Consider the following 51,882-nt stretch of genomic DNA (forward strand, 5'->3'; position numbering starts at 1 on the left):
AGGCCGCAGGCCAGCACAGACGTGCGTCACGACCAACTCACGTTCGAGTCAACGCTAAAGCGCGGCGGTATGACAGCATTCTTCACGGTCAAGCTGCGGCTTGATCCTGCGCCGTCCAGTCGGCAGAGTGCCGGCCGGCATCGATCCTCACACCGGCCGCGGACGAATCGGCTCACCGCGCCGCCGAACCAGCGAGACCTGCGACGCGATGGCGGCGAGTGCTGCGTCCCCTCCCCTGACCTCGCCGCGGATCTTCCTCGTCCGCATGGCGCTCTTCCTGATCCTGTCGGGCTTCCTGGCCTTCGTCCTCTATCGGCAGATCGTCCCGGCCTTCATGGCCAATCCGGGCCTCAACGGCCTGATCCTCGGCATCCTGTTCATCGCAATCCTGCTCGCCTTCGGGCAGGTGCAGCGCCTCTTCCGAGAAATCCGCTTCGTCAACCGCACGGTGGCGGGCGAGACGAATCCGGGCACGCCGCGCGTCCTCTCCGCCCTGGCGCCGGCCCTGCGTGAGACCGGCGCGGGCGGCGGGGTGGCGCCGTCGAGCTTCCGGCCGCTTCTCGACACGGTGGCCTCGCGGCTCGACGAGGGCCGGGAGGCCCTGCGCTACATCGCCGGCATCCTGATCCTGCTCGGCCTGCTCGGCACGTTCTGGGGCCTCATCGACACGCTCTCGGCCGTGGGCAACGTCATCCGCTCCATGCGGGCCGGCGGCGGCGACGCGGCGGTGATGTTCGATGAATTGAAGAGCGGCCTCGCCGTGCCCCTTTCAGGGATCGGGCTCGCCTTCTCGGCCTCGCTGTTCGGCCTCGCCGGCTCGCTGATCATCGGCTTCCTCGACCTCCAGGCGGGGCAGGCCCACACGCGCTTCGTCAACGAGCTGGAGGATTGGCTGGTGGCGCGGGCCGGGCCGGAGGCCGCGACCGCCGCGCTGCCGGTGGGCCGGACCTCGGAGGCCTCCCTGCGCGACCTCGCGGAGGCGGTGACGCGCCTCTCCAGCCTCGTCGGCGACAGCACCGGCAACAGCCGCGCCAGCACCCAGGCGATGGCCAATCTCGCCGAGGGCATCCAGGGCCTCGTGCAGCACATGCGCGCCGAGCAGCAGATGATCCGCGACTGGGTGGAGGCCCAGGCGAACCGCGAGCGCGAGCTGAAGCAGGTGCTCGACCGGCTGGGCCGGGAGCGGGTGGAATGAGGCCGCGGCGCCGGGGTGACGCCTGATGGCCGGCCGGGCCCTGCGGCGCGACCGCACCCTCAACGTCTGGCCGGGCTACGTCGACGCGCTCACCACCCTGCTGCTCTCGGTGGTGTTCCTGCTCACCATCTTCGTCACCGGGCAGTTCTTCCTCTCGCAGGAGATTTCCGGCCGCGACACGGTGCTGGACCGCCTCAACCGGCAGATCTCGGAGCTGAATGACCTCCTCGCCCTCGAACGCTCGGGGCGGCGCACCCTGGAGGAGACGGCCGCGGCGCTGCGCTCGAACCTGCAATCCTCGGAGGTCGAGCGGCGGCGCCTGCAGGACGTGCTGGCGACCGACCAGGGCGCGCAGGGCAAGGCGAGCGAACTCGGCCGCCAGCTCGAAGCCGAGAAGGGCGCCACCAACCGGGCTCTGAGCCAGGTCGAACTCCTGAGCCAGCAGATCTCGGCGATGCGCCAGCAGCTCGCCGCCCTGGAGGATGCGCTCGCCGCCTCCGAGACCCGCGACCGCGAGAGCCAGGCCCGCATCGCCGATCTCGGCAGCCGGCTCAACGTCGCGCTCGCCCAGCGCGTGCAGGAACTGGCGCGCTACCGCTCCGACTTTTTCGGCCGCCTGCGCCAGATCCTCGGCAACCGCACGGACATCCGCATCGTCGGCGACCGCTTCGTGCTGCAATCCGAGGTGCTCTTCGCCGCCGGACAGGCGACGCTGCGCCCCGAGGCGGGCCCGGAGCTCGACCGCATCGCCGCCGCGATCGTCGAACTCAACCGGCAGATCCCCTCCGACATCCCCTGGGTGCTGCGGGTGGACGGCCACACCGATGCCCGGCCGATCAACTCGGCCGCCTTCCCGTCGAACTGGGCGCTCTCGGCGGCCCGCGCCATCGCGGTCGTGCAGTACATGGTCGGCCGCGGCATCCCGCCCCAGCGCCTGCTCGCCGGCGCCTTCGGCGAGTTCCAGCCCCTCGATGCGGGCAGCTCGGACGAGGCGTATTCCCGCAACCGCCGCATCGAGCTGAAGCTGACGGAGCGGTGAGGCGGCGGGCGGTCGTGCGATGCGCGATGGGTGCGCCTCTCCGTTATTTGGAAAGGGCGCGGGGAACCCCTCTCCCGTGCGGGAGAGGGGCAGGGGTGAGGGTCCAGGTGGGGCCGCAGTGAAGCACGGAGCGTTGTGAGGGGAGCGGAACGGGTCAGGACCAGCAACCAGCCCTCAGTGCAGGTAGCGGCAGCGTTCCGCCTTCCTGCGGCTCCCTCCCGGGACCCTCACCCCTACCCCTCTCCCGCACGGGAGAGGGGATCCCGCGATGCCTGCTCTCGTCCTTCGGCTGGAGTGAGGTTCCATCTCCATTCAGGCCGGTCTGATCCCGCCGGTCACACCGCGACGAGCCGCTGCCGGCGCCGGGCCTCGTCGGCGGAGACGTCGAATTGCAGCGCCGCGAGCTGGGCGTAGAGGCCGTTGCGGGCGAGCAGGGCCTCGTGGGTCCCCTCCTCCACCACGCGGCCCTCGTCGAGGACGAGGATGCGGTCGGCGGCCCGGATCGTGGCGAGGCGGTGGGCGATGACGAGCGTGGTGCGCTCCTTCATCAGGAGGTCCAGGGCGGCCTGAACGGCCCGCTCGCTCTCCGCGTCGAGGGCCGAGGTCGCCTCGTCGAGAAGGAGGATCGGCGCGTCCTTCAGGATCGCCCGCGCGATGGCGATGCGCTGGCGCTGCCCGCCCGAGAGGGTGACGCCGCGCTCGCCCACCAGCGTCGCGTAGGCCTGCGGGAGGGTGCGGATGAAGCCGTCCGCGTGGGCCTGCTCGGCGGCGCGCACCACCTCGGCCTCGCTCGCCTCCGGGCGGCCGTAGCGGATGTTGTCGAGGACGCTGCCGCTGAACACGGTTGGGTCCTGGGGCACGAGCGAGAGGCGGCGGCGCAGGGCATCGGGATCGACGGTCGCGATCGGGACGCCGTCGACGCAGACCTGTCCCGAATCGGGATCGTAGAAGCGCAGCAGCAGCTGCAGCACGGTGCTCTTGCCCGCGCCCGAGGGGCCGACCAGGGCGACCCGCTCACCGGGCGCCACCGTGAAGCGGATCTCGTGCAGCGCGGAGCGCTCGGGCCGCGTCGGATACGCGAAGGTGACGCCCTCGAACGCCACCTCGCCGCGCGGCGGCTCCGGCAGCGAGGCCGGTTGGGCGGGTACGGCGATGGTGGGCTCCGTCCGCAGGATCTCGCCGAGGCGCTCGGCGGCGCCGGCCGCCAGCGTCAGTTCCCCGTAGACCTCCGAGAGCTGGCCCAGCGCGCTCGCGCCGAACACCGCGTAGAGCACGAACTGCGAGAGCTGGCCGGCCGTCAGCGCACCGCTCGCCACCCCTTGCGCGCCGTACCACAGCACGCCGACCACGCTCGCCGAGATGAGGAAGATCGCCACGCCGGTGAGCAGCGCCCGCGCCCGGGCCGAGGCGCGGGCGGCGAGGAAGGCGTCCTCGGAGGCCGCGGCGAAGCGCGCGGTGGTGGCCGGCCCCATGCCGAAGGCCTGCATGGTGCGCACGGCGCCCACGGCCTCCGTGGCGTAGGCGGAGGCGTCCGCGAGGCGGTCCTGCGCGGCGCGCGAGCGGCGGCGCACGCCCCGCCCCGAAAGGATCAGGGGGAAAACGATCACCGGGATCGCCGCCAGCACCAGCACCGAGAGCTTGGGGCTCGTCCACACCATCATGCCGACGGCGCCCGTGAACAGCACGGCGTTGCGCAGCAGGATCGAGAGCGAGACGCCGAAGACCGCCTTCACCTGCGCGGCATCCGCCGTGAGGCGCGAGACGAGCTCGCCGCTGCGCGCCTGGTCGAAGAAGGAGGGGTCGAGCAGGGTGAGGCGCGCGAACACCGCCGCCCGCAGGTCCGCGATCACCCGCTCGCCCAGCGTGACGACGAAGTAGTAGCGCGCGGCGCTCGCCACCGCGAGCAGCGCCACGACGCCGATCAGGGCGCCGAAATAGGCGTCGATCATCGCGACGCCCGCCTGCGAGAAGCCGAGATCGACCACGCGCCGGATGGCGATCGGCACCACCAGCGTCGCCCCGGCGGCGGCCACCAGGGCCACGACGGCCGCGGCGATCCGCCCGCGGTAGCGCATCGCGAAGGGGATGAGCGGTCTCAGCGCCCCCAGGGAGGCCCGGGAACGGGGTTCGTCGGCACTGGCCATGTCGCGTCAGTCTGGTCCGTTGTGGCTGCGCTTGTTTGGCGCCGTCGGGTGAGGTATAGGCCGCCGCTCATCCGATTACGCGCGATCAATGGCCGCGGCCCACAGCCGAGCGTTCGAGGCGGGCCGCATCGAGGAATTCGTCATGGCGAAGAACACTGCCGGCAAGAAGGGCACCGAGCATCCCGAGTACCACTTCATCAAGGTGGTGATGACCGACGGGACGGAGTTCACCACCCGGTCGACCTGGGGCAAGGAGGGCGACACCCTCAACCTCGACATCGACCCGACCACGCACCCGGCCTGGACCGGCGGCGAGCAGAAGCTGATGGACCGCGGCGGCCGCGTCTCGCGCTTCAACTCGCGCTTCGGCAACATGTCCTTCGGCAAGAAGTAAGGCCACGCGGTCACCGGCGATTCGCGGGCGCTGCGGCGCCCCGCTGGTGCAGGACCCCGGCTGTTCGGCCGGGGTTTTTCTTTGCGCCACCCTCGATCCGCCCGGCTAGGGATCAGGAGGCCGGCCGGAAGGCGGCGCGCAGCCGGTCCTGCTGGGCGAAGACCGGGCTCTCGCGCGGCGCAGGGGTCGGCCGGTCGTCCGAGATCAGGCCGTCGAGGTGCAGGATCCGGTCGTGCAGGCGCTTCGAATGGCCGATCAGCGCCTGGAGGGAGAGCGGCAGTTCGCCGATCAGGACGGCGGCGTTCTCGCCCGTCTCGGTGCGGGTCAGCCGCACGCGGGTCTTCTCCTGCACCGCCTCGCTCAGGGACAACTCGCCCTCGGCCACCGCGCGCTGCACGAGGAGCCAGGAGGCGATCTGCATCAGTCGGGTGGTGAGCCGCATGCTCTCGCTGGCGTAGGTGAGCGCGGCGTGGCGGGGCAGGAGACGCGACTCGTCCCGGCCCGGACCGTCGAGATAGGCGGCGGTCTCCTCCACCAGGGTCATCCCCTCGCGGAACAACTCGCGGAAGGCCTCCGAGGCGACGAAGGTCTCGCCGAAATTCACGGTCTCGCGCACCTCGCGAAACACCACGTCCGTCCCGATCATGACTCCTCCTGCGCCGTCCCGGCACCGCGCCCGTCCCGATGCGGGACGCCGGCGGTACACCTGCGCTCTCATCCGCAAGTGTAGCGCCAGGGCGGCGGCGGCGCCTCCTTCAGGAAGCGTTAACCCTAACGGCAACGCGCGCGCAGGCGGACGGCTCCCGGTGAGAGGCTCGGCGAGGGGCCAAAAAGAAAGCCGCCCCGAGTGGGGGCGGCTGAGAAGTCGTACAGGGAGGCATCAAACAGAGTGGACAGAAACCACTCGACATCCAGAAGGCTGGACAGCTCTGGTTATCGTCCGGAAAGCTTAAAAAATGGTTAACAAGGTTTCATCGCGGGTCCGATCGCGCTGGCACCGGCGGTGCTTGAGACGGAACCGGGCCGGGCGCGCGGCCACGCGACAGCGGGCGGAGCCGGCCGCCGGACGACCCTCAATGACCGATCCTCAGAGCTTGAACACCGCGTTGGCGGCCGCCTGGGAGGCCTGCCGGCCCCGCCGGGCCTCTTCGAGCCGCGCGATCTCGCGGCGCAGCGTCTCGATGCGCTCGTCAAGATCGTCGATCGAGAGCGCCGACAGATCCTGACCGATCACGTGCGTGGTCGCCGCCGGCCGCGGGCGGTCCTCGTCGTGCAACATCGTCTCCCCTCCCCCATCGCGCAGCTTCCTTAACGCGATTGACTCCCCCCGGCCATTCCGCCATACAGCGCCCGACGTGAGGCCGCCGCCCGGCAGGGTGTGCGCTCGCATTCGCATTGACACAATCTGAATCCCACGAGGGCTGCGGCGCTGCGCTCATCCGCTGCAGCGCCGGCCCCGGCCTTCGGAGACTCCGCCGTGAAGAGAACGTATCAACCCTCGAAGCTCGTGCGCAAGCGCCGGCACGGCTTCCGCGCCCGCATGGCCACCGTCGGTGGCCGCAAGGTCATCGCGGCCCGCCGCGCGCGCGGCCGCAAGCGCCTCTCGGCCTGAAAGGCCGGCGGCGCCGGCTGGTGAGCGCCGCGGACGAGCCGCTCGCGCTGCTTGGCGCGCCCCTGGGGCGGATCACGCGGCGGCCTGACTATCTGGCGGCGGCCGCGGGCCGCCGTTTCCACACCGGGCGTCTGACGGCGCAGGGGCGCCTGCGCGACGAACCGGGCGAGGCCGGGCTGAGGTTCGGCTTCACGGTCACCAAGCGGACCGGGCACGCCACCGAGCGAAACCGCATCCGCCGTCGCCTCAAGGCCGCGGTGGCCCTCGCCGGGGCCGGCCACGCGGCACAGCCGCTCGACGTGGTGCTGATCGGCCGGCGCGAGGCCCTGGGCGCGCCCTTCGCACTCCTCGTCGACGATATCCGGCGTGCGCTCGCCGCCGTGACGAAGCCCCGCCCGCCGGGCGGGGGCCGGCGCGGACCGAAGTCTGAATCATGAGGCGGGCCGCACGGCCTGCCTCGTCGTGGTGGTCGCAGGGCCGGTCGGAGGAGAGCCGCCGCCGGACGGTCCCGCAGATGAGGCGGCAGGCGTCGCGGGACCTCGATGGGTAACGACAAAACCAACATGATCATCGCCGTCGTGCTGTCGCTGGCGGTGCTGCTCGGGTGGAACTATCTCGTCACCGCGCCGCAGGTGGAGCGTCAGCGCCAGCAGCAGGCGCAGACGAATCCGGCCCCGAGCCCACGTGAAGGCGGCCCCGCGGCCCCGGTGCCCGGGACCCTGCCGGGCGCCCCCGGCGGCGACCCGCGGGCGGCGGCCACCCGCGAGGAGGCGCTGGCCCGCTCGCCGCGCGTGCGCATCGACACGCCGGCGCTCGCCGGCTCGGTCGCCCTGAAGGGCGGCCGCATCGACGACGTCTCGCTCAAGGCCTACCACGAGACCGTCGACCCGAAGAGCCCGCGCATCGTGCTGCTCTCGCCGGCCGGTTCGGCGCATCCCTACTACGCGGAGTTCGGCTGGGTCGGCCAGAACGCCGGCCCGCTGCCGGGCGGCGACACGCTCTGGACCGCGGACGGCGAGGTCCTGACCGCCGACAAACCCCTGGTCCTGACCTGGGACAACGGCGCGGGGCTGGTCTTCCGCCGCACGATCAGGGTCGACGACAAGTTCATGTTCACGGTCGAGGATTCGGTCGAGAACAAGGGCCAGAACCCGGTCACGCTCTATTCCTACGGTCTCGTCTCCCGCTGGGGCAAGCCGACGACCCAGGGCTACTACGTGCTGCACGAGGGCCTGATCGGCGTCTTGGGCGACAAGGGCCTGCAGGAATACACCTACGACGCCCTCGCCAAGGAAAGCCCGCTCGGCGCGCCCGGAACCCGCGGGATCAGCTGGCCCGGCGTCACGGGCGGCTTCGTCGGCATCACGGACAAGTACTGGGCGGCCGCGGCGATCCCCGCCGACCAGTCCTCGCCCTACACGGGCAGCTTCACGGAGCGCAACGAGGGCGCCACGAAGGTCTACCAGGCGAGCATCCTGGGCGACGCGAAGACGCTGGAGCCCGGCGCCACTGCGCAGGCCAACCAGCGCCTGTTCGCCGGCGCCAAGGAGGTCTCGGCCATCGATGCCTACGGCCAGCGCTACGGCATCAAGCAGTTCGATCTGATGATCGACTGGGGCTGGTTCTATTTCATCACCAAGCCGATGTTCAAGGCGCTGGACTTCTTCTATCGCCTGTTCGGCAACTTCGGCGTGTCGATCTTGGTCGTGACGCTGATCCTCAAGCTGTTCTTCCTGCCGATCGCCAATCGCTCCTACGTCTCGATGGCCAAGATGAAGGCCGTCCAGCCGGAGATGCTGGCCATCCGCGAGCGCTACGCGGACGACAAGGTCAAGCAGCAGCAGGCGATGATGGAGCTGTACAAGAAGGAGAAGATCAACCCGATCGCCGGCTGCTGGCCGGTGCTGATCCAGATCCCGGTCTTCTTCGCGCTCTACAAGGTGCTGTTCGTCACCATCGAGATGCGGCACGCGCCGTTCTTCGGCTGGATCCGCGACCTCGCGGCGCCGGACCCGACCTCGCTGTTCAACCTGTTCGGCCTCCTGCCCTTCGCGCCGCCCGACTTTCTGCACCTCGGCATCTGGCCCCTCATCATGGGCATCACGATGTTCGTGCAGATGAAGATGAATCCGGCCCCGCCCGATCCGGTTCAGGCCCAGATCTTCACCTTCATGCCCATCATCTTCACGTTCATGCTGGCCTCGTTCCCGGCCGGACTCGTGATCTACTGGGCCTGGAACAACTTGCTGTCGATCCTGCAGCAGTACTGGATCATGCGGCGCAACGGCGTGAAGGTCGAATTATGGGACAACCTGCGCTCGACGTTCTGGCGGCGCGGCGCGGTCAAGGAGGCCAAGGGCTGAGCATGGCCTCCCCCGACGAGGAGGCGGCGCTCCAAGAGGCCGCGCTTCAGGAGGCCGGGCGGCTTTTGTTCGCGGGCGCCGCCGATTTCGCGACGGCGGCGGACACGCTGGCATCGCTGCCGCCGATGCACGGGCACGAGATCGCCTTCGCGGGGCGTTCGAACGTCGGCAAGTCGAGTCTCATCAACGCGCTCACCGGCCGCACCACGCTCGCGCGCACCTCGCACACGCCGGGGCGCACCCAGCAGCTCAACTTCTTCGATCTCGGCGGCAAGCTCACCCTGGTGGACATGCCGGGCTACGGCTACGCCGCCGTGTCGAAGGCTAAGGTCGCGTCCTGGACCGACCTGATCCACGCCTATCTGCAGGGCCGGGCCAACCTCGCCCGGGTCTACCTCCTCATCGACGCGCGGCACGGGATCAAGGTCAACGACGCGGAGGTGCTCGACGAACTCGACGCCGCGGCGGTGTCGTACCAGGTCGTGCTGACCAAGGGCGACGCGCTCAAGAAGGGCGAGGTGCAGGCACGCCTTGATGCCACCGCCGCCGCGCTGGCCCGCCGCCCCGCCGCCTATCCGGAGATCATCCTGACCTCGACCCGCACGGGCGAGGGCATCGCGGATCTGCGCGCCAGCGTGGCGCGGCTCCTGGCCGAGCGCGGCTGAGCCGATGGCCATGCCGGATCGGATCATCCTGGCGCTCGGCAGCCTCGCGGGCCTGCTTGGCGTGGCGCTCGCGGCGGCCGCCGCGCACCTCGCCCCCACCGGCAGCCTCCAGACCGCGGCGCAGTTCCTGCTGTTTCATGCCGGTCCCCTTCTCGCCCTCGGGGGCTTGAGCGGGGGCGGCTATCTGCGCCCCGGCCCGGCCCGTCTCGCGGCGGCGGGGCTCGTCCTCGGCCTCGTGCTTTTTTGCGGCGACCTTTCGCTGCGCGCGCTCGCGCAGACGCCCCTGTTTCCGATGGCGGCGCCGTCGGGCGGCCTCCTGCTGATGCTCGGCTGGGCGCTCGCCGCGCTCGCCGCGCTGCTGCCCCGGCGGGCCTGATCCCTCACCGCACCTGCAGAAAATCGACCGCCGGACCCTGCGCGTCGCCGAAAACGCCCGCCGTGAGCGCGCCGCCGAACACCGCGCCGGTGTCGAGGTTGGTGCGGTGGCGCCGCACGTCCGGGGCGGTGCCGCGCACCGGCGTGTGCCCGTGCACCACGTGCTTGCCGAAATCGTAATCGGCCGAGAGGAACGGCTCGCGCATCCACAGCCGGGTCGCCCGGTCCGAGGAGCGGGCGGGCTGGCCGGGGCGGAACCCGCCGTGCACGTACCAGCGCCGGTCGTCCTCGTGCGCGCTCGGCAGCCCGCCGATCCAGTCCGTCACCTCCCGTGGCAGGTCGGTGGCCCGGGTCGCGCCGAAGGAGGCGAGCGCCGCCAGGCCCCCGTTGGCGAGCCAGAGCGCATCGTCCTCGCCCGCCTGCGCGGCGAGCAGCATCGCCTCGTGGTTGCCGGCGAGACAGATGACGTCGTCGGGCTCGCCCGCCTGGAGCGCCCGCACCGTAGCGATCACCTGGGCGCTGTCCGGCCCCCGGTCGACGTAGTCGCCGAGGAAGACGAGCCGCCGCGGCCGGCCGGCCCGATGCGCCTCGATCCGCTCCAGCAGCGCGTCGAGGAGGCCGGCGCAGCCGTGCACGTCCCCGATCGCGTAGGTCAGCCCCTGCATCCACGCCTCCGCCGCCCCGCGCGGTCCCGAGCCACCACGATAACGCGGCGGCCGGGCGAAGGTCCGCGCTAGGCAGTCTCAGGGGACGGGCTTGCGGCGTCGGGCCGGGACCGCCGCTCTCGTTGCCGGATCGCGGGCGCCGGCACCGGATCGGCTCCGGCCGCGAGCGCGAGCAGGCGGCGGCGATGGTCGGCGGGCGTGGCCGTCCCGAGGCCGGGATCGTGCCTGTCGAGCCGTCTCGCCAGATTCCTGATCTCGCTGTCCTTCATGCCGTCGAGGACGAGGGCGAAGGGCTGCGGCCCGAGCGCGGCCCGCACGTGGCGCAGGTCGTCCAGCGTGAGATCACGGGCCTTGATCTGCTTGGTCACGAGGAGCTGCGCGGCCTTGTTCAGCTCCCGGCGGATCGCCGGGAAGGCCTGTGGTGTCTCGGTGATCGCGCACAGGATCGCGAGCCCGTCGACCTCAGCCGCCATGCCGGATCTCCTTCACGATCCCGAGTGGCGCGAGCATTTCGCTCCCGGGGGTTGCAGACCGCATCGTCATCCCTGGTGCGGTCGGTCGCGGAGTGCGACGCCGCCGCGTTGGCGAGGATGGCCTGCGCCAAGGTCGCGTCGGACTCCCGAAGCGTCAGGCCTTGGCGCAGCGCACGTACGTCGCCGCCCCGCGCTCGCTCGACCACGTCAGTCGGTTGCCGTCGACCGACAGGCGCACGTGCGAGGTCCAGCGCTGGCGGCCGTTGCGGCAGGCCGCCGCCATCGTCCAGGAATTGCCGGTCCGCCGCAGGTCGCTGAACGCGCAGGCGGTCTTCCCGGCCTGCGCGTTCGTGCTGCGGATCACCGCCGGCAGGTAGCCGCGCCGCTTGTCGCGGGCGGAGGCGCAGGCAGCCGCGGTCGGGCCCCAGACGCCGACATAGGCCGCCGGTGCCTCCTCGTCCTCGTCGTCGTTCGGCACGAAGACGGGCGTGGCGGCGGCGGCGCGAGCGGGCGGAGCGGCCGTCGCGCGCGCCGCAGGCGGCGTCCGCGGCGTGGGGGCCGCGACCGTCGCCGGGGCGGGAGACGGGGCCGGCTCGGGCGCCGGCGCCGCGGTCGGCACCGGCTCGGGAACCGTCTCGCGCGGGGGCTCGCGCGCCGGTCCCTCGCGCACGACCGCGTCGCGCGGGGCAGCGTCGCGGGAGGCCGCATCGCGAGGAGCCGTCTCGCGGGGGGCCGCTTCTCGGCCGGGAGGCTCACGCCACGTGTCGCTGGGCTTGCGGCGGAATTGTGGGATCGAGGAGCGGTAGGGTTTCGAGAGGACCGGCTCTTCAAGGTCGGACTGTGCCAGCGCTCCGCCCGGCGGCGCGAACGCCAACCCGGCGAGAGCCAGGGCCCCCGCCGCCGCACTGCGCGCGCCATGCTGCCGGATCATCACGCCCCCACGCTCTCCCGGCCCTGCCCGGGCGTCAAGTTGTGTCCCGCTCATCCCGGATCGCCCAATCCGGCGGTCACGCGGCGATGGAACCCCGGGGCCCCTCCGGGGCTACCGGCCGAAGATGCCCTTCAGGAACTGGGCGGTGCGGTTGCGCTTCTTCTTGCGTTCGAGCTCGGCGGCGTCGCGCACCCAGGCGACCTGCACCACGCGCCGCTCGCCCTCGAAGGGCCGGTGGCCGTGCCAGGAATTGTCGGCGCGCAGGAACGCGAACAGCGTGCCCATGGTCGGGGGCACCTCGACCGCGTAGGGCTCGAAGTTCTGGCCGTCGTAGAGCACCCGCAGCCGCCCGCCCGCAGGCGCCTCCCAGGCGTCGTTCATGTAGACGAGCAGGGTCATCACCTTGGAGGGGCCGTCGGTGTGGATCGCCCCGTATTTGGGCTGCGAGCGCTTCATGATGGTGGTGAGGCGCGGGCAGGAGACGAGGTCGATGCCGAATTTTTCGCTCAGCACCGCCGAGAACTCGTCGCTCTCCAGTTCCTCGATCAGGTCCTTGAAGCGGCCCTTGAGCTGGACCTCGTCGACCGTCAGGTAGCCGGGCTTGCCGATATCCGGGAAGTCGCGGCGCAGCGCGTCCACGGCGTCGGGCCGCAGCACGCCATCCCCCAGGATGTAGCGGTAGGGTTCGTGCGCGAGCGGCGCCGCGCGCACCGCATCGACGTTCAGGATCGAGAGGCCCGACATGCGTGTCCGTGTGTCCCAAGATGGCGGCCGGACCGGTCCGGCGACGCCCCGGACATCCGGAGAACCGGCGCAGGGCGGCCCGCTCCGGCCAGTTCATCCCGCGGGATTGCGGCGAGCCCGGGGCATCGTGGCCGATATCCAGTCTTTCCGGGGGCTTGGACCGGCCGCCTCCGGTGCCGGCCGCGCTGACACGGTGCCGCCACGGAACTGCGTCAGGGCGGCGGATCGGTCGCGGCCCGCTTACCCCCCCTCCCCTTGCGGCGGGCCTGCGGCGGCGACATGAAGGCTCCCGCGACGACGGGGGGCGCTGGAGACACCCATGCAGCGAATGAAGCAGGCACTCCTGCAGATCTGGCGGCTCACCTACCCGTACTACGTCACCCGGGAGGAGACCGAGATCCGCATCTGGCCCTTCGGGACCGTCCGGATGCAGGAGCGCTGGGTCGCGCTCACCATGGCGGTTCTGGTCATCGGAATCGAGTTCGCGCAGGTCGCGATCAACGTCCGGCTCTCCTACTTCAACCGGGACTGGTTCAACGCCATCCAAAATAAGGACGCGGCGGCGTTCTGGTCGCTGCTCTTCTGGGTGTTCTGCTTCTGGGCCACGGTCTACGTGGCGAGCGCGATCATCCAGTACGTGGTCCAGTCGTTCCTGCGCATCCGCTGGCGGGCCTGGATGACGCGCCACTACGTCGACCGCTGGCTCGGGCGCAACAACCACTACCGCATGGGCTTGACCGGCGCCCAGGCCGACAACCCCGACCAGCGCATCGCCGACGACATCGACCAGTTCACCCAGACGACGCAGTCGCTCACCATCAGCTTCCTGTCGGCGGTGTCGAACCTGATCTCGTTCTCGGTCATCCTGTGGACCATCTCGGCCTCGTTCACGGTGCCGGGGACGGACTGGCACGTGCCGGGCTTCCTGGTCTGGGGCGCGCTGATCTATTCCGCCCTGGTGACGTGGCTGACGCACCTGATCGGTCGCCCGCTGATCCGGCTCAACTTCGAGCAGCAGCGGCGCGAGGCGGATTTCCGCTTCTCGCTGGCGCGCCTGCGCGAGTACGGCGAGCAGGTGGCGCTGCTGAGCGGCGGCGGCGCCGAGCGGGCCTCGCTGCGCGACCGCTTCGGCGCGCTGATCGCGAACTTCTACGCCATCGTCGACCGCCGCAAGAAGCTCGCCGCCTTCACGGTGAGCTACCAGCAGGCGAACGTGGTGATCCCCTACATCCTGGTGGCGCCCTACTACTTCGCGGGCCAGATTCCGCTCGGGGTGATGACGCAGACGGCCGGCGCCTTCGCGCGCGTCGAGAGCACGATGTCGTTCTTCATCACCTTCTACGTCACCCTCGCGGACTACAAGGCGCAGGTCGACCGCCTCACCACCTTCGACGCCGCGATGGACCGGGCCGAGGCGATGGAGACGGGAAGCCGCCTCGCGGTGGCGCCGGGTCGCGGCGGCGCCCTGGAGATCGCGAATCTCCGGCTCGCCCTGCCGGACGGCCGGGAGGTCGCGGCGGTGCACGACCTCGCCTTCGCGCCCGGCGAGACGACGCTGCTCACCGGCCCGTCGGGCTCGGGCAAGTCGACGCTCTTCCGGGCGCTCGCGGGCATCTGGCCCTTCGGCGAGGGGCAGGTGCGCACTCCCGAGGGCGCGCGCCTGATGCTGCTGCCGCAGCGGCCCTACCTGCCGATGGGGACCCTGCGCCAGGCCGCGACCTATCCGGACACCGCGGACCGCCACGACGACGCGGCGATCCGCGAGGCGCTGGAATCGGCACGCCTGCCGCACCTCGCCTCGCGCCTCGACGAGGAGGCCCCCTGGGCGCAGACCCTGTCGCTCGGCGAGCAGCAGCGCATCGCCATCGCCCGGGCGCTGCTCGCCAAGCCCGACTGGCTCTTCCTCGACGAGGCGACGGCGGCCCTCGACGAGCCCACCGAGGCGGCCCTCTACCGGATGCTGCGCCAGCGCCTGCCGGACACCACGCTCGTCTCGATCGGCCACCGCTCGACGCTGGAGGCCTTCCACCAGCGCCGCCTCACCATGGCGACGAACGACGACGGCCTGTTCGTGCCCCGCGACGTGGTGCGCGAGCCGGCGACGGCGCTGTAGGAAGGCCGCCGAACCCCGCCTCACTTCACTCGGGACCCCGCGGTTCTGCCGCGGGTCCTGCACCCGTCGGAGTCCACTTCGGCGGGAAATGCGCTAAGATGGCGGCATGCAGGACGGTGACGCTCTTCTCGGTGCCCTTCGGCAGGCGGGCGATCCCGACGCGGTGCGCGCGCTCGATCACCTTTTTCGGCACGGCGCCGACCACGACCTCGCGCGCATCAATGCGGTCGCCCTCGCGCGGGCCGGCGGGCTCGGCGAGGACGCGGTCATCGGTACGCTGCTGCACGCCGCCCGGCTCGGCCTCGTCGAGATGTCGTGGAACGTCCTGTGCGCGAGCTGCGGCGGCGTGCTGAATGCCAATGCCTCACTGCGGACCGTGCGGGGCGAGCCCTACCGCTGCGCCTTCTGCGCCCTCGATACCGAGCCGGTGCTCGACGATGCGGTCGAGGTCAGCTTCGCGGTGAGCCCGCGCATCCGGCGCATCGCCGCGCACGAGCCGGCCTCCCTGCCGTTCTGGGACTATCACCGTCAGGTCTTCTTCGGCACCGGCGTCGCCTTTCCGGAGGCAGAGGCCTTCGACGACCTCGCCCGGACGGCGACGCTCGACGCGGTGGCGCTGCAGCCCGGCGAGCGCCTGATCCTGGCGCTTCAGGTCCCGGCCGCGTCCCTGATCGTGTTCGATCCGGTGACCCATGCGGCGCATGTCCTCGACGTGGCGGGCGAGCCCGCGTCCGAGCGTCAGGACCTCACCCTGGTGTATGACGGGCCGCGCCCGCCGGTCGGGCAGGCGGCCCTGCGCCCGGGCGCGCTGCGGCTGACCCTGGAGAACCGGGGGGCGGAGCGGGTGCTCCCGGGCATCTTCGTCGCCGGCGAGGCGCTGAACCGGCTGATCGGCGGGCGGCGCGCCTTCCTGACCGCCAAGCGGCTCCTCAGCAATCAGACCTTTCGCGATATCTACCGGACCCAGACGCTCGCCATCGACCAGCGGCTGAAGATCCTGAGTCTGACCTTCCTGTTCACCGACCTCACGGGCTCGACCGACCTGTACGAGCGCGTCGGGGACCTCGTCGCTTACGACCTCGTGCGCGCGCATTTCCAGCGCCTCACCGACGTGGTGGCGGCCCATGGCGGGGCCGTGGTGAAGACCATCGGCGACGCCGTGATGGCGACCTTCCCGACCCCGGAGCAGGGTCTCGCCGCCGCGCTGGCGATGCGCGCGGCCATGCGGCGGCTCAATGCCGAGCGGCCGGGGGAGGAACTGCTCCTGAAGATCGGCCTGCACGAGGGGCCGTGCCTCGCCGTCCATCTGAACGACCGGCAGGATTATTTCGGGCAGACCGTGAACATCGCGGCGCGGGTCCAGACGCTCGCGGAATCCGGGGCGATCTTCGCCACCGGGCCGGTGCTGCGCCAGGACGCCGCGCATCTGCTGGCGCGGGACGGCCTCGACGCCCGGCCGCAGGACTGCTCCCTCCGGGGAATCGGCAACCGCGTCCCGGTCTTCGCCCTCGTCTGATCCGGGAGCGTGAACCGGTTCGCGGCTCCCCGCACTCAGCGCAGCAGCGAGAGCGCCACCGGCACGATCACGGCGGTGAGGAGCGCGTTGAGCCCCATCGCGATCCCCGCGAAGGTGCCGGCGACCTCGCTCACTTGGAACGCCCGGGCGGTGCCGATGCCGTGAGCCGCGAGCCCCGCCGCGAATCCGCGCGCGCGCCAGTCGGTGAGCCCGACGCGGTCGAAGAGCGGCGTGACCAGGATCGCCCCGGTGATGCCGGTGAGGATGACGAGGACGGCCGTGAGCGTCGGATCGCCGCCGAGCGCCCCGGTGATGCCCATGGCGACGCTCGCGGTGACGGATTTGGGCGCGAGCGCCACGAGGACGTCGTCCGGGACGCCGAGCAGCTTCGCGACCGCGATGGCGGTGGCGACCGCCACCGTGGAGCCGACCACCAGCGCCGCGAGCATCGGCCCCAGCACCCGCAGCACCGTCGCCCGGTGCTCGTAGAGCGGGACCGCCAGCGCCACCGTGGCCGGACCGAGCAGGAAGTGCACGAACTGCGCGCCCTCGAAATAGACCGGGTAGGGCGTGCCGGTGGCGAGCAGGACCAGGCCGATCATCCAGATCGCGTGCAGCACCGGGTTGGCGAGCGGGTGGCGGTCCGTCGCCAGCGAGACCCGGTCCGCCACCACGTAGGCGACGAGCGTCACGGTGAGCCAGAGCAGCGGCGAATGGGCGAGGAAGACCCAGAGGGCGAAGTCCCCGCTCATCGGCCCACCCGGCGCGAGACCCACACGAAGGTGTAGGCGGTGGCGATGAGGGCCGCCACGGTGGAGACCACCAGGGCGACCGCCAGCGCCGGCCCCTGCGCGGCCAGCACGTCGAGCCGCCCGACGACGCCCACGCCCGCCGGCACGAACAGCAGCGACAGGTGGGCGAGCAGACCCTTGGCGGTCGTCTCCAGGGTGCCGTCGACGAGGGGGGCCGGCAGGCCGCGCGGGTCCCGGTCGCGCCACGCCAGCACCCCGAGCAGCAGCGCCATGCCGATCACCGGCCCGGGCACCGGCAGCCCGGCCCCGCGCGCGGCGATCTCGCCGAGGAGCTGGCAGAGCAGCAGCAGCGTGAGGCTGAGGATCACGGCGAGAGGGCGAGCCAGTGATCGAGGAAGGCGTCGAGCCAGCGCGCGACGTGGGGGTCGTGCATGTAGCGCCCTTCCAGCTGGCGCATGCGGTCCTGGGCGCCCGGCAGCGCGAGGCGCTCGGCGGCGCGCACCGTCCAGCGGCACAGCATCGCGTGGGTCACCTCGGGATGGAACTGCAGGCCGAAGGCGGCCGGCCCGACGCGGATCGCCTGGGTGGGGAAATCGTCGCCGGTGGCCAGCGTCTCGCCCCCGGCCGGGCAGGAAAAGCCCTCGCGATGCCAGTGATAGACGTGCGAGGGCCAGGGCTGGCCGATCTCGGATGCGAAGCCGTGCCCGGCCGGCGTCGGCAGCAGCGGGTAGTAGCCGATCTCGGCCCGGCCCTCCGGATGGGCGCAGACCGTGGCCCCGAGGCACTTCGCCAGCATCTGCGCGCCGAGGCAGAGGCCGAGAAAAGGCCGGCGCTCGGCGAGCGGCACGCCGATCCAGTCGATCTCCTGCCGGATGAAGTCGTCGGGGTCGTTGGCGCTCATCGGCCCGCCGAAGATCACCGCCCCGGCATGGTCCGCGAGGGTGGTGGGCAGGGCGTCGCCGTAGCGGGGCCGGCGCACGTCGAGGGCATGGCCGCGCTCCTGCAGCAGGCGTCCGACCCGGCCCGGCGTCGACTGCTCCTGATGCAGCACGATCAGCACGGGCTTGCGCACGCTCCCCTCCCCGCCTGGGCTCACGCCTCGGCCCCCCGCAGCGGGGCGGCGAGCGCCGCCGCCTTGGCGGCGGTGATCTGCCCGTCCTCGAACCCGAGCAACTGCCCGAGGCGCCAGACGAGGTCGTCCTCGAACTCCTGCACCCGTCCGTCGGCGGCGGCTACCGCCCAGGCCATCTCTAGCAGGGTCCGGCGCTGGGCCTCGCTGGTGTCGCGGCCGATCATGGCCACGAGATCGGCGACGTCGCGGGTCTCGTCGTCCATGTCGGTGGCGCGCGCGATCAGCGCCCGCGCCTCGGCCTCGTCGCGGGCGAAGCGCCCTTCGAGCATCCGCGCGAGGCGCGCGCGCTCGACCGTGGCGAGCGACCCGTCGACCCGCGCCACGTGGACGAGGAGCGCGATCGCCGCGAGCTGGCCGTCCTCCTGGGGCGCGGCGGGCAGGGGCGGCGCGCCGAAGAGATCGGCGGCGTAGGCGATGAGTCGGTTGATGAGGGGCATGGGGGCAGGCGAGACGGACCGAACCGGGACGGATGTCCGTCAAGCATTCCGCGTGCCGCAGCGCAAGACCTTGCGACAAAGCCTGATCGTCCCGGCGCCCACGCTGCCGGATCTGGCCGGCCATGTTTCGGCTCACCACGTCCGGCTTGCCAAGTCCGGCTTGCCAAGTCCGGCTTGCCAAGTCCGGCTTGCCAAGTCAGGAGCCCCCGCGTATGAGGGCGCCGCAGCCCGACACCTTCCGTCGCCGGCGGCACGCCGCAATAGCTCAGCTGGTAGAGCATCTCATTCGTAATGAGAGGGTCGGGGGTTCGAATCCCTCTTGCGGCACCATCCGTTTCCGGCGCTCAGCAGCGATCCAGGCTCGCGGCCGGCGCATCGCCGCGATGCGGCGGCGTCCCGCTGATTCGTCCAGAGAACGCTCCTGCTTTCGCCCGGTTGGATGGGCCGACGAACCCGTCCGAACTGGTGCAGGATGAAGGGATCGTCCGTCGCTGCGCCGGTCGTGGCGACGGAGCAGTCGGCGATTGGGGGAAGTGCATTCAGCCGTACGGATGCGGCAACCGATTCGCACGCGAGACATCGGCGCAGACGCTCTGGAAGCGCAGACCTCCGAGGAATGGCCGGGCGGCATTCCACTCCTTGCGGCAGGCGTGCGGCTGCAGCACCCGGCAGGCGTAAACGGCAGCGTCAGCAGGGGTGAGGTCCACGACCAGCGGCTCGGCATCAAAGAACCGCTTCGAACAATTTTCCAGCAATTTGGAAAAGTCGATAACATGATCGGCCAGAGCCCGCCGCGGCTGTGAGGCGAACCATTCCATGACCGTCGATCCGCGGGTCCATGCAAATCCGACGTGATCGGAACTCGTTCGAATATCCTGGCTGCCCGGATCCTCGCCGGCCGGAGCGGAGCGCCGTCCATGCCACAGCATGATCGCTTCCAGAACGCTCTTCTGTATGGCGGCGTCGAGATCGAGAGCACAGGCCGTTCCGCAGACGACGCGGCCCTCATCATCCAAAAGGCAGATCACGACGGGCAGGAGATCGGGATCCCCGATGTCGAGCAGCGTGACGTTCAGGCGGTGCTCATCCAAGAACGCGGCGATGTCCGGCCGGACGGCAGCGAGGTTTTCGAGATCGGCCACGCCCCACCCGGGCACGCGCCACGCCAGCATCATGGCATCGCGCTCCAGGACTTCGCAGAGGCCGTGCTCCCGGCAGCGGCGGACGTCCCCGCTCGGTCCCGCGGCCAAGCCGGATGCGTCGCACTCCCCGTCGAACGCGTAGGACGGCGAGAGGCAGGGCCAGATCGGAAGCACCTTGGAGGCGGGCACGTCATAGGCCCGGCCGGTCCGCATCCCGTAGGCAGGGCACCAGTCGCGATCCGGCGACGGCATCGCGGCGGCGAGGCGGTTCTGCAGAGCGGCATCGTAGGGGGTGAACGCACGCCAACTGACCCTCTCGTCGCGCGGCCGGTCATGAACGAGCCGCCGGACGGTCTCGGGAGCGCTGCTCACGAGCCGTTCGACCAGCTCGAACTCACACTTGAGACGCGCTTCGCTCCGCGTGGTCGCAACGCCGCCTGCCGTCACGGTGAACGACGTCTCGTCGCCGCAGCCGGCCGTCACGGTCAGCATCACCTCGAGATGTGCGATGTGGATGCTGCATCGCGAGGACGTCAGGACATCGACGTCGATACGCGAGACGAGGTCATCATGGGTGACGTCGTGCGGTCCGTGCCCGCTCCCATCAGTCATGATAGGCGGCGGCCAATGCGCTCACCGGCTCGTAGTCGGGGCCGAGCTTGTCGTACAGCTCCGCGCGCGGATGCGGCAGGATCGTCTTGAGCCTGTCGGCCTGCCGGCAGATGTGGTCGTACAGCTTCTGCCCTCGCGGGTTCCAGTGTGCATACCGTTGCAGCTGTTCGATCCCGCGATACAGCCCAAGAACGTGACGGTGGAACCGCTGTTCGGCTTCGGGAGAGGGCCTGACGGCGAGGACCCGCTCGAAGAAGAGCGAGAGCCGCAGGAAGACGAACGTCGCATGCAGCACGCCGTACAACGGCCTCGGATCGCGGCGGATGGGCGAGATCACCGCGGTGAAGTCCCCGTTCGCGAGGGCCGGCTCGACCTCGAATTCAACATGGAGGCGCTGGTGGGCAGCCTCGTGGACGATGTGATCGGCGAAACAGACATCCGACCAATCCGGCAGCAGCTTGAAGAAGGAGACGCCGAGGCACGAGATCGCCGAGCCGCCGATGAAGGGATTGCCCTTGATCAACGTGAAATAGTCGGTCAGCACGCACGTCTCGTCATAGAGATCGGGCCAGCAGGCCTCGATCAGGGACAGACCGCCACGGAATCGTTCGGCGAAGACGTCGTAGAGGCCTTCGTGCTCGAACTCTCCGGGTGCCACGAGTTGGAACGGCTCGGGATCCTCGTAGATGCTCGACAGGTCGCGCTGATAGGCGGCGATGATCCGCTCGAGCGTGTGTCCGGCTTGCCAGAACTGGATCGGCGAACCGGGAACGGCGTAGCGGCCGAACGCGTCCAGCGCCCTCCAGTCGAGGGAGGCACGGCCCTCGGTGCCGGCCACATGCAGGATGCGATCCTGGCTCGACAATCGCGCCCGCGCTCCGACGCGGGGCGCCGATCCATCCGGCGACGCCCGCTCGGACAGGATCAGACGGCCGTCCTCCAGCAGATCGACCTCGAACGCGCACTCCGTCCGGGAGGCGGCGCTGCCGCGCAGGATCGGCAGTGCGGCGACGGCGGAGACGGCCGGGGCAAGCCACGCCAACTGCTTGAAGTCGCCGGACTTGTAATGTTCGATCGCCCGAAAATACCACTCGTAGAACACCGGTTCCACGACGTCGCCGGGGCGTGAGGCGCCGATCAGCAGCACCTCCAGCCGTTCGACGGCATCGATCGCGCGCGCGACGTCGGACTTCTCTGCGAGCCCGATCTGCACGACCCCGTCCAAGATCGCGCGCGACGACGACAGCGTGTTCTCCGCCAGAGACCGTTTCGACCGCAGGGCCGCCGCGGCCGAAGGAGCGACGCCCAGGGTTGCTTCATCGTCTTGGATCGTGTGCAACAATTGCGCCTCCCCACCTCATCGAGCAACGGTCATCCGTCGATTGATGCTTCAGAAGCGAAGCACATTCAGATTCTTCGTGAAGCTCAGCGGCGCATGGTACTGACACATGACACGCGTCGGGTTCGACAGGCCGATGCGGATCGAGGAAAAACTCAGAGCGCGCAGGCTCAGACCGCCCACGGCCTCCTCCAGTTGCTCGTCCGCCAAGTGCTCGTCCGCCAAGTGCTCGCCCTGCTCGCCGTCCTTCCGCTGCGGAGCCTGTTCCAGCATCACGTCGGACAATTCCTCACGCGTGAAATCATAGCCGTTCTCGGCTCCGACCTTGACCGCGTAATCCAGCGCGTCCGAGAGCGATACTTCCTTGTCCAGCGAGCGGCTCTCGTTCCACTCGGCCAGTTTGGGATCGGTGTTCAGCCGTTCGACGAACTGCTTGATGGCTTCGCGGCTCATTGGCGCCTCCTTGTGATCTGACGACACCGTGCTCACGGTTGCTGTCCAATCGCAGCGACCGGCCGTGCGGGTCTGTGGCCGAGTGCTCTCTCGATCCGACAAGCAACCTCGAGGGTGCGTGGTCGCGCGTCCTCTTCGTAGCCCAATCGTACCTAGCGTCAGAAAGTTTCTGCTTGATCCCGTCGTATGTCAATCCATGGATTGGAAGCATCTTGCTCGAACGAGTTCAAGCTGCAATTTTCAAATACCCTGGAGAGGAGATCCTCACGCCGCCTAACAATCGGTGAGACAGTATGTCTGCCAGGCGGGACTCTAAGTCACCACGAGCCTTGATCGGCTCGCCACGATAGCGGTGCCGGTGCGATTTGGCGTCATCAATTTGACGGAGGCCGCGATGGATCCCTGGTTTGCGCGCATCTTCAATGCGGACTACCTGCGCAGCTATGGCCACATGGACGACGTGGCCGAGGCGCAGGCCGACGCGGTGGCCGCATGCCTCGATCTGCCGGAGGCCGCCGCTGTGCTCGATCTGGCCGGGGGGTATGGACGGATCGCCATTCCCCTGGCGCGCCGTGGATACCGCCTCACCGTGCTCGATCTGTCCCAGGTCTTTCTGCAGGCGGGTCGCGAGAGGGCCGAAGCCCTGGGCGTCGGCATCCGCTGGCACCACGGCGACATGCGCGAGGTGCTGCAGGAGGACGCCTTCGACGCGGTCGTGAATCTCTTCACCTCGTTCGGCTACTTCGAATCGGACGGCGACAACGAGGACGTCCTGCGAGCCGCGTACGAATCCCTTCGTCCCGGCGGTCGCCTGTTGGTCGAGGTCGTCAACCGCGAGCGCATCGTCCAGACGGAACCGTCCCTGCTCTGGCGGGAGTTCGAGGACGCCGTCGTCCTCGACAGCAGTCGGCTGGATCTGATCAGCGGGAGATTGCACACGACCCGCATCTTCCACGATCTGCGCACCTGCGAGCGCAGGGATTATTCCTACGACCTGCGCCTTTTCACGCCACCGGAGTACAGCCACATGCTGACCCGCATCGGATTCGTGGGCATCGAATTCTTCGGTGGCCTGGATCGTTGCCCGCTGACGCGAACGGCTCATCGCCTCGTCGTCACGGCCAGGAAGCCGTCGCGCGCCTGAGGGTGACCGCGTCCTGCAAGCCGGGTGCCGGATGCGCCGGCCGTCTCGACCGATCGCGCGCAGCCCGAGGTGGGGTGCGGCGCCGGACCGACGCAGACCGTCGGAGGCGCGACCGGATCGCGGAAGCACGCCCAAGACGGGGTGAGACGATCACCGGCATGGGGCGGCGGTGGCCCGATCGGGCGCGGGTTCCAGGACGTCCGCAGGCCGATCGCTGCGGTTTCGGTTCGATCAATCCAGCGTGGCTTATGACCGTCGCGGTGAGCGATGATGGCTGCGAAGAACGGTCGAGTCGGAGACTCTATCAATCTCCTCGATACGATAACTGCGTAGCATACAGCACTGAGCGGGTCGGCCGGTTCGGATGAACCGGTCCCGCACCGGAATGACGAGGGGGCCGGGCCGCCATGCGGAGCCGCTTCCGTCATCCGTGTCGGTGCAGCGGAGACGCGGCGGTGAGGACGAATCGAGTCGACGACCAGGCGCCGCGCAGGCTGCCGGCCTGGGACGGTGCCGTGCGTTGGGCGTGGCCGGGACGGTCCCGGCCGGGTTCCGCGGGGGCACGCACCGTCCGCCGCGGCGGCGTGGTGGTGCGGGCCTGCCCGGCGGCGGCCGCCGGCCGCGAGATCTGGCCAGCACCGGGCGAGGCGGCAGGCCACATCTTTCAGGATTCCGACCTGATCCGGGCCTGGATCGCCACGGTCGGCCCGGTCGCCGGGATCGCGCCGTGGATCGTCGACGTGCGCGACGACCAGGGCACGCGGCTCCTGCTCCTCGCCCTCGGGATCGAGCGCCGGGCGGGCCTCAGGCTGCTGCGGTTCCTCGACGGCGGCGTGATGGACTACACCCTGCCGCTGCTGTTTCCGGCAGCGCGCGATCTGTCCGACGCCACCCTGGCGGCGATCTGGGCGGGCCTCGTGCGAGCCCTGCCACGCTTCGACGTGGCGGTGCTCGACAAGATGCCGGCGGAGGTCGGCGGCGTGCCCAATCCCTTGATCCGGCTGGGCGCGGTGCCGCACGCGCCGGACGGCTACGCCATGTCCCTCGGCGGGACCGCGGAGGATCTCGCCGCGCGCCTGCCGCGGCAGCGGAGCCGGGCGCGCCACCGCCGCCAGCTCGCCCAGGCGGCCGACACGGTCGGCTTGCGTGTCGCAGAAACCTCGGCCGAGGCGGACGCCCTGCTGTCGGCGCTCCTCGATCACAAGGAGCGCCAGCTGCGGGCGATGGGCCGGCCGGGCCTGCGCGAGCGGCCCGGAGTCGAGGCGTTCTACCGCCGGGCCGCCGCCGATCTCGCGCCCTCCGGGACGGTCGAGGTCTCGGCGCTCGCGGCCGACGGCGCGGTCATCGCCGCCTGCCTCTGCGTCGTCGCCCCGGACCGCACCACCATGCTGCTCACGGCCTACGCGGACGGCCCCTGGGAGCGCTTCTCGCCCGGCGGCCTGCTCCTCGACGATCTGATCCGCCGCAGCCACGCGCGCGGCGCGGCGTGGTTCGATTTCGGGATCGGCGACGAGCCCTACAAGCGGGATTACTGCGACGCCAGGATCGCGCTGCACCGGGCGATCATCCCGGGGAGCCTGCTCGGGCGGGTGGTCTGCGCGGGGCGCGCCCTGCTGCGGCGGCGAACGGACACCCCCTGACGCGAGGAGGGCCGTGGCGCGAGCCGCGCCGGATCTTCACCGGCAGGTCCGGTTCGGGGTAACACGCGGTCCGGGGGGAGCGCGGCATGAAGGTCCTAGACGATCCGCTCAGCGCCGTGCAGCGCAGCGCCGTGCAGACCCGGCGCCGGGTCGCGCGGGTCGACGGGATGTGGGAGCGCGACCTCGTCTGCCTGCTCCGCTCGGCGCAGGTGATCGCCCGCTCGCGCACCCTCCTCGATCAGCCATTGCCCACCGCCCGCCCCCAGGTGGGTCCGGATCGCTCCTCCTGAGCGTGCGGCGGGCCGCTGGTCGCCCCCGGGACCTGCACCAGATGGACCGGAAACGGGGCCGCCATTCGGCACGCGGCGGGGCGACGCGCCGGGTGCGTTGGCGTAAAGCTTGACCCAGGGCCATCCGGAGCGCGCGCATCGGTGTCGGTATGAGTTCGTCAACGGCTGTCGGCGCCGCGCCGGCCGCGACCCCTGATTTCCTGGCGGGCGGCGGGGAGATGGGTGCGCGGATGCGCGCCTTCCCCTGGGGGCAGACCGCGCTCGGCCCGCCCGAAACCTGGCCGCAATCGCTCAAGGTCGTCACCCGCATCCTGCTCACCTCGCGCTACGCGATGTGGATGGCCTACGGGCCGGACCTCACCTTCTTCTGCAACGACGCCTACAAGCCGACGCTCGGCGTCAAGGAGGCCTGGGCGCTCGGATCCCCCTCGACCACTGTCTGGGCCGAGATCTGGCCGGATATCGGCCCGCGCATCGATCGGGTCCTGCACACCGGCGAGGCCACCTGGGACGAGGGGCTGCTGCTCTTTCTCGAACGCTCCGGCAGCCCGGAGGAGACCTACCACACCTTCTCGTACAGCCCGGTGCCGGGCGACGCGGGCGGCGTGGCCGGCATGCTCTGCGTCGTCACCGAGGAGACCGAGCGCGTCATCGGCGAGCGGCGGCTCACGACCCTGCGCGACGTCGCCTCCCGTCTCGCGGGCGCCCGGACGAGCGAGGAGGTGGCCGAGGCGGCGAGCCGGAGCCTCGGCGCCAACCGCCGCGACCTGCCCTTCGCCCTCACCTACCTGTTCGATCCGCCGGGCGGGGCGGCCCGCCTGGTCGGCGGGAGCGCGGCGGAGTGGCCCGCGATCGACCCCGGCGGTCCGGGCGGGCTCGACGCGGCGGCGCGCGCGATCCTCGACGGCAGCGCGGCCGTGCGGATCACCGATCTGGCGGCGCAGTGGAGCGGCCCGGTCCCGCAGGGCGAGTGGGACCGCGCGCCCGGACAGGCCCTCGTGGTGCCGATGGCCCTCCAGGGAGAGGCCCGGCCGGCGGGCTTCCTCGTCGCGGGGCTGAACCCCTACCGGCCGCTCGACGCGACCTACACCGACTTCATCGGCCTCGTCGCCGGGCAGATCGCGGCGAGCTTCGCGGGCGCGCGCGCCTACGAGGCCGAGCGCCAGCGGGCTGAGGCGCTGGCCGAGATCGACCGCGCCAAGACGCAGTTCTTCTCCAACATCAGCCACGAGTTCCGCACGCCGCTGACCCTGATGCTCGGCACGCTGGAGGAATCCCTCGGCGCCGGTCCGGCTCTCCCCCCGGCCGAGCGGGCGCGCGTCGAGGTGGTCCACCGCAACGGCCTGCGCCTGCTCAAGCTCGTCAACGCCCTCCTCGATTTTTCGCGCATCGAGGCGGGGCGGATCCAGGCGGTGTTCGAGCCGACCGACCTGCCCGCCTTCACGGCCGAGATCGCGTCGAGCTTCCGCTCGGCCACCGAACGGGCCGGCCTCGCCCTCGTCATCGACCTCCCGCCGGTTCCGCTCACGGCCTTCATCGACCGTGGCCTGTGGGAGACGATCGTCCTCAACCTCGTCTCGAACGCCTTCAAGTTCACCCCGGCGGGCGAGATCCGGGTGACGGCGCGGCGCGGGGCGGACGGCGCCTCCGTCGAGGTCTCGGTGGCCGACACGGGCATCGGCATCCCCGCCCACGAGCTGCCGCGCCTGTTCGAGCGCTTCCACCGGGTCGAGGGCGCGCAGGGCCGCTCCTTCGAAGGCTCGGGCATCGGGCTCGCCCTGGTCGACGAGCTGGTGCGGCTGCACGGCGGGAGCGTCTCGGTGGCGAGCGAGCCCGGGCGGGGCAGCACCTTCACGGTGCGTCTGCCGACGGGGGAGTCTCACCTGCCGGCCGGGCGGGTGCGGCACGCGGCGCGGGAGGGGAGTGCCGGCACCCAGGCCCGGGCCTTCGTGGAGGAGGCGCTGCAATGGCTGCCTGAGGCAGGCCTGCCGCTCGACAATCCCGCCGATCCGGCCCCCGGCGAGGTCGTCGACGGGCGGGTGCTGCTCGCCGACGACAACGCCGACATGCGCGCCTACGTCGAGCGGCTGCTCGCCGGGCGAGGCCTCACGGTGGAAACCGCCGCGGACGGCGCGGCGGCGCTCGCGGCGGCGCGCCGTCACCCGCCCGACCTCGTGCTCTCCGACGTCATGATGCCGGTCCTCGACGGATTCGGCCTCCTGCGGGCGCTGCGGGACGATGCCGCCCTGCGCGAGATTCCCGTGATCCTGCTCTCGGCGCGGGCCGGCCAGGAGGCCCGCGTCGAGGGCATCGACGCGGGCGCGGACGACTACCTCACCAAGCCCTTCTCGGCCCGCGAGCTGCTGGCGCGCGTCACCACCAATCTCAGCCTCGCGCGCGGCCGGCGCGAGGCCCGCGCCGCGCTCGCGGAGAGCGAGGAGCGCTTCCGGCAGCTCGCCGAGACCATCGACGCGGCGTTCTACGTCGCGGACGTCGCGGAAAGCCGGCTGCTCTATCTCAGCCCCGCCTACGAGACGATCTGGCAGCGGCCGGCCGCCGACCTCCTGGCGGATCCCGGCCGGTTCCTCGATACGGTGCATCCCGACGACCGCCCACGGGTGGCCGCGCAGGCGCCCCACCGCGCGACGAGCGCGCCGGTCGAGACCGAGTACCGCATCGTGCGGCCGGACGGGGCGGTGCGGATCATCCGCCACCGGGCCTTCCCGGTTCCGTCGAGCGACGGCCGCCGCGCCGTCGGGCTGGCGGAGGACGTCACCGAGCGGCGCCGGGCCGACCTGCAGCTGCGCGAGCGCAGCGAACTCCTGCGCGTCGCGCAGGAGGCCGGCAGCGTCGGCGCCTTCGAGTGGTATCCGGATACCGGGCGCCTCGTGGTCTCGGACGTCTACCGCCGCATCTGGGGCCTGCCACCCGACGCCGCCGTGACGGCGGACATGCTCACCGACCGTGTGCATCCCGACGACCGGTCCCGCTCGGCGGTGGCGCGGCTCGCCACCCACGAAAACCCGCTCGAATACGCCGAGTACCGGGTGCGCCGCTTCGACACCGGGGAGGAGCGCTGGCTCGCCCGGCGGGGCGAGATCATGCGGGTCGGCGACGGGCCGCGCCGCTTCGTCGGCGTCGCTTTCGACATCACCGAGCAGAAGCGCGTCGCCGCCCGCTTCCAGGGGGTGTTCAACTCGGACCTGATGGGCTTCACGATCTTCGACCTCGCCAGCGGCCGCACGCTCGCCATCAACGACCGCTTCCTCGCCATGACCGGGTACAGCCGGCAGGAATTCGAGGAGGGCCGTTGGAACTGGCGCGACCTCACGCCTCCGGAGGAGCTGGAGAAGGACGAGCGGGCCATCGCCCAGGCCCGCGCGCGGGGCTGGTGGGATCCCTACGAGAAGACCTACCGGCTGCGGGATGGGCGGGACCTGCCGGTCCAGATCGCCTCCGCGCCGCTGCCGGGCGAGCGCGGGCGGGTCGTCGTCTCGGTCGAGGACATCAGCGCGCGCCGCGCGGCCGAGCGGGCGCTGCGCGAGAGCGAGGCGCGCTTCCGCACCCTCGCCGACGCGATGCCGCAACTGGTCTGGACGGCCGAACCGGACGGCCGCGTGGACTACTACAACGCCCGGCGGCACGAATATGCCGGACTCAAGGAGGTGGCGCCGGGCCGCTGGGAGTGGGGGGAGATCGTCCACCCGGACGACCGCGCCCGCAGCGTCGCGGCGTGGCAGCGGGCGGCGGAGGGCGGCGAGACCTACACCTGCGAGCATCGTCTCGCCCGCGCGGACGGCAGCTTCTCCTGGCACGTCAGCCGCGCGACCGCGGCGCGGGCGCCGGACGGGCGCGTGGTGAAGTGGTACGGCACCGCCACCGACATCGCCGACCTGAAGTCGGCCCAGGCGGCGCTCCAGGACCTGAACGCCGATCTGGAACGCACGGTGGCCGAGCGCACGCGCGAGCGCGACCGGATCTGGCGCACCAGCCAGGACGCCTTCGTGGTCGCCGATCCGGAGGGCCGGTACCTCAGCGTCAGCCCGGCCTGGGAGCGGCTGCTCGGCTGGCGCATCCCCGAGGTGCTGCACAAGCCCTTCATCCGGTTCGTGCATCCCGACGACGCCGCGGCCACGCGGCGCGAACTGGGGCGCCTCGGGCGCGGCGAGATCGTCCACCGCTTCGAGAACCGCTTCCGGTCGCGCAACGGGGAGTATCGCTGGCTCGCGTGGTCGGCGGTCCCGGAGGACGGCCTGATCTACGCGGTGGCCCGCGACGTCACCGACGAGAAGGCGAGGACCGAGGAGATCGCCGCGGCCAACCGCCAGCTCCTGGCACAGATCGCCGAGCGCGAGCGGGTCGAGGAAACCCTGCGGCGCGTGCAGCGGCTCGATGCGGTGGGCCAGCTCACGGCCGGGGTCGCGCACGACTTCAACAACCTGCTCACCGTGGTGCTGGGCAACATCGCCTTCGTGGAGCGCACCGTCTCCGCGGCGGGCCTCGACGGCCGGGTCCTCGACCGGCTCGGCTACATGCGCGCGGCCGCCCAGCGCGGCGCCACGCTCACGGCGCAGCTCCTCGCCTTCTCCCGCCGCCAGCGCCTGGAGGCCAAGCCCATCGACCTCAACGAGACCGTCTCGGGCATGCGCGACCTGCTGCACAGCTCGATGAGCGGCTCGGTGCGGCTCGCGACCGTGCTGCAGCCCGACCTGTGGCCCGCTCTGGTCGATCCGACCCAGATCGAGCTGGTGATCCTCAACCTCGCGATCAACGCGCGCGACGCCATGGAGGTGGGCGGGTCCCTCACGGTGGAGACCGCCAATGTCGGCCTGGGGCCGCCGCAGACCCCCGAGGAGCCGCAAGCGGGCGAGTACGTGTCGATCGCGGTCACCGATACGGGCACCGGCATGACGCCCGAGGTGCTGGCGAAGGCCTTCGAGCCGTTCTTCACCACCAAGGGCGTCGGCAAGGGCTCAGGGCTAGGGCTGGCGCAGGTCTACGGCTTCGCCAAGCAGTCGGGCGGCGGGGTCCGGATCGAGACCCGGCTCGGCGAGGGCACGACGATCCGGGTCTTCCTGCCGCGCGCGGCCGAGCCGGCCCCGGCGGCGGATGCGGCGGCGCCCGCGCCGGATCCCCTCCCCTTCGCGGCCTCCTCGCGCCGGGTGCTGCTCGTGGACGACGACAGCGCGGTGCGCGAGGTGACGGCGACCCTGCTGGCCGATCTCGGCTGCGAAGTGGCGGAGGCCGGGAGCGGCGGCGCGGCCCTCGATCTCCTCGCCCGCGACCCGGGACCGGTCGACCTCCTCCTCGTCGACTTCGCGATGCCCGGCATGAACGGGGCCGACGTGGCGCGCGAGGCCGCGCAGCGCCGGCCGGGGCTGCCGATCCTGTTCATGACCGGCTACGCCGACCTCTCGGCCCTGCGCGACGTCGGCGAGGAGCGCATCGTCCAAAAGCCGTTCCGCGACGGCGAACTCGCCGCCAAGGTCCGGCGGGTGCTGCGGCTGGGCGAGGCGGCGGGGCCGCCGGTCGCGGACGAGGAACGGGAGTCTCGGTAGTCGTTAGCGGGGGGCGCGGCGTCAAAAAACGCGCGCGGGAACCCCTCTCCCGCACGGGCTACGGCATTCACACATCGCCGCGTGAGGTGCAAGCAGCGAGCCCGCAGGGCGACGGTGAGGGGGCGTCTCAGGACAGAGCGCACCCAGAACCGCCCCTCACCCTCGGCTGCCACCTCGCTTCGGCGACGGCAAGGTCGCGTGGGATCTTCGATCCCCTAGCCCTCTCCCCGCACGCGGGGAGAGGAGACCGCGCACGACCCGAAGTGTGAATCCGCAAGCCCGCACGGGAGAAGGGTTCCCTGCGCCAGTTCACGTGCCAAAGAAGAGCAAGTTCCTACCCCTACGCGGTCGCGCCCTCGCGGGCCTTCTCGGTCGGGGCGCCGGCGGCCTTGGCCTCGCGGCGGCGGGCGTGGAGGACCCACTCGGTGTAGCCGTTCGGCTGCACGCGGCCCTTGAACACGAGATCGCAGGCGGCCCGGAAGGCGGGGCCGTCGAAATCGGGCGCCATCGGCCGGTAGAGCGGATCGCCCGCGTTCTGGCGGTCCACCACCTTCGCCATGCGCTTCATCGTCTCCATCATCTGCTCCTCGGTGACGACGCCGTGGTGCAGCCAGTTGGCGATGTGCTGCGAGGAGATGCGCAGGGTCGCGCGGTCCTCCATCAGGCCGACATCGTGGATGTCCGGCACCTTGGAGCAGCCGACCCCCTGGTCGATCCAGCGCACCACGTAGCCCAGGATGCTCTGGGCGTTGTTGTCGATCTCCTGCTGCACGTCGTCGGGCGCGAAGTTCGAGCGGGCGAGCGGGATCTGCAGGATCTCGGGCAGCGCCGAGCGCGGCCGGCGCGCCAGTTCCTCCTGGCGGGCCTTCACGTCGGTCTCGTGGTAGTGCAGCGCGTGGAGCGTCGCAGCGGTCGGCGAGGGCACCCAGGCGGTGCTGGCGCCGGCCTTCGGGTGGACGCCCTTCTGCATCAGCATGTCGGCCATGGCGTCGGGCGCGGCCCACATGCCCTTGCCGATCTGCGCCCGGCCGAGCAGCCCGCAGGCGAGGCCGACATCGACGTTGTTCTCCTCGTAGCCCTTGATCCAGGCCGTCGCCTTCATGTCGTTCTTGCGGATGACGGGGCCGGCCTCCATCGCGGTGTGGATCTCGTCGCCGGTGCGATCGAGGAAGCCGGTGTTGATGAACACCACCCGCTCGTCCGCCGCCTTGATGCAGGCCGCGAGGTTCACCGTGGTGCGGCGCTCCTCGTCCATGATGCCCATCTTGAGCGTGTTGCGCTCCAGGCCCAGCATCGCCTCGACGCGGCCGAACAGATCGACCGCGAAGGCGACCTCCTCCGGCCCGTGCATCTTGGGCTTGACGATGTAGACCGAGCCTTTCCGGCTGTTGCGGATGCCGGACTCGCTGCGCAGGTCGTGGATCGCGATCATCGCCGAGACGGCGGCGTCGAGGATGCCCTCCGGCACCTCCTGGCCGTCGCCGTCGAGCACCGCGTCGGTGAACATGTGGTGGCCGACGTTGCGCACCAGCATCAGGCTTCGGCCCGGCACCGTCACCTCGCCGCCGTTCGGGGCGGTGTAGTGCCGGTCGGGGTTGAGGCGGCGCTCCATCGTCCGGCCGTCCTTCTGGAACGTGGCCGCGAGGCTCCCGTTCATCAGGCCGAGCCAGTTGCGGTAGACCTCGACCTTGTCGTCGGCGTCCACCGCCGCCACCGAATCCTCGAGGTCCATGATGGTCGAGATCGCCGATTCGATCACGATGTCGGCGACGCCCGAGGCGTCGAAGCGGCCGATGCGGTGGGTGCGGTCGAGCACGACCTCGATGTGCAGGCCGTTGTGGCGCAGGAGCAGCGCCGAGGGCATGCTGGCCCGGCCGCGATAGCCCCGGAAGACCTCGGGCCGCGCGAGCGGGATGGTCTCGCCGGTGTTCATGTTGCCGACAAGGCCGCCGTTCTCCACCGCGTAGGTGACGACGTCGGCGTGGCGCCCGCCCGCCAGCGGCACGGTGCGGTCGAGGAAGGCGCGCGCGCGCGTCACGACCCGCGCCCCGCGGGTGCGGTTGTAGCCCCCGCCGCGCGTCGCCCCGCCCTCCTCCGAGATCGCGTCGGTGCCGTAATAGGCATCGTAGAGCGAGCCCCAGCGGGCGTTGGCGGCGTTGAGGGCGTAGCGGGCGTTCGAGACCGGCACCACGAGCTGGGGACCGGCGATCACCGCGATCTCGTCGTCCACGTTCTCGGTGCGGGCCTTCACCGGCCCCGGATCGGGCAGGAGGTAGCCGATCTCGCGCAGGAACGCCTCGTAGCCCGCCGCGTCGTGCGGCTTGCCGGCCCGCTCGCGGTGATAGGCGTCGATGCGGTCCTGCAGCGCGTCGCGCTTGGCCAGCAGCGCACGGTTCTTCGGCGTCAGGTCGCGCAGGATCGCGGCGAGCCCGCCCCAGAAGACCTCCGGCGAGACACCCGTGCCCGGCAGCGCCTCCGACACGACGAAGTCGTGCAGCACCCGCGCCACCTTCAAACCGCTGACCGTCTGTCGATCCATCGTCATCACTCCCGGCGGCAGGCCCGTCACGCGTGCCGCGCGCGCTCCTTAACAGGCGGGAATGGGGTCAGAAAGCCGCCGCGCTCGCTCGCGCACCGGCTGTGCAACCGCGTGGCGCTCTCCACCGGATCTGTGACGCGCCCTTCTACGTTAGAATCAGGCGCGGAAGGGATGAGGAAACGTGACCAAAACGTAATCCTCTTGAGGGCGCAAAAGGCCGAGATCAGGCCGCCGCGCCCCGTGACAAACAGCTCAGCCCCACCCATCTGGAGACCGCCGGAGGGTGACACCACCGGCACCGACGAGGAGTACGACTCCATGAACAGCGAAGAACGCGACGTCATCAACGGCATTTTCCAGCGTCTGGAGCAGGCCGCGCAGCAGCCCCGCGATGCCGACGCGGAGCGCTTCATCGCCGACAGGATCCGGGCGCAGCCCTACGCGCCCTACGCGATGGCGCAGCTGATCTACGTGCAGGAGGAGGCGATCAAGAGCCTCAACGAGCAGCTGGAGCAGGCGCGCGCCGAGTTCCAGCGCGGCCAGGGCGCCGGACAGGGCTCGGGCGGCGGCGGCTTCTTCTCCAGCATCTTCGGCGGCGGCCAGCGCCAGGAGCCCCCGCCGCGTCAGGGCGCCTGGGGCGGCCAGCAGCCTGGCTACGGCCAGCAGCCGGGTTACGGTCAGCCCCCGGGCTACGGCCAGCAGGGTGCGCCCTATGGGCAGCCGGGCTATGGCGGGCCGCAGGGCGGGCCCCAGGGCGGTCCGTGGGCCGGGCAGCAGGCGCCGCAGCGCGGCGGCGGCTTCCTCGCCTCGGCGCTTCCGATGGCGGCGGGCGCCGCCGGCGGTATGCTGCTCGGCAGCGCGCTCTCCAACGCCTTCAGCGGCGGTCACTCGACGCTGGGCAGCCTCGGCGCGGCGCCGGCCGCGGCCGCGGCCGATCCGAGCGCGCTCGGGGGCAGCCAGGATTTCGGCTCCGCCCTCGGCGGCGATGCCGGCTTCCAGGACGCCTCGTTCGACGACGGCGACGCGGGCGGCGGCGGGGAGGACGACTGGGTCTGATCCGGCCGATCCAGCAGCAGACTAAGCAGACTTGCGTTGGCAAGCCAACGCTTCGTCCACTTAGCTTCTTGTTTGGCCGCAGGTTTTTATCGCAAAACCGGCGGCCACTTTTGCCAAACCCGCTTAGGCCGAGGGAGGCCCCGCCGCGGCAACGCGGCGGGGCCTCTCGCGTCAGCTCACCACCACCCTGGCGCCCACCGGCACCCGGTCGTAGAGGTCCATGACGTCCTCGTTCATCATCCGGATGCAGCCGGACGAGACGTTCTGGCCGATCGTGTGCGGCTCGTTGGTGCCGTGGATGCGGTAGAGCGAGGAGCCGAGATAGAGCGCCCGCGCGCCGAGCGGGTTGCCGGGACCGCCCTCCATGTGCCGCGGCAGGTCCGGCCGGCGGCGCAGCATCTCGGGCGGCGGCGTCCAGTCCGGCCATTCGCGCTTCTGGCTCACGCTCTTGACGCCCGCCCAGGTGAAGCCCGGCCGCCCGACCCCGATCCCGTAGCGGATCGCCTGTCCGCCGGGCTGCACGAGGTAGAGGAAGCGTGCGGCCGTATCGATCACGACGGTGCCGGGCCGCTGCCCGCCGTCATAGGCCACCACCTGCCGGCGATAGCGCCCGTCGAGGACCCGGCCGATCCCCTCCCCGTCCGGCTCCGCGCCGGCCTGCGGCAGCGCCGCCATGCGGGTGCGCGGCGCCGGCATGTCCGGCGCGGCGGAGGGCGGTGAGGCGTAGTGGGGCGAGACGAGATCCCCTGAGCGCGGCGCGGCGTAGACCCCCGGATAGCCCTGCGCCCGCGCCAGCAGGGTGCCGTCCGGCGCGACCGGCGCGGCGCGGTAGGGCCGCGCGGCCTGAGCCGGATCGCGGCCGGTCATCAGGAACTCGATGAAGCCGCCGCCGTACTGGCCTCGTGCCTCCTGGGCGGCGGCCGCGCCCGAGACCAGGGCCGCCACGCAGGCGACCGCGCACGCATGAACTCTCATGACCGACATCCGTCCCGAACTATCCCGCGGGCGCGAACGCCCCTGGGACGCAGATGTCGCGGATGCGAGCGAGCAGGCCGTGAAGGAACTTGGTGAGTCCTTGGCTAACGCATCGGTTCGACTTGCGAAATGCCGGCCAGCGTAAATACTTTCTCACCCGCCGGACCCGGCGCGCGCCGGGGTCTCAGCATTTAGCAAATCGCAATGAATTCAGCGGAGTTTGGTGCATGTGCGCCGCGGACTGGGCCGCGGCATCAGGCTTCGTCGGCACCATGAAGAACAAGCGCTTCCGCATCGAAGACAGTCTCGGCGCTGCCCCGGTCGCTGCCGTGGCGATGGCGTCCCCGGAGCCGGACGCGCGCATCGCCGAGATCCTGGCCACGGTCAACGAACTGAAGCGGCTGACCCAGACCACGACGGGCGACGTCATCGAGGCCTGCCGCCGCGAGATCAGCGAGATCTACGGGCTCAAGGGCGAGCTCGACGTGATGAAGGAGGCGATCAACCGCACCAAGCTGGAGATCGCCGCGCTGCACCGCAAGGACAACGACGGCAAGGGCGTGCGCCGCGCCGCGGGCGAGCTCGACGCGGTCGTGGAGGCCACCGAGCGCGCCACCACCACCATCCTGGCGGCGGTCGAGGAGATCGAGACCCACGCCTCGGTCCTGCGCTCCACCACCCGGGCCCGGAGCACGACCAACATCGACGCGATCCTGGAGCGCACGGTCGTGCTCTACGAGGCGTGCAACTTCCAGGACCTGACCGGCCAGCGCATCAGCAAGATCGTCAATGTGCTGAAGTTCGTCGAGGATCACATCGACCGGATGATCGAGGCCTGGGGCGGGCTCGAGGCCTTCAAGGACATGATCGCCCCGTCGCTGGACGCGAACCCCTTCGACGAGAGCAGCCTGCTCAACGGGCCGAAGCTCGAAGAGGATCCGGGCCACGTCGACCAGAGCGACATCGACGCCCTGTTCAACTGACCGGCCGGCGGGAGGCGCGCCGCGGCCCGCGGACGCCTTCCCTCCCGCCCGCGCCTCGCCTACATCGCGCGGCATGAGCCGCACGCCTGGGAACGACGTACCGCCCGACGCCCTCGACCTCGACGACGAGGGCGGCGACGCCGCGGTGGACGCCCGCGACGACGCCCCCGAGATCGATTTCGACCCGGATGTCGGGGCCGGCCTCGTCCAGGCCGGCACGGAGGTGATCCGGCGCTTCTGGACGACCCTGCCGCCCTCCCCCGGCGTCTATCGCATGCTCGATGCGAAGGGCGACGTGCTCTACGTCGGCAAGGCCAAGAACCTGAAGAACCGCGTCGGCTCCTACGCCCGCGGCCAGGCGCATTCGAACCGCATCGCCCGCATGATCGCCGAGACGGCCTCGATGGAGTTCGTCACCACGGCGACCGAGACCGAGGCGCTGCTGCTCGAAGCCAACCTGATCAAGCAGCTCAAGCCCCGCTTCAACGTGCTGATGCGGGACGACAAGTCGCTGCCCTACATCCTGCTCACCGCCGACACCGAGGCGCCCCAGCTCGTCAAGCACCGCGGCGCGCGCCGCCGGCCGGGGCATTACTTCGGCCCCTTCGCCTCGGTCTGGGCGGTGAACCGCACGGTGAACGCGCTCCAGCGCGCCTTCCTGCTGCGCTCCTGCTCGGACAGCTACTACGAGAACCGCACCCGGCCCTGCCTGCTCTTCCAGATCAAGCGCTGCTCGGGCCCCTGCACGGGGGAGATCGCGCCGGCCGACTACGCGGCGCTCGCCGACGAGGCCCGCGCCTTCCTGTCGGGCAAGTCGACCAGCGTGAAGGAGCGGCTCGCCGCCGACATGCAGGCCGCCGCCGAGACCTGGGAGTTCGAGAAGGCCGCCCGCTACCGCGACCGCATCGCCGCGCTTGCCGCCATCCAGGGCGTGCAGGGGGTCAACACCCAGGACATCGAGGAGGCCGATGTCTTCGCCCTGGACGAGCAGGCCGGGCAGTTCTGCATCGAGGTCTTCTTCTTCCGCAACTGGCAGAACTGGGGCAACCGGGCCTACTTCCCGAAGGCCGACCGCAGCATGTCGGCCTCCGAGGTGCTGGGCTCGTTCATCGGCCAGTTCTACGACGACAAGCCCGCGCCGCGCCTGATCCTGGTCTCGCACGCGATCGAGGACGCAGAGCTGCTGGCCGCCGCGCTCTCGACCAAGTCCGAGGCCCGGGTGGAGATCCACCAGCCCAAGCGCGGCGAGCGCCGCAACCTGATCGAATACGCGGCCCGCAACGCCAAGGAGGCGCTGGGCCGGCGCCTCGCCGACACCGCCTCGCAGGGCAAGCTCCTCGGCGCGCTCGGCCAGGCCTTCCGGCTGCCCCGCGCCCCCCGGCGGGTCGAGGTCTACGACAACTCGCACATCATGGGCACGAACGCGGTCGGCGCGATGATCGTCGCGGGGCCGACCGGGTTCATGAAGACCCACTACCGCACCTTCACCATCAAGTCGCAGGAGGTGAAGCCCGGCGACGATTACGGGATGATGCGCGAGGTGCTGCACCGCCGCTTCAGCCGCCTCGTCAGGGAATCGCCCCGCACCGAGCCCGAGGCGCAGGATGCCGATTCCGTCCCGGCCTGGCCCGACCTCGTGCTCATCGACGGCGGCAAGGGCCAGCTGGAGGCGGCCCGCGCGGCGCTCGCCGAGATCGGCGTCACGGACGTGCCCCTCGTCGGCATCGCCAAGGGCCGCGACCGGGATGCGGGGCGCGAGACCTTCTTCGTGCCCGGCGAGCCGCCCTTCAAGCTGCCCCCGCGCGACCCCACCCTCTACTTCGTGCAGCGCCTGCGCGACGAGGCCCACCGCTTCGCCATCGGCGCGCACCGCGCCAAGCGCAAGCGCGAACTCACCAAGAACCCCCTCGACGAGATCCCGGGCATCGGACCGACCCGCAAGCGGGCGCTCCTGCACCATTTCGGCACCGTGAAGGCGATCGAGCGGGCGGCCCTCGAGGATCTGGCCCGCACGCCCGGCGTGAACGCCGCGACGGCGCGGGCCGTCTACGATTTCTTTCACGCCAATGCCTGATGCGGCCTCGTACCGGTTGACGCGCGCGCGGCCCGCATGGTTTCACCCCCCGGCATGACCATGGTGGTTCCCCGGCGCCGGTCGGCGGCCTTCACACTCGCCAACCTTCTCACCTACGGCCGCGTGGCCGCGGTGCCGGTGGTGGCGGGCTTCCTCTTTTGGCCGCAGGATCCCTCGGCCCGCTTCGCCGCGCTCGCGGTCTTCGTCCTGGCGGCGATCACCGACTACCTCGACGGCTACGTCGCCCGCGCCTACGCGCAATCCTCGGCGCTCGGCCGCATGCTCGATCCGATCGCCGACAAGCTCCTGGTGGCCGCCTGCCTGCTGATGCTGGCGGCGGACGGGTCGATCCCCGGCCCCTCGCTCTGGGCCGCCATCGTGATCCTGTGCCGCGAGATCCTGGTCTCGGGCCTGCGCGAGTACCTCGCCGAGCTGAAGGTCGGGGTGCCGGTGAGCCGGGTCGCCAAGTGGAAGACGGCGGCGCAGCTCGTCTCGCTCGGCTTCCTGATCGCCGGGCCGGCCGGGGAGGCGATCCTGCCCGGCACGGTGATGATCGGTCTCACCCTGCTGTGGATCTCGGCCGCCCTGACGCTCTACACCGGCTGGGACTACCTGCGCGCCGGCCTGCGCCACATGATGGACGACGAGGTGCGATGAAGCTCGTCTACTTCGCCTGGGTGCGCGAGCGCATCGGCCGGCCGGAGGAGGTCGTGGACCTGCCCGCCGAGGTGGCGACGGTCGCCGACCTCGTGGGCTGGCTCAAGGGCCGCGGCGAGGAATACGCCCACGCCTTCGAGAACGAGGGCGTGGTGCGCGCGGCGGTGGACCGGGTCCACGCCAAGCCCGACACGCCGCTCGCGGGTGCGGCCGAGGTGGCGTTCTTCCCCCCGATGACCGGCGGGTGAGAGCATTGTTCGATGATGTCGTTGCCGGTTCGTCGCGGACGACGCGGCGAATCAACGACGGAGAGCAGCGCCCGATCGGGCCCGGATCGAGCCGGGTCGCCCGAGACGCGACCGCGCCCGGCGAAATCGTGCCCGGCCGATCTTCCCTGCCGCCGGCCCCGGCCTCATGATGGGCGGACAAGCCGGGAGGACATCGATGACACGCCTGAGGACGCTCGTCTCCGCGCTCGCGCTCTGCCTGCCGGGTTCGGTCGCATGGTCGCAGACCAAGGCCGGCCCGGTTCTGGTGCATTGGGGCCTGTGCGAGGCTTCGGCCGCCGTGCCGTATCCGGCCGGCAGCTTCGGAGACCGCTTCCTCGTCGTCAACGACGACGACAACGTGCTGCGGCTCTACCGGTCTGAGGAGAGCGGTGCCTTCCTGCCCCTGAAGGACGCCGACCTCGACGCCGCGCTCGGGACCGGCAAGGCCCAGGGCGCGAATCAAGGCAAGACCCCGAAGGCGGATTTCGAAGGAGCCGCGTGGCTCGGCGACGAGATCGTGCTGATCGGGTCGCACAGCCGCAACGAGGACGGCGAGCTGCGCGAGGGGCGCGGAGTCGTCGCCGGCCTCACCATCGCAGGACCGTCCGATGCCCTCGCGGTGAAGCCGAAGGGCAAGAGCTTCCGCGGGCTCACCAAGGCCATGGCCGACCTCGACCCGCGGCTCGCCGAGCGGATCGCCCTCGACACGCCGACGAAGAAGGGCCTGTCGCCGAAGCGGCGCGGCTTCAACATCGAGGGGCTGGCGGCGGCGCCGGACGGCCGGACGCTGCTGATCGGCCTGCGCAGCCCGCTCACCCCCGACAACGACGCGATGGTGGTGCCGTTCGAGAACCCGGCCGAGGTGCTCGCCTCGGGCGCGGCGCCGCGGCTCGGCAAGCCCATCACGCTCGATCTCAAGGGCCGCGGCATCCGCGACATCGCCTACGCGCCGGGCGCCAGGACCTACTTCATCATCGCGGGCGGCTCGGGCGGCGGCGGCGAATCCGCCGACCTCTACCGCTGGTCCGGCGAGGCCTCCTCCGCACCGGTGCGGGTGCCCGGCGCGGCCGAGGCGCTCGCGGCGATCCCCGACTTCCAGCCCGAGGGGCTGCTCGTCGCCCCCGATGGCAGCAAGGTGCGGGTGCTCAGCGACGACGGCGAGGCGTGCGGCGACGCCAAGCCCGAAAAGTTCCGCAGCGTGCTTCTCACGCTCGGTCCGAGCAGCTGAGGCCGGCAGGGAGACGGGATCCGATGAAGGCCGACACCACGCCCGCGGCAATCCGCGCGCATTACGGCGAGCCCTCCAACAAGGCGCGCGCCAAGCAGCTCGTGCGCCTCGACGGGCATGCCCGCGCCTTCATCGCCCTCTCGCCCTTCCTGGTGATCGCCTCCTCGGACGCGGCGGGGCGCGGCGACGCGACCCCGCGGGGCGACGCGCCCGGCTTCGTGGCGGTGCTCGACGACGTCACGCTCCTGATCCCGGACCGGCCCGGCAACCGCCGCGCCGACACGATGCTGAACGTGACGGAGAACCCGCAGCTCGGCCTGCTCTTCCTCGTGCCGGGCATCGACGAGACGCTGCGGGTGAACGGCCGCGCCCGCTTCACCACGGATGCGGACCTGCTCGCGCCCCTGTCGGTGCAGGGCAGGCCGCCGGTCGCCGGCCTGATCGTGACGGTCGAGGAGGTTTACTTCCATTGCGGCAAGGCGCTGATGCGCTCGCGGCTGTGGGACCCCGACACGCGGGTGGAGCGCGCGTCCTTCCCCTCTCTCGGGCGGATCCTGGCCGAGCAGATCGCCGGCTCGGACCTGCGCGAGACCGAGCGCTTCATCGAGGAGAGCTACCGCACCCGGCTGTACTGAGGCGCCGCTCTAAGTCTTTGCTTCTGAAGCATTTTTTCTGACGAACCGGCATCCGCTTCGTCGGAAAACGCTCTATCCGGCCAGCGCCGCCGAAAACTCCCGCAGGTTGTTGCGCATCATGTCGAGGTAGGTCGGCGCGGGTCCGCCCGGCTCGGAGAGCGCGTCGGAGAAAATCCGCCCGCCGGCCTTGGCGCCGCTCTCGCGCGCGATCTGCAGCATCAGCCGCGGGTCGGCGACGTTCTCCAGGAAGACCGCCGGAATCCGGTCGCGCTTCACCTGCCGCACGATGCGGGCGACGTCGCGGGCGGTGGCCTCGCTCTGGCTCGACACGCCCTGGGGCGCGATGAAGCGCAGGCCGTAGGCCCGGGCGAAGTATCCGAAGGCGTCGTGCGTGGTGATGACCCGGCGCCGCGCCTCCGGAATGCCCGCGATGGTGCGGCGCACCTCCGCGTCGAGGGCGTCGAGGCCGGCCAGGTAGGCGCTCGCCCGGCTCTCGTAGGCCGCGCGCCCCTCCGGATCGACGCCGATCAGGCCGTCGCGGATGGTGGCGACGTAGCGCTTGGCGTTGGCGACGCTCTGCCACGCGTGCGGATCGAGCGCGTGCGCGCCGTGGCCGTGGCCGGCGTGATCGTGCCCCTCCTCCTCTTCGATCGGCGTCACCCCGGCGGAGGCCACCACCACCGGCGCCTTCGTGCCGGACGCCTTCACGAGGCGGTCGATCCAGCCCTCGAAGCCGAGACCGTTCACCACCACCAGCCGCGCCCCCGCCAGCGTCCGGGCGTCGCCGGGCGAGGGGACGAAGCTGTGCGCGTCGCCGTTCGGGCCGACCAGCACCGCGACGGAGACCCGATCACCCCCCACCTGCCGCACGAGATCGCCGAGGATCGAGAACGTTGCGACCACCTTCAGCGGCTCCGCCGCCGCGCCGGCCGCCCAGACCAGCGCCAGCAGCACCGCCGCAATCCTCGCTCCGCGCATCGTGGTTCCCCGGCCGACCGAACGGGGCGCACCATACCGGCTCGAAACTGCAATGCAACATTGTTACACCGCCGGCGGCGCAGGAGACCATGAGCACGGTCCTTGGCCTGCCCAGGGGTCGGCCGCATCGGACCAGAACCGGCGTCGGCCGGCGGGGTTGACGCTCGCGCCGGGGTCGGTTCACATCCGAAGCCGGTTCCACTCCGGTTCCCTTCCCCGCAAGGCACGTGCATGTCGCAGCGCGCCCCCCAGCTTCGGTCGAGGCCGGCGCCGCACCGGTTCATGATGAGCGCCGACGACGCGGCCTGCCGCGCCTGCCAGGGGCAGATGCGCTCGCACCCAGAGGTGCTGCCCCATGCCCGCCTGATGGTGGTGGCCTCGACGCCGGTGATCGAGGCCTTCGGCGGCGGGGTCGAGACGCGCTACCTCTGCCTCGATTGCGGGCACACGCTGATGCACTCCACCGGCCGGTTCGGCCAGGGCTGGCACTGAGGGCGCGCCGGCACTGCATGGCCGCCGCGCTTTCCGCCCGCGTTGTCGGCCCGCGGCCCGCATGCTAGAGCATTTTCCGACGAAGTGGATCCCGGTTAGTCGCAGAATTTGCGGCAAATCAAAGACTTAGAGCGACGTTCGATCGCAGCGCGATCGGGCGCGGCTCTAGTGCCGGAGCCCGCAGCAACCACGATCAGGCCAGCATGGCGCGGCGCGCGCTCATCCGGGGCGACACGCTCCCCCTCCTCCTCCGGCTCTGGCGCGACTGGCTGCGGCCCCACGCGGCGACGCTCGCCGTGGTCCTGGTGCTGATCGTGGTGGTGGGCGGGGCGACCGGGTTCTATCCGGCCCTGATCAAGACGGCCTTCGACGCCTTCGATGCCAAGGACGCGACCGCCCTGGCCTACGCGCCGGTGCTGGTCATCGCGGTCACGGCCCTGCGCGGCTTCGCGCTCTTCGCCCAGACGGTGCTCACCAACCGGGTGGTCACCCGCGTGGAGGCCGACATGCAGGCGGCGCTCTACGGCCACATGATCGAGTCCGACCTCGCGCAGCTCGGGCGCGAGAGCCCGGCGAGCCTGACCCAGCGCTTCACCACCGATTTTGCCTTCATCAAGGAGGCGCTGACCCGCATCTCGACGGTGCTCCTGCGCGACGTGGCGATGCTGTTCGCCCTCGCCTGCGCGATGCTCTGGATGGATCCCTGGCTCACGCTCGGGGCGGCCGTGGTGGTGCCGCTGGTGGCCCAGCCGATCGCCCGGATCGGCCGCAAGCTGCGCCGGGTCTCGACCTCGACGCAGGAGCAGGTCGGGGCCACCGCGAGCCTGATCAGCGAGAGCCTCGCGGGGGCGCGGGTCGCCAAGACCTACGGCCTCGAAGGCTATCTCAAGGGCCGCACGGCAGCCGCCCTCGACGAGGTGCGCCGGCTCAAGATGAAGGCCGCCAACGCCCGCGGGCGGCTCGACCCGCTCCTGGAGATCGGCGGCGGGCTCGCGGTGGCGGGCGTCCTCGTGCTGATCGGCCAGCGCATCCTCTCGGGCGAGAAGACGGTCGGCGACTTCACCGGCTACGTGGCGGCGCTGCTGCTCGCCGCCCAGCCCGCCCGCGCGCTCGGCAACCTCAACGCCATCCTGCAGGAGGCGACGGCGGCGCTCGCCCGCACCTTCGCGCTGATGGACGAGGCGCCGCGCATCCGCGAGGCGGCGGGCGCCCGCCCGCTCACCGTCGCGGGCGGCGAGATCCGCTTCGAGGGCGTCTGCTTCCGCTACCGCGACGACCAGCCGGCGCTGGAGGGCGTCGACCTCGTGGTGCCGGCGGGCGCCACCACGGCGCTCGTCGGGCGCTCCGGCTCGGGCAAGTCGACCCTGCTCTCGCTGGTGCCCCGGCTCTACGACGCGGGCGCGGGCCGCATCCTCATCGACGGGCAGGACGTGCGCGCAGTGACCCTCGCCTCCCTGCGCCGGGCGGTGGCGGTGGTCTCGCAGGACGTGGTCCTGTTCGACGACAGCATCGCGCAGAACATCGCCTTCGGCCGCGAGGGCGCGACCCCGGCCGAGATCGAGGCGGCGGCCCGGGCCGCGGCGGCGCACGACTTCATCGCCGCCCGGCCGGAGGGCTACGCCTTCCGGGTCGGCCCGGCCGGCGGGCGCCTCTCGGGCGGCGAGCGCCAGCGCATCGCGCTCGCGCGGGCCTTTTTGCGCGACGCCCCGATCCTGCTCCTCGACGAGGCGACCTCGGCGCTCGACGCGGAATCGGAGCGGCTGGTCCAGGGCGCCCTCACCCGCCTGATGCGCGGGCGCACCACGCTCGTCATCGCGCATCGCCTCTCGACGGTGCGCGACGCCGACCGGATCGTCGTGATGGAGGCCGGGCGGGTGATCGAGACCGGCCGCCACGACGAGCTGATCCGGCAGGCCGGCACCTACGCCCGGCTCCACCGCCTGCAACTTGCGGACGAAGCGGCGCCCGCCGTGGTCGGGGCCGCGCCGTGAAGCCCTTCGCACCCCCTGCCGTGAACGAGGCGGCCGAGCGCAGCCGGTTCCTCGCGGGCGTCGCCTGGGCGCTCCTCGCGGTCACGATCTGGGGCGGCTGGTTCGTGGTCACGCGGCGCACGGTCGGGACCGGCGGCGTGCTCGGCCCCGCCGACCTCGTCGCCCTGCGGTTCGGCATCGGCGGGCTCGTGCTGGCGCCGGTGATGCTGCGCCTGCGCCACCTGACGCGCCCGCAGGTCATCGACGCGGTCTGGCTGATCGTCGGGCAGGGAGCGCCCTTCGCCCTGCTCATCTCGACCGGCCTGCGCTTCGTCCATGCGGGACACGGGGCGGCCCTGACGCCCGGCACGATGCCGCTCCTGGCAGCGCTGTTCGGCATCATCTTCCTGCGCGACCGGCCGGGGCGGGTGGCGCTGGCCGGCCTCGTGCTGATCCTCGCGGGCGCCGTCACGCTGGCGGGCGCCTTTCGGAGCACCGAGGAACTCTACGGTTACGCGATGTTCCTCAGCGCCGCGACCCTGTGGGCGATCGGCACGGTGCGGATGCGCCGCTCGACGCTGCGCCCGATCGAGGCGACGGCGCTGATCTGCGTCGTCTCCTGCGTTGTCTACCTGCCGCCCTACTTCGCCCTCGGCTATTCCAAGCTCGCCGCCGCGCCGGCCGCCGAGCTGATCCTGCAGCTCGTCTACCAGGGCCTGCTCGCCAGCGTCGTCGCCCTCATCGCCTTCAACCGCTCGCTGGCGCTGATCGGCCGGCGCACCCCGGCCTTCACGGCCCTCGTCCCGGTGATCGCGACGCTGCTCGCGATCCCGGTGCTGGGCGAGATCCCCAACCTGCCGACCGCGCTCGCCGTGGCGGCGATCGCCTTCGGCGTGCTGCTCACCACCCGGGGCTGAAATTCACTCCGGTTCGGCGTCGATGACGCGGCGGGCGAGGGTCAGCCCGAAACCGGCTCGCGCCATCGCGGCGATGTCGCGCTCGCGGGCCGCCGCCCGGGTGCCGGGCCGGCGGAAGGGGCCGAGCCGGCGGCGCCGGGCATAGGCGCGGGCGGCATCGTCCTCCCCGTCCTCCTCGGCGTCCGGATCGCGCTCGGCCTCCTCGGCCGCGAGCGCCGCCTCCACGACCTCGCGCTCCACGCCCTTGGCGGCGAGCTTGGCCTGGATCGCCCGGGCCGAGCCGCCGCGGCGGCGCAGCGAGCGGACCTTGGCGGCGGCGAAGGCGGTGTCGTCGACGAGCCCGGCCCCGACCGCCTTGGCGACCACCGCCTCGATCATCTCCGCGTAGGCCGCCGGATCCTCCTCGCGCAGGCGGCAGCGGGCGGCGACGCGCCGCTGCAGCACCCGGCGCAGCATCTCGGTCGAGGCGCCGTAGCATTCGAGGTAGTGCAGCGCCGCCCGCTCCAGGAAGGCGGCCGTGACGGGACGCGCCGGCCGCGGCGCCGGGGGAGCCGGCCCCATCACCCGGCCGCCGCGGGGCGCCGGGGCCGGGCGGCCATCACCACTCCGCGCAGGCCCGCGATGTCGAAGCGCCACGCCAGGGCGGCGTAGAGCGCCGCGCCGAGAGGCACGCTCGCGGCGAGCGACAGCCAGGGCGGGAGGCCGCGCAGCGGCAGGAGCGCGGCGGTCATCAGCCCGGTCGCCAGGACCGCGCCCGCGAGGTCGGAGAGCGGCAGGCGCAGGCGCTGCGGCCCGGTCAGCGCACGCCAGGACAGGAAGGCCAGCGCCACAACGGCACCGAGGGACTGCGCCGCCGCGACGCCGATGGCCCCGAACGGCCCGGACAGCGCCGCGATGCCGGCGGCGTTGGCCGCGAGGCCGACCAGGGCGGCGGCGATGACGGGCCGGGTGCGGCGGCGGATCTGGAAGACCGGGTTGAGGCCGAACAGCAGGAGCGCGGTGGCGGCGAAGCCGGGCAGCAGCGGCGCCAGGAAGTCCGTGAAATGGCCGCGATAGGCGGGCGGGATCGCCAGGGCCTCGAGGGCCGGCGCCACGCACCAGAGACCGGCGGCGGTGGGCAGGAGGATCGCCGCCACGAGGGCGAGGTTGCGCGCGACCTGCGCCTCGCCCGCGGCGCGTCCCTCCGCCTCCTCGGCCCGGACGGCGAGCTGGAACAGCATGACGTCCAGCGCGGTGCCCAGCGTCATGAACACCCGCACGCCGATATCGGCGGCGAGCGCGAAGTAGCCGGCCTCCGTGAGGCCCGCGGTCAACGCCACGGCGCCGCGGTTGACGAAGGGCATGAGCTGGAAGACCACGATGGCGGCGATGAGCGGCAGGCCGTAGGCCAGGAAGCGGCGCAGATGCGCCCGTCCCCGCGGGCGTTCGGGATGGTGCGGGGCGTCGGCGAGCCCGCCGCGCAGGAGGAGCGCGGCCAGGAACTGGCCGATCCCGACCGCGGCCAAAACGGCGGCGGCGCTGCCGGTCGCCCAGGCCGCGCCGGCCATGAACACCAGGGCGAGGCCGCATTTCACCAGGACGAGACGCAGGTAGAGCCGCCCGACGAACAGCGCCCGGGCGAGCGCGGTGTGGTAGTCGAAGACCCCGATCCCGATGGCGGCGAGCGCCGCGGCGGCGGTCATCCGCGCCGGCTCGCCGAGGAAGGGCCACGCCGCGGCGCACAGGAGCGCCACGCCCGCCAGCCCCAGCCCGATCACCCCGTAGGCCCGGTCGAGCGTCGCCCGGATCGAGGGCTTGGCCTCGCGCACGCGCGCGGAGTAGTGGCGCGTCGCCGACAGGCGCAGCCACTCGAAGGACAGCGTCGTGAGCACCGAGGCTCCGGCGATGCCGAGCGCGAAGGCCCCGAACTCCTCAGGCCCCAGGATCTGCGCGACGAGCAGGCCCAGGACGAGGTTCAGGATCGCATTGACCACGTAGGCTGCGATGACCGCCATCGAGATGGATCTAGACCGAGGGCGGGGGTTTGCTCAATGGCGGTCAGTGCCGTTGGGTCTCGTTCCGCACGCGCCGGTGGATGGGTCCTCCCCTGCCCATCCCGCCTGAGCTCCACGCCCTTCCGCTCGCCGGACAAGACGCTGGCTTCTCCTCACCCCACTTGCGGCGCGACCGTCGAAGGCCAAAACCCCGACCGAGGATAGCGCGGGATCCCCTCTCCCGAGCGGGCTTGCGGATTCACACGTCGGGTCGTGCACGTTCTCCTCTCCCCGCGTGCGGGGAGAGGGTCGAGCTCCCCTTGTCGGGGGCGAGACGAGGCGGCAGCCGAGGGTGAGGGGGCGGTTCTGGGTGCGCTCTGTCCTGAGACGCCCCCTCACCGTCGCGTTTGGCCCTATCGGGCCAACACGGGCTCGCTGCTTGCACGACAAGGTGCAAGCAGCCCTCTCCCCGCACGCGGGGAGAGGAGATCCCGCGCCTCATCCGGCGATGTGTGAATAGGCTAGCCCGAGCGGGAGAGGGGTTCCCCACGCCATCGATTTTCTCCGGACGACCCTGTGCGCGCGTGGCTGGGCGTGCTCCCCGCCGGGATCGAACCCCTTCGACTCCCAGACGTCATCCCTGAAGAGCCCAATTGCCGACAGCACTCAGCCCCCGCGCAGCACCGCGCGAATCCCGGCGAGGCAGGCATCCACGTCCCGCTCGTCCGTCCAGACATGCGGGCTGATGCGCAGCACGCCGAGGCGGTCGCTGACGAAGACGTCCCGCGCCCGCAGACGGTCGATGGCGCCGGGCGGGAGGCCGCCGGGCAGGCGCAGGCCGAGGATGTGGGGCACCCGCCGGGCACGGGGCGCCACCGGCAGGTCCATCGCGGCCAAGCCCTCCGCCAAGCGGTCCGTGAGGGCGGCGAGTCGGGCCGCGATCGCCGGCAGGCCCCAGGCGGCGATCAACTCCATCCCGGCGGCCGCCATCGGCAGGCCGACCGGATCGTTGCACTCGCCGCGGTCGTAGCGGCGCGCGCCCGAGGCCGGCGGGCGGTTGCCGGAATTCTCCTCCAGCGGCGGTCCGTCCCGGCGGTGCGGCGCGGCGTACAGGAAGGCGAGGCTGTAGGGGCCGAGCACCCACTTGTAGGTCGGGAAGGCCAGGAAATCGGGCTGGAGGCGGCCGACATCGACCGGCGCGGCGCCCACCGCCTGCGTCGCGTCCACCACCAGCGCGGCGCCGGTTGCGCGGATCGCGGGGGCAAGCGCGTCGAGGTCGATCGGCGCGCCGTCCGACCAGTGCAGGGGCGTGAGCGCCGCCACCGCGAGGGGCGGCGCGCCGGGACGGGCGATGGCCTCGTGCAGGGCCGCGGTCCAGTCGCCGTCCGCCGGGCGGGGCACGATGTCGACGCTCATCCCGTGGCGCGCCGCCATCCGGTCCCAGGCGAAGCACTGGGAGGGAAACTCGTCGGCGACGCGCAGGATGCGCCCGCCCGGCAGGGGCGCGATCGCGCCGGCCGCGGTCGCGATGGCGTGGCTCACCGACCCCACGATGGCGATGTCGTCCGCCGCGGCGCCGATCAGGGCCGCCGCCGCGCGGCGCGCCCGCTCGGCTTGCGTCGGTACGTCCTCGCGCGGGTGCGCCCAGGGCTGGCGCTTGATCAGCAGGCCCGCCTCGCCGGCCTCGCGCACGGGCCGCGGCACGGGCGTCCACGCGGCGGCATCGAGGTAGCTGACGTGGTCGGGAAGCTCGAACAGGGCGCGCTGGCTGGGGAGAGGGACGATCAAGCTCATCCCAGCAGGCTACCGGACGTGGGCCGCAACGGAAAAGGGCCGCCTCGCGGCGGCCCTTCCCGTGTGACCTGAGCGTGGACCTCAGAAGTCCATGCCGCCCATGCCGCCGCCGCCCGGCATGGCCGGCGGGGCTTCCTTCTTCGGCGCGTCGGCGACCATCGCCTCGGTCGTCACCAGCAGGCCGGCCACGGAGGCGGCGTCCTGCAGGGCGGTGCGGACCACCTTGGCCGGGTCGACGATGCCGGCCTGGATCAGGTCGACGTAGGTCTCGTTCTGGGCGTCGAAGCCGAAGCTCTGCGAAGAATTCTCGCTGACCTTGCCGACCACGATCGAGCCCTCGACGCCAGCATTGGCGGCGATCTGGCGGATCGGGGCCTCAAGCGCCTTCAGGACGATCTTGATGCCGGCCTGGACGTCGGCGTTGTCGCTCGACAGGTTCTGGATGGCCGCCTTGGCTCGCAGTAGCGCGGTGCCGCCGCCGGGGACGATGCCTTCTCGACCGCCGCGCCTGCATCGTGGCGGCCTCATTGCCCCGGCCAGGGCGGGCGTGGGCGTCAGATCGGGCGCGGGCGACACCCAGGAGGGCGGACCCGGCAAAGACCAGGCAGCCAAGTCCGCGTCACGCTCGGGTGTGCGCGGAACGGAGGCTGCGCCGTTGTTGCTCCTCGTTATTGCTCCTCAGGACGGCGTCCGCCTCTGCCTCACCGCGCCCGGCTTTGCATGCGTGACTTCAACCCCCGGGACCCGTCCAGCGTGAGCAGCGCCACGCCGTCATGCTCGGAGGCGGTCGACAATGGATCGTTCTGCACCGCGCCCGACCCGGGCGCCGACCGGTGGATGGTCGACCAACGGCTCGGCCCTGCCAGGGGCCGGGCCTTTCCTGCCAGCCGCGTCACACGGGACCCCTCGCGGCTGGTTGATGGCGGAGGATGAGGGCTCGACCGACCAGGGTTACGGTTAGCGTGACCGAAAGGGTCACGAGCCAGGCATGGCCCGCATTTCTGAGGAGCAGGGTGCGCACGACAAGTTCGGTCGCCGCCGCGGCCAGCAGCCCGACATAGGACCACGAGATCCAGAGATAGTGTTTCTCGCGCCAGTCGGGGCGCCGAGATGAGCGCAGCACCGGCCACATGCCTGCAGCGATGCAGGCAAGGCTTGTCAGCGCCCCGAAATGCAGGATGTTCAACCTACCCGTGAACTGGAAGACGAGCAGGGCCGCGCAATCAGCGACCAGCATGGCATAGACGAACGCGTAGCCGACGGCCCGATGCAGGCTGCCACGCTTGCGGTTCAGGAATTGCACCATACCGAGCACGATCCCGGCGGCAGCCAGCACGGTATGAATGGTTCCCGGTGTGGTGAGGCTGGGCATGTCATCTACTCCTTCCCTCGAACTGTGCTGTTGCCGAGCGCTTCGCCCTGGCCGGTCCTCGGCACCGGTCCGCGTTCAGGCATGTTTCACGTCCTCAACCGTCGGGTGAGTTGCGGCAGGAAAACGGGTATCAGGCTCGAGAGAGGCGGCCGCGATCGACGGGACATCAGAGGTTGAGATCCCGCAACGGAGTCGCGTCGCGCTCCGGCAAATCCCATCATGTAGCCCCGACGAGGTCAGGAGCCGCCCGAAAGTCGGCACCGCCGATCGAGGCATCCGCACGCCGGGCGACGGAATGGTGGATTCTGGCAGATCGGATCGTGCGGGCGCGCACTCGTCCGCGATGGCGGATCGTTCGGTGATCGTCAGGTCCTGCGGTCGACGCTTACCCATCGCACCCTCCGTGACCACGACCCTGACGCAAGGGCATCGCGCGCGCAAGGCGGGAGGCGATCCGGACCGCTTCAACGGAAAAGGGGGCCGCCTTTCGGCGACCCCCTCCCGTCTCTCAGAACCGGGTGGCTGGACTTAGAAGTCCATGCCGCCCATGCCGCCGCCGCCCGGCATGGCCGGCGGGGCTTCCTTCTTCGGCGCGTCGGCGACCATCGCCTCGGTCGTCACCAGCAGGCCGGCCACGGAGGCAGCGTCCTGCAGGGCGGTGCGCACCACCTTGGCGGGGTCGACGATGCCGGCCTGGATCAGGTCGACATAGGTCTCGTTCTGGGCGTCAAAGCCGAAGCTCTGCGAGGAGTTCTCGCTGACCTTGCCGACCACGATCGAGCCCTCGACGCCAGCATTGGCGGCAATCTGGCGGATCGGGGCCTCAAGCGCCTTCAGGACGATCTTGATGCCGGCCTGGACGTCGGCGTTGTCGCTCTTGAGGTCGCGGATGGCGTCGCGCGCCCGCAGCAGGGCCGCGCCGCCGCCCGGAACGATGCCCTCTTCCACCGCCGCGCGGGTGGCGTGCAGGGCGTCGTCCACGCGGTCCTTCTTCTCCTTCACNTTGAGGTCGCGGATGGCGTCGCGCGCCCGCAGCAGGGCCGCGCCGCCGCCCGGAACGATGCCCTCTTCCACCGCCGCGCGGGTGGCGTGCAGGGCGTCGTCCACGCGGTCCTTCTTCTCCTTCACCTCGATCTCGGTCGCGCCGCCGACGCGGATCACCGCGACGCCGCCCGCGAGCTTGGCCAGGCGCTCCTGCAGCTTCTCGCGGTCGTAGTCCGAGGTGGTCTCCTCGATCTGCGC

The 51,882-nt window shown here is 71.5% G+C and carries 46 protein-coding genes, 1 tRNA gene and 1 pseudogene; 25 read left to right on the forward strand and 23 right to left on the reverse strand.

Annotated elements, in window-relative coordinates:
- Nucleotides 1-208: 208 nt before the first annotated feature.
- Nucleotides 209-1,195: a flagellar motor protein MotA gene (locus ACKUB9_RS28060; RefSeq protein WP_407529298.1), complete on the forward strand. Its 987-nt coding sequence runs from the start codon at nt 209-211 to the stop codon at nt 1,193-1,195.
- 25 nt (nt 1,196-1,220) lie between these two features.
- Nucleotides 1,221-2,234 carry a peptidoglycan -binding protein gene (locus ACKUB9_RS28065; protein WP_407529299.1) on the forward strand — a complete coding sequence of 338 codons (1,014 nt, stop codon included), beginning with the start codon at nt 1,221-1,223 and terminating at the stop codon, nt 2,232-2,234.
- 335 nt (nt 2,235-2,569) lie between these two features.
- On the opposite strand, the gene ACKUB9_RS28070 is transcribed toward ACKUB9_RS28065, so the two are convergent.
- A complete protein-coding gene (locus tag ACKUB9_RS28070) occupies nt 2,570-4,378 on the reverse strand; it encodes an ABC transporter transmembrane domain-containing protein (protein ID WP_407529300.1) in 1,809 nt (602 codons plus the stop codon).
- 142 nt (nt 4,379-4,520) lie between these two features.
- On the opposite strand from ACKUB9_RS28070, the gene rpmE reads away from it, so the two are divergent.
- The gene (rpmE, locus tag ACKUB9_RS28075) at nt 4,521-4,772 is read left to right on the forward strand and encodes a 50S ribosomal protein L31 (RefSeq protein ID WP_238233957.1); all 252 of its coding nucleotides are present in this window, start codon (nt 4,521-4,523) and stop codon (nt 4,770-4,772) included.
- Nucleotides 4,773-4,884: 112 nt separating this feature from the next.
- On the opposite strand, the gene rcdA is transcribed toward rpmE, so the two are convergent.
- Both rcdA and ACKUB9_RS28085 read right to left on the reverse strand, forming a co-directional pair.
- Nucleotides 4,885-5,418, reverse strand: coding sequence for a protease adaptor protein RcdA (rcdA, locus tag ACKUB9_RS28080; RefSeq protein ID WP_407529301.1), 534 nt, complete (start codon nt 5,416-5,418; stop codon nt 4,885-4,887).
- 441 nt (nt 5,419-5,859) lie between these two features.
- Nucleotides 5,860-6,051, reverse strand: a complete 192-nt coding sequence (locus tag ACKUB9_RS28085; protein WP_407529302.1) for a DUF1192 domain-containing protein — start codon at nt 6,049-6,051, stop codon at nt 5,860-5,862.
- Between the two features lie 198 nt (nt 6,052-6,249).
- On the opposite strand from ACKUB9_RS28085, the gene rpmH reads away from it, so the two are divergent.
- The 5 genes from rpmH (at nt 6,250) to ACKUB9_RS28110 (ending at nt 9,788) form a co-directional block, all read left to right on the forward strand.
- Nucleotides 6,250-6,384 (forward strand): 50S ribosomal protein L34, encoded by a 135-nt coding sequence (rpmH, locus tag ACKUB9_RS28090; protein WP_010300405.1) that lies wholly within the window; start codon nt 6,250-6,252, stop codon nt 6,382-6,384.
- A 20-nt stretch (nt 6,385-6,404) separates the two neighbouring features.
- Nucleotides 6,405-6,821: a ribonuclease P protein component gene (locus tag ACKUB9_RS28095; RefSeq protein WP_407529303.1), complete on the forward strand. Its 417-nt coding sequence runs from the start codon at nt 6,405-6,407 to the stop codon at nt 6,819-6,821.
- 105 nt (nt 6,822-6,926) lie between these two features.
- Nucleotides 6,927-8,747 carry a membrane protein insertase YidC gene (gene yidC, locus ACKUB9_RS28100; protein ID WP_407529304.1) on the forward strand — a complete coding sequence of 607 codons (1,821 nt, stop codon included), beginning with the start codon at nt 6,927-6,929 and terminating at the stop codon, nt 8,745-8,747.
- Between the two features lie 2 nt (nt 8,748-8,749).
- A complete protein-coding gene (yihA, locus tag ACKUB9_RS28105) occupies nt 8,750-9,412 on the forward strand; it encodes a ribosome biogenesis GTP-binding protein YihA/YsxC (RefSeq protein WP_407529305.1) in 663 nt (220 codons plus the stop codon).
- A gap of 4 nt (nt 9,413-9,416) precedes the next feature.
- A complete protein-coding gene (locus ACKUB9_RS28110) occupies nt 9,417-9,788 on the forward strand; it encodes a DUF423 domain-containing protein (protein ID WP_407529306.1) in 372 nt (123 codons plus the stop codon).
- Between the two features lie 4 nt (nt 9,789-9,792).
- Here the strand turns inward: ACKUB9_RS28110 and ACKUB9_RS28115 are convergent, their stop codons facing one another.
- The 4 genes from ACKUB9_RS28115 to ACKUB9_RS28130 form a co-directional block, all read right to left on the reverse strand.
- Complete coding sequence (locus ACKUB9_RS28115; RefSeq protein WP_407529307.1) at nt 9,793-10,452, reverse strand: metallophosphoesterase family protein; 660 nt, start codon at nt 10,450-10,452, stop codon at nt 9,793-9,795.
- Between the two features lie 68 nt (nt 10,453-10,520).
- Nucleotides 10,521-10,925, reverse strand: coding sequence for a hypothetical protein (locus ACKUB9_RS28120; RefSeq protein WP_407529308.1), 405 nt, complete (start codon nt 10,923-10,925; stop codon nt 10,521-10,523).
- A 154-nt stretch (nt 10,926-11,079) separates the two neighbouring features.
- Nucleotides 11,080-11,856, reverse strand: coding sequence for a hypothetical protein (locus ACKUB9_RS28125; protein ID WP_407529309.1), 777 nt, complete (start codon nt 11,854-11,856; stop codon nt 11,080-11,082).
- A 111-nt stretch (nt 11,857-11,967) separates the two neighbouring features.
- On the reverse strand, nt 11,968-12,600 hold the full coding sequence (locus tag ACKUB9_RS28130; RefSeq protein WP_407529310.1) for a 2OG-Fe(II) oxygenase family protein: 633 nt from the start codon (nt 12,598-12,600) through the stop codon (nt 11,968-11,970).
- A 319-nt stretch (nt 12,601-12,919) separates the two neighbouring features.
- Here ACKUB9_RS28130 and ACKUB9_RS28135 point away from each other — a divergent pair, with 319 nt between their 5' ends.
- Together ACKUB9_RS28135 and ACKUB9_RS28140 are read left to right on the forward strand one after the other, a co-directional pair.
- Nucleotides 12,920-14,713 carry an ABC transporter ATP-binding protein/permease gene (locus tag ACKUB9_RS28135; RefSeq protein WP_407529311.1) on the forward strand — a complete coding sequence of 598 codons (1,794 nt, stop codon included), beginning with the start codon at nt 12,920-12,922 and terminating at the stop codon, nt 14,711-14,713.
- Between the two features lie 106 nt (nt 14,714-14,819).
- Complete coding sequence (locus ACKUB9_RS28140; protein WP_407529312.1) at nt 14,820-16,229, forward strand: adenylate/guanylate cyclase domain-containing protein; 1,410 nt, start codon at nt 14,820-14,822, stop codon at nt 16,227-16,229.
- A 35-nt stretch (nt 16,230-16,264) separates the two neighbouring features.
- On the opposite strand, the gene ACKUB9_RS28145 is transcribed toward ACKUB9_RS28140, so the two are convergent.
- From ACKUB9_RS28145 to ACKUB9_RS28160, 4 genes are read right to left on the reverse strand one after another with little or no spacing between them, the layout of a single operon-like run.
- Entirely contained in the window at nt 16,265-16,981 is a 717-nt protein-coding gene (locus tag ACKUB9_RS28145) for an LrgB family protein (RefSeq protein WP_407529314.1), read from the reverse strand.
- Nucleotides 16,978-17,349: a CidA/LrgA family protein gene (locus tag ACKUB9_RS28150; RefSeq protein ID WP_407529315.1), complete on the reverse strand. Its 372-nt coding sequence runs from the start codon at nt 17,347-17,349 to the stop codon at nt 16,978-16,980. The genes ACKUB9_RS28145 and ACKUB9_RS28150 overlap by 4 nt, the downstream gene beginning before the upstream one ends.
- Nucleotides 17,346-18,077 (reverse strand): glutamine amidotransferase, encoded by a 732-nt coding sequence (locus ACKUB9_RS28155; RefSeq protein WP_407529316.1) that lies wholly within the window; start codon nt 18,075-18,077, stop codon nt 17,346-17,348. The genes ACKUB9_RS28150 and ACKUB9_RS28155 overlap by 4 nt, the downstream gene beginning before the upstream one ends.
- The gene (locus ACKUB9_RS28160) at nt 18,074-18,550 is read right to left on the reverse strand and encodes a tellurite resistance TerB family protein (protein WP_407529317.1); all 477 of its coding nucleotides are present in this window, start codon (nt 18,548-18,550) and stop codon (nt 18,074-18,076) included. Before ACKUB9_RS28160 ends, ACKUB9_RS28155 begins: the two co-directional genes overlap by 4 nt.
- Nucleotides 18,551-18,804: 254 nt before the next feature.
- Here ACKUB9_RS28160 and ACKUB9_RS28165 point away from each other — a divergent pair.
- Nucleotides 18,805-18,880 (forward strand) — tRNA-Thr (locus tag ACKUB9_RS28165).
- Nucleotides 18,881-19,089: 209 nt separating this feature from the next.
- Here ACKUB9_RS28165 and ACKUB9_RS28170 read toward each other — a convergent pair.
- Genes ACKUB9_RS28170 through ACKUB9_RS28180 form a run of 3 tightly spaced genes read right to left on the reverse strand, consistent with a single transcriptional unit; the run spans nt 19,090 to nt 22,096 of the window.
- Complete coding sequence (locus ACKUB9_RS28170) at nt 19,090-20,304, reverse strand: YcaO-like family protein (RefSeq protein ID WP_407529319.1); 1,215 nt, start codon at nt 20,302-20,304, stop codon at nt 19,090-19,092.
- Nucleotides 20,297-21,646 (reverse strand): aKG-HExxH-type peptide beta-hydroxylase, encoded by a 1,350-nt coding sequence (locus tag ACKUB9_RS28175; protein WP_407529320.1) that lies wholly within the window; start codon nt 21,644-21,646, stop codon nt 20,297-20,299. The genes ACKUB9_RS28170 and ACKUB9_RS28175 overlap by 8 nt, the downstream gene beginning before the upstream one ends.
- Before the next feature lie 48 nt (nt 21,647-21,694).
- The gene (locus tag ACKUB9_RS28180) at nt 21,695-22,096 is read right to left on the reverse strand and encodes a Nif11-like leader peptide family natural product precursor (RefSeq protein ID WP_407529321.1); all 402 of its coding nucleotides are present in this window, start codon (nt 22,094-22,096) and stop codon (nt 21,695-21,697) included.
- A gap of 394 nt (nt 22,097-22,490) precedes the next feature.
- Here ACKUB9_RS28180 and ACKUB9_RS28185 point away from each other — a divergent pair, with 394 nt between their 5' ends.
- The 4 genes from ACKUB9_RS28185 to ACKUB9_RS28200 all read left to right on the forward strand — a co-directional run bounded on the left by ACKUB9_RS28185 (nt 22,491) and on the right by ACKUB9_RS28200 (nt 30,728).
- Nucleotides 22,491-23,240, forward strand: a complete 750-nt coding sequence (locus tag ACKUB9_RS28185) for a class I SAM-dependent methyltransferase (protein ID WP_407529322.1) — start codon at nt 22,491-22,493, stop codon at nt 23,238-23,240.
- 455 nt (nt 23,241-23,695) lie between these two features.
- Nucleotides 23,696-24,880, forward strand: coding sequence for a GNAT family N-acetyltransferase (locus ACKUB9_RS28190; RefSeq protein WP_407529323.1), 1,185 nt, complete (start codon nt 23,696-23,698; stop codon nt 24,878-24,880).
- Between the two features lie 86 nt (nt 24,881-24,966).
- Nucleotides 24,967-25,170, forward strand: coding sequence for a hypothetical protein (locus ACKUB9_RS28195; RefSeq protein ID WP_407529324.1), 204 nt, complete (start codon nt 24,967-24,969; stop codon nt 25,168-25,170).
- 230 nt (nt 25,171-25,400) lie between these two features.
- A complete protein-coding gene (locus ACKUB9_RS28200; RefSeq protein WP_407529325.1) occupies nt 25,401-30,728 on the forward strand; it encodes a PAS domain S-box protein in 5,328 nt (1,775 codons plus the stop codon).
- A 340-nt stretch (nt 30,729-31,068) separates the two neighbouring features.
- On the opposite strand, the gene ACKUB9_RS28205 is transcribed toward ACKUB9_RS28200, so the two are convergent.
- Nucleotides 31,069-33,267 (reverse strand): malate synthase G, encoded by a 2,199-nt coding sequence (locus ACKUB9_RS28205; protein ID WP_407529326.1) that lies wholly within the window; start codon nt 33,265-33,267, stop codon nt 31,069-31,071.
- A gap of 318 nt (nt 33,268-33,585) precedes the next feature.
- On the opposite strand from ACKUB9_RS28205, the gene ACKUB9_RS28210 reads away from it, so the two are divergent.
- On the forward strand, nt 33,586-34,323 hold the full coding sequence (locus ACKUB9_RS28210; protein WP_407529327.1) for a DUF2076 domain-containing protein: 738 nt from the start codon (nt 33,586-33,588) through the stop codon (nt 34,321-34,323).
- A gap of 171 nt (nt 34,324-34,494) precedes the next feature.
- Here the strand turns inward: ACKUB9_RS28210 and ACKUB9_RS28215 are convergent, their stop codons facing one another.
- The gene (locus tag ACKUB9_RS28215; RefSeq protein ID WP_407529328.1) at nt 34,495-35,298 is read right to left on the reverse strand and encodes a L,D-transpeptidase; all 804 of its coding nucleotides are present in this window, start codon (nt 35,296-35,298) and stop codon (nt 34,495-34,497) included.
- A 272-nt stretch (nt 35,299-35,570) separates the two neighbouring features.
- Between ACKUB9_RS28215 and ACKUB9_RS28220 the strand changes: the two genes are divergently transcribed.
- From ACKUB9_RS28220 to ACKUB9_RS28245, 6 genes are all read left to right on the forward strand, one after another.
- A complete protein-coding gene (locus tag ACKUB9_RS28220) occupies nt 35,571-36,281 on the forward strand; it encodes a chemotaxis protein (RefSeq protein ID WP_407529341.1) in 711 nt (236 codons plus the stop codon).
- A 73-nt stretch (nt 36,282-36,354) separates the two neighbouring features.
- Nucleotides 36,355-38,355, forward strand: a complete 2,001-nt coding sequence (gene uvrC, locus ACKUB9_RS28225) for an excinuclease ABC subunit UvrC (RefSeq protein ID WP_407529329.1) — start codon at nt 36,355-36,357, stop codon at nt 38,353-38,355.
- Between the two features lie 54 nt (nt 38,356-38,409).
- Nucleotides 38,410-39,012 (forward strand): CDP-diacylglycerol--glycerol-3-phosphate 3-phosphatidyltransferase, encoded by a 603-nt coding sequence (pgsA, locus tag ACKUB9_RS28230; protein ID WP_407529342.1) that lies wholly within the window; start codon nt 38,410-38,412, stop codon nt 39,010-39,012.
- Entirely contained in the window at nt 39,009-39,260 is a 252-nt protein-coding gene (moaD, locus tag ACKUB9_RS28235) for a molybdopterin converting factor subunit 1 (RefSeq protein WP_407529330.1), read from the forward strand. The genes pgsA and moaD overlap by 4 nt, the downstream gene beginning before the upstream one ends.
- A 196-nt stretch (nt 39,261-39,456) precedes the next feature.
- Entirely contained in the window at nt 39,457-40,509 is a 1,053-nt protein-coding gene (locus ACKUB9_RS28240; RefSeq protein WP_407529331.1) for a DUF3616 domain-containing protein, read from the forward strand.
- Between the two features lie 23 nt (nt 40,510-40,532).
- The gene (locus ACKUB9_RS28245) at nt 40,533-41,144 is read left to right on the forward strand and encodes a pyridoxamine 5'-phosphate oxidase family protein (protein WP_407529332.1); all 612 of its coding nucleotides are present in this window, start codon (nt 40,533-40,535) and stop codon (nt 41,142-41,144) included.
- A 72-nt stretch (nt 41,145-41,216) separates the two neighbouring features.
- On the opposite strand, the gene ACKUB9_RS28250 is transcribed toward ACKUB9_RS28245, so the two are convergent.
- Nucleotides 41,217-42,122 (reverse strand): metal ABC transporter substrate-binding protein, encoded by a 906-nt coding sequence (locus ACKUB9_RS28250; protein WP_407529333.1) that lies wholly within the window; start codon nt 42,120-42,122, stop codon nt 41,217-41,219.
- 282 nt (nt 42,123-42,404) lie between these two features.
- Between ACKUB9_RS28250 and ACKUB9_RS28255 the strand changes: the two genes are divergently transcribed.
- The 3 genes from ACKUB9_RS28255 (at nt 42,405) to ACKUB9_RS28265 (ending at nt 45,501) form a co-directional block, all read left to right on the forward strand.
- Nucleotides 42,405-42,614, forward strand: a complete 210-nt coding sequence (locus ACKUB9_RS28255) for a hypothetical protein (protein WP_407529334.1) — start codon at nt 42,405-42,407, stop codon at nt 42,612-42,614.
- A gap of 203 nt (nt 42,615-42,817) precedes the next feature.
- The gene (locus ACKUB9_RS28260) at nt 42,818-44,605 is read left to right on the forward strand and encodes an ABC transporter ATP-binding protein (protein WP_407529335.1); all 1,788 of its coding nucleotides are present in this window, start codon (nt 42,818-42,820) and stop codon (nt 44,603-44,605) included.
- Nucleotides 44,602-45,501: a DMT family transporter gene (locus tag ACKUB9_RS28265; protein WP_407529336.1), complete on the forward strand. Its 900-nt coding sequence runs from the start codon at nt 44,602-44,604 to the stop codon at nt 45,499-45,501. Before ACKUB9_RS28260 ends, ACKUB9_RS28265 begins: the two co-directional genes overlap by 4 nt.
- Before the next feature lie 3 nt (nt 45,502-45,504).
- On the opposite strand, the gene ACKUB9_RS28270 is transcribed toward ACKUB9_RS28265, so the two are convergent.
- The 6 genes and pseudogenes from ACKUB9_RS28270 to ACKUB9_RS28295 all read right to left on the reverse strand — a co-directional run bounded on the left by ACKUB9_RS28270 (nt 45,505) and on the right by ACKUB9_RS28295 (nt 51,876).
- On the reverse strand, nt 45,505-46,062 hold the full coding sequence (locus ACKUB9_RS28270; RefSeq protein WP_407529337.1) for a regulatory protein RecX: 558 nt from the start codon (nt 46,060-46,062) through the stop codon (nt 45,505-45,507).
- Nucleotides 46,062-47,495, reverse strand: coding sequence for a lipopolysaccharide biosynthesis protein (locus ACKUB9_RS28275; protein WP_407529338.1), 1,434 nt, complete (start codon nt 47,493-47,495; stop codon nt 46,062-46,064). Before ACKUB9_RS28275 ends, ACKUB9_RS28270 begins: the two co-directional genes overlap by 1 nt.
- A 645-nt stretch (nt 47,496-48,140) precedes the next feature.
- On the reverse strand, nt 48,141-49,268 hold the full coding sequence (locus ACKUB9_RS28280) for an aminotransferase class V-fold PLP-dependent enzyme (protein WP_407529339.1): 1,128 nt from the start codon (nt 49,266-49,268) through the stop codon (nt 48,141-48,143).
- 81 nt (nt 49,269-49,349) lie between these two features.
- Nucleotides 49,350-49,778 (reverse strand): annotated as a pseudogene (locus ACKUB9_RS28285) (TCP-1/cpn60 chaperonin family protein); the annotation flags it as partial.
- A gap of 382 nt (nt 49,779-50,160) precedes the next feature.
- Nucleotides 50,161-50,640: a DUF2306 domain-containing protein gene (locus ACKUB9_RS28290; protein WP_407529340.1), complete on the reverse strand. Its 480-nt coding sequence runs from the start codon at nt 50,638-50,640 to the stop codon at nt 50,161-50,163.
- Between the two features lie 528 nt (nt 50,641-51,168).
- Nucleotides 51,169-51,876 (reverse strand): TCP-1/cpn60 chaperonin family protein, encoded by a 708-nt coding sequence (locus tag ACKUB9_RS28295; protein WP_410825965.1) that lies wholly within the window; start codon nt 51,874-51,876, stop codon nt 51,169-51,171.
- Between the last annotated feature and the right edge of the window lie 6 nt (nt 51,877-51,882).

The organism is Methylobacterium oryzisoli (assembly GCF_046557895.1).
GTDB classification, from domain to species: Bacteria; Pseudomonadota; Alphaproteobacteria; order Rhizobiales; family Beijerinckiaceae; genus Methylobacterium; species Methylobacterium oryzisoli.

Coding starts and splice junctions, on each gene's coding strand:
- moaD (WP_407529330.1), top strand. CDS start 39,009: ATGAAGCTCGTCTACTTCGCCTGGGTGCGCGAGCGCATCGGCCGGCCG.
- ACKUB9_RS28245 (WP_407529332.1), top strand. CDS start 40,533: ATGAAGGCCGACACCACGCCCGCGGCAATCCGCGCGCATTACGGCGAG.
- ACKUB9_RS28220 (WP_407529341.1), top strand. CDS start 35,571: ATGAAGAACAAGCGCTTCCGCATCGAAGACAGTCTCGGCGCTGCCCCG.
- ACKUB9_RS28260 (WP_407529335.1), top strand. CDS start 42,818: ATGGCGCGGCGCGCGCTCATCCGGGGCGACACGCTCCCCCTCCTCCTC.
- ACKUB9_RS28070 (WP_407529300.1), bottom strand. CDS start 4,378: ATGGCCAGTGCCGACGAACCCCGTTCCCGGGCCTCCCTGGGGGCGCTG.
- ACKUB9_RS28240 (WP_407529331.1), top strand. CDS start 39,457: ATGACACGCCTGAGGACGCTCGTCTCCGCGCTCGCGCTCTGCCTGCCG.
- ACKUB9_RS28115 (WP_407529307.1), bottom strand. CDS start 10,452: ATGCAGGGGCTGACCTACGCGATCGGGGACGTGCACGGCTGCGCCGGC.
- ACKUB9_RS28290 (WP_407529340.1), bottom strand. CDS start 50,640: ATGCCCAGCCTCACCACACCGGGAACCATTCATACCGTGCTGGCTGCC.
- ACKUB9_RS28145 (WP_407529314.1), bottom strand. CDS start 16,981: ATGAGCGGGGACTTCGCCCTCTGGGTCTTCCTCGCCCATTCGCCGCTG.
- ACKUB9_RS28140 (WP_407529312.1), top strand. CDS start 14,820: ATGCAGGACGGTGACGCTCTTCTCGGTGCCCTTCGGCAGGCGGGCGAT.
- ACKUB9_RS28270 (WP_407529337.1), bottom strand. CDS start 46,062: ATGGGGCCGGCTCCCCCGGCGCCGCGGCCGGCGCGTCCCGTCACGGCC.
- pgsA (WP_407529342.1), top strand. CDS start 38,410: ATGACCATGGTGGTTCCCCGGCGCCGGTCGGCGGCCTTCACACTCGCC.
- ACKUB9_RS28250 (WP_407529333.1), bottom strand. CDS start 42,122: ATGCGCGGAGCGAGGATTGCGGCGGTGCTGCTGGCGCTGGTCTGGGCG.
- uvrC (WP_407529329.1), top strand. CDS start 36,355: ATGAGCCGCACGCCTGGGAACGACGTACCGCCCGACGCCCTCGACCTC.
- ACKUB9_RS28280 (WP_407529339.1), bottom strand. CDS start 49,268: ATGAGCTTGATCGTCCCTCTCCCCAGCCAGCGCGCCCTGTTCGAGCTT.
- ACKUB9_RS28125 (WP_407529309.1), bottom strand. CDS start 11,856: ATGATCCGGCAGCATGGCGCGCGCAGTGCGGCGGCGGGGGCCCTGGCT.
- ACKUB9_RS28130 (WP_407529310.1), bottom strand. CDS start 12,600: ATGTCGGGCCTCTCGATCCTGAACGTCGATGCGGTGCGCGCGGCGCCG.
- yihA (WP_407529305.1), top strand. CDS start 8,750: ATGGCCTCCCCCGACGAGGAGGCGGCGCTCCAAGAGGCCGCGCTTCAG.
- ACKUB9_RS28215 (WP_407529328.1), bottom strand. CDS start 35,298: ATGAGAGTTCATGCGTGCGCGGTCGCCTGCGTGGCGGCCCTGGTCTCG.
- ACKUB9_RS28120 (WP_407529308.1), bottom strand. CDS start 10,925: ATGGCGGCTGAGGTCGACGGGCTCGCGATCCTGTGCGCGATCACCGAG.
- ACKUB9_RS28085 (WP_407529302.1), bottom strand. CDS start 6,051: ATGTTGCACGACGAGGACCGCCCGCGGCCGGCGGCGACCACGCACGTG.
- ACKUB9_RS28060 (WP_407529298.1), top strand. CDS start 209: ATGGCGGCGAGTGCTGCGTCCCCTCCCCTGACCTCGCCGCGGATCTTC.
- ACKUB9_RS28160 (WP_407529317.1), bottom strand. CDS start 18,550: ATGCCCCTCATCAACCGACTCATCGCCTACGCCGCCGATCTCTTCGGC.
- ACKUB9_RS28200 (WP_407529325.1), top strand. CDS start 25,401: ATGCGCGCCTTCCCCTGGGGGCAGACCGCGCTCGGCCCGCCCGAAACC.
- ACKUB9_RS28135 (WP_407529311.1), top strand. CDS start 12,920: ATGCAGCGAATGAAGCAGGCACTCCTGCAGATCTGGCGGCTCACCTAC.
- rpmE (WP_238233957.1), top strand. CDS start 4,521: ATGGCGAAGAACACTGCCGGCAAGAAGGGCACCGAGCATCCCGAGTAC.
- ACKUB9_RS28065 (WP_407529299.1), top strand. CDS start 1,221: ATGGCCGGCCGGGCCCTGCGGCGCGACCGCACCCTCAACGTCTGGCCG.
- ACKUB9_RS28210 (WP_407529327.1), top strand. CDS start 33,586: ATGAACAGCGAAGAACGCGACGTCATCAACGGCATTTTCCAGCGTCTG.
- ACKUB9_RS28110 (WP_407529306.1), top strand. CDS start 9,417: ATGGCCATGCCGGATCGGATCATCCTGGCGCTCGGCAGCCTCGCGGGC.
- ACKUB9_RS28180 (WP_407529321.1), bottom strand. CDS start 22,096: ATGAGCCGCGAAGCCATCAAGCAGTTCGTCGAACGGCTGAACACCGAT.
- yidC (WP_407529304.1), top strand. CDS start 6,927: ATGGGTAACGACAAAACCAACATGATCATCGCCGTCGTGCTGTCGCTG.
- ACKUB9_RS28195 (WP_407529324.1), top strand. CDS start 24,967: ATGAAGGTCCTAGACGATCCGCTCAGCGCCGTGCAGCGCAGCGCCGTG.
- ACKUB9_RS28170 (WP_407529319.1), bottom strand. CDS start 20,304: ATGACTGATGGGAGCGGGCACGGACCGCACGACGTCACCCATGATGAC.
- rcdA (WP_407529301.1), bottom strand. CDS start 5,418: ATGATCGGGACGGACGTGGTGTTTCGCGAGGTGCGCGAGACCGTGAAT.
- ACKUB9_RS28205 (WP_407529326.1), bottom strand. CDS start 33,267: ATGGATCGACAGACGGTCAGCGGTTTGAAGGTGGCGCGGGTGCTGCAC.
- ACKUB9_RS28185 (WP_407529322.1), top strand. CDS start 22,491: ATGGATCCCTGGTTTGCGCGCATCTTCAATGCGGACTACCTGCGCAGC.
- ACKUB9_RS28255 (WP_407529334.1), top strand. CDS start 42,405: ATGATGAGCGCCGACGACGCGGCCTGCCGCGCCTGCCAGGGGCAGATG.
- ACKUB9_RS28275 (WP_407529338.1), bottom strand. CDS start 47,495: ATGGCGGTCATCGCAGCCTACGTGGTCAATGCGATCCTGAACCTCGTC.